The organism is Ruegeria sp. BA12 (assembly GCF_056539625.1).
This window is the reverse complement of the sequence record NZ_JBQFVF010000005.1, coordinates 57672-115342: the sequence shown is the minus strand read 5'-3', so window position 1 is coordinate 115342 and position 57671 is coordinate 57672. Positions and strand designations below refer to the sequence as shown.

Annotated in this window: 53 protein-coding genes and 3 tRNA genes (2 of these 56 cut by a window edge); 20 read left to right on the top strand and 36 right to left on the bottom strand. The window is 56.2% G+C overall.

Translation table 11 applies throughout. The features are described from left to right. The 5 genes from ACR0B0_RS11690 to ACR0B0_RS11670 form a co-directional block, all read right to left on the bottom strand. Positions 1-585: the 5' end (the start) of an MGH1-like glycoside hydrolase domain-containing protein gene (locus tag ACR0B0_RS11690; RefSeq protein ID WP_170350240.1), read on the bottom strand. 693 nt of this gene lie to the left of the window's left edge; the window shows 585 of its 1278 coding nt (coding positions 1-585); the start codon lies at positions 583-585; its stop codon lies beyond the left edge, outside the window. Between the two features lie 12 nt (positions 586-597). Continuing rightward, positions 598-1638 (bottom strand): ABC transporter ATP-binding protein, encoded by a 1041-nt coding sequence (locus ACR0B0_RS11685; protein ID WP_170350239.1) that lies wholly within the window; start codon positions 1636-1638, stop codon positions 598-600. Between the two features lie 23 nt (positions 1639-1661). After that, on the bottom strand, positions 1662-2498 hold the full coding sequence (locus ACR0B0_RS11680; RefSeq protein WP_480647891.1) for a carbohydrate ABC transporter permease: 837 nt from the start codon (positions 2496-2498) through the stop codon (positions 1662-1664). Beyond that, positions 2495-3340, bottom strand: coding sequence for a carbohydrate ABC transporter permease (locus tag ACR0B0_RS11675; protein ID WP_170350238.1), 846 nt, complete (start codon positions 3338-3340; stop codon positions 2495-2497). The genes ACR0B0_RS11680 and ACR0B0_RS11675 overlap by 4 nt, the downstream gene beginning before the upstream one ends. Before the next feature lie 76 nt (positions 3341-3416). After that, positions 3417-4685: an ABC transporter substrate-binding protein gene (locus ACR0B0_RS11670; RefSeq protein ID WP_480647889.1), complete on the bottom strand. Its 1269-nt coding sequence runs from the start codon at positions 4683-4685 to the stop codon at positions 3417-3419. Between the two features lie 211 nt (positions 4686-4896). On the opposite strand from ACR0B0_RS11670, the gene ACR0B0_RS11665 reads away from it, so the two are divergent. Continuing rightward, positions 4897-5907: a LacI family DNA-binding transcriptional regulator gene (locus tag ACR0B0_RS11665; RefSeq protein ID WP_480647887.1), complete on the top strand. Its 1011-nt coding sequence runs from the start codon at positions 4897-4899 to the stop codon at positions 5905-5907. A gap of 659 nt (positions 5908-6566) precedes the next feature. Here the strand turns inward: ACR0B0_RS11665 and ACR0B0_RS11660 are convergent. After that, complete coding sequence (locus ACR0B0_RS11660) at positions 6567-7739, bottom strand: SGNH/GDSL hydrolase family protein (protein WP_170350235.1); 1173 nt, start codon at positions 7737-7739, stop codon at positions 6567-6569. A gap of 472 nt (positions 7740-8211) precedes the next feature. On the opposite strand from ACR0B0_RS11660, the gene aspT reads away from it, so the two are divergent. Next, positions 8212-9912 (top strand): aspartate-alanine antiporter, encoded by a 1701-nt coding sequence (aspT, locus tag ACR0B0_RS11655; protein WP_170350234.1) that lies wholly within the window; start codon positions 8212-8214, stop codon positions 9910-9912. Position 9913: 1 nt separating this feature from the next. Here the strand turns inward: aspT and ACR0B0_RS11650 are convergent, their stop codons facing one another. From ACR0B0_RS11650 to ACR0B0_RS11640, 3 genes are all read right to left on the bottom strand, one after another. Then, positions 9914-11587 (bottom strand): aspartate:alanine exchanger family transporter, encoded by a 1674-nt coding sequence (locus tag ACR0B0_RS11650; protein WP_170350233.1) that lies wholly within the window; start codon positions 11585-11587, stop codon positions 9914-9916. Between the two features lie 29 nt (positions 11588-11616). Beyond that, positions 11617-13248, bottom strand: coding sequence for a bifunctional aspartate transaminase/aspartate 4-decarboxylase (locus ACR0B0_RS11645; protein ID WP_480647885.1), 1632 nt, complete (start codon positions 13246-13248; stop codon positions 11617-11619). Between the two features lie 115 nt (positions 13249-13363). After that, entirely contained in the window at positions 13364-13870 is a 507-nt protein-coding gene (locus ACR0B0_RS11640) for a hypothetical protein (RefSeq protein ID WP_170377314.1), read from the bottom strand. 548 nt (positions 13871-14418) lie between these two features. Between ACR0B0_RS11640 and ACR0B0_RS11635 the strand changes: the two genes are divergently transcribed. The 6 genes from ACR0B0_RS11635 (at position 14419) to ACR0B0_RS11610 (ending at position 19594) form a co-directional block, all read left to right on the top strand. After that, positions 14419-15324 carry a LysR substrate-binding domain-containing protein gene (locus ACR0B0_RS11635; protein ID WP_170350230.1) on the top strand — a complete coding sequence of 302 codons (906 nt, stop codon included), beginning with the start codon at positions 14419-14421 and terminating at the stop codon, positions 15322-15324. A gap of 99 nt (positions 15325-15423) precedes the next feature. Continuing rightward, entirely contained in the window at positions 15424-16578 is a 1155-nt protein-coding gene (locus ACR0B0_RS11630) for an aromatic ring-hydroxylating oxygenase subunit alpha (protein WP_170350229.1), read from the top strand. 33 nt (positions 16579-16611) lie between these two features. Beyond that, positions 16612-16851, top strand: coding sequence for a hypothetical protein (locus ACR0B0_RS11625; protein WP_170359617.1), 240 nt, complete (start codon positions 16612-16614; stop codon positions 16849-16851). A 134-nt stretch (positions 16852-16985) separates the two neighbouring features. Beyond that, on the top strand, positions 16986-18458 hold the full coding sequence (locus ACR0B0_RS11620) for a flavin-containing monooxygenase (RefSeq protein ID WP_480647882.1): 1473 nt from the start codon (positions 16986-16988) through the stop codon (positions 18456-18458). A gap of 1 nt (position 18459) precedes the next feature. Then, a complete protein-coding gene (locus ACR0B0_RS11615) occupies positions 18460-19434 on the top strand; it encodes an alpha/beta fold hydrolase (protein ID WP_170377306.1) in 975 nt (324 codons plus the stop codon). Between the two features lie 83 nt (positions 19435-19517). Then, positions 19518-19594: transfer RNA gene (locus ACR0B0_RS11610), tRNA-Met, on the top strand. Between the two features lie 112 nt (positions 19595-19706). On the opposite strand, the gene ACR0B0_RS11605 is transcribed toward ACR0B0_RS11610, so the two are convergent. The 8 genes from ACR0B0_RS11605 to ACR0B0_RS11570 all read right to left on the bottom strand — a co-directional run bounded on the left by ACR0B0_RS11605 (position 19707) and on the right by ACR0B0_RS11570 (position 24691). Further along, positions 19707-20027 (bottom strand): hypothetical protein, encoded by a 321-nt coding sequence (locus ACR0B0_RS11605; protein ID WP_480647880.1) that lies wholly within the window; start codon positions 20025-20027, stop codon positions 19707-19709. Between the two features lie 296 nt (positions 20028-20323). Beyond that, positions 20324-21502 (bottom strand): DUF6538 domain-containing protein, encoded by a 1179-nt coding sequence (locus ACR0B0_RS11600; protein WP_480647878.1) that lies wholly within the window; start codon positions 21500-21502, stop codon positions 20324-20326. Between the two features lie 61 nt (positions 21503-21563). Further along, positions 21564-21638, bottom strand: a tRNA-Phe gene (locus ACR0B0_RS11595). Between the two features lie 79 nt (positions 21639-21717). After that, positions 21718-21900: a DNA gyrase inhibitor YacG gene (locus ACR0B0_RS11590; protein ID WP_170350225.1), complete on the bottom strand. Its 183-nt coding sequence runs from the start codon at positions 21898-21900 to the stop codon at positions 21718-21720. Continuing rightward, positions 21897-22919: a ribonuclease E/G gene (locus tag ACR0B0_RS11585; RefSeq protein WP_170350224.1), complete on the bottom strand. Its 1023-nt coding sequence runs from the start codon at positions 22917-22919 to the stop codon at positions 21897-21899. Before ACR0B0_RS11585 ends, ACR0B0_RS11590 begins: the two co-directional genes overlap by 4 nt. After that, positions 22916-23494, bottom strand: a complete 579-nt coding sequence (locus ACR0B0_RS11580) for a Maf family protein (RefSeq protein ID WP_170350223.1) — start codon at positions 23492-23494, stop codon at positions 22916-22918. Before ACR0B0_RS11580 ends, ACR0B0_RS11585 begins: the two co-directional genes overlap by 4 nt. Positions 23495-23505: 11 nt before the next feature. Continuing rightward, a complete protein-coding gene (gene infA / locus ACR0B0_RS11575; protein WP_005978431.1) occupies positions 23506-23724 on the bottom strand; it encodes a translation initiation factor IF-1 in 219 nt (72 codons plus the stop codon). Between the two features lie 91 nt (positions 23725-23815). After that, positions 23816-24691: a carbon-nitrogen hydrolase family protein gene (locus tag ACR0B0_RS11570; RefSeq protein ID WP_480647877.1), complete on the bottom strand. Its 876-nt coding sequence runs from the start codon at positions 24689-24691 to the stop codon at positions 23816-23818. A gap of 306 nt (positions 24692-24997) precedes the next feature. Here ACR0B0_RS11570 and ACR0B0_RS11565 point away from each other — a divergent pair, with 306 nt between their 5' ends. Beyond that, on the top strand, positions 24998-25318 hold the full coding sequence (locus ACR0B0_RS11565) for a hypothetical protein (RefSeq protein ID WP_480647875.1): 321 nt from the start codon (positions 24998-25000) through the stop codon (positions 25316-25318). Positions 25319-25411: 93 nt separating this feature from the next. Here ACR0B0_RS11565 and ACR0B0_RS11560 read toward each other — a convergent pair whose 3' ends face one another. The 9 genes from ACR0B0_RS11560 to ACR0B0_RS11520 form a co-directional block, all read right to left on the bottom strand. After that, positions 25412-26005 carry a GNAT family N-acetyltransferase gene (locus ACR0B0_RS11560; protein ID WP_480647873.1) on the bottom strand — a complete coding sequence of 198 codons (594 nt, stop codon included), beginning with the start codon at positions 26003-26005 and terminating at the stop codon, positions 25412-25414. Further along, positions 25998-26396 (bottom strand): ketosteroid isomerase-related protein, encoded by a 399-nt coding sequence (locus tag ACR0B0_RS11555; RefSeq protein WP_170377293.1) that lies wholly within the window; start codon positions 26394-26396, stop codon positions 25998-26000. The genes ACR0B0_RS11560 and ACR0B0_RS11555 overlap by 8 nt, the downstream gene beginning before the upstream one ends. A gap of 2 nt (positions 26397-26398) precedes the next feature. Beyond that, a complete protein-coding gene (locus ACR0B0_RS11550; protein WP_170350218.1) occupies positions 26399-26851 on the bottom strand; it encodes an arsenate-mycothiol transferase ArsC in 453 nt (150 codons plus the stop codon). Positions 26852-26854: 3 nt separating this feature from the next. Further along, positions 26855-27334, bottom strand: a complete 480-nt coding sequence (locus ACR0B0_RS11545) for a UPF0262 family protein (protein ID WP_170350217.1) — start codon at positions 27332-27334, stop codon at positions 26855-26857. 92 nt (positions 27335-27426) lie between these two features. Further along, positions 27427-28725 carry a histidinol dehydrogenase gene (hisD, locus tag ACR0B0_RS11540; RefSeq protein WP_170350216.1) on the bottom strand — a complete coding sequence of 433 codons (1299 nt, stop codon included), beginning with the start codon at positions 28723-28725 and terminating at the stop codon, positions 27427-27429. Positions 28726-28785: 60 nt separating this feature from the next. Next, complete coding sequence (locus ACR0B0_RS11535) at positions 28786-29304, bottom strand: GNAT family N-acetyltransferase (RefSeq protein ID WP_170350215.1); 519 nt, start codon at positions 29302-29304, stop codon at positions 28786-28788. After that, positions 29305-29781, bottom strand: a complete 477-nt coding sequence (locus ACR0B0_RS11530; RefSeq protein ID WP_170350214.1) for a DUF2948 family protein — start codon at positions 29779-29781, stop codon at positions 29305-29307. Next, positions 29778-31046, bottom strand: a complete 1269-nt coding sequence (gene murA, locus ACR0B0_RS11525; protein WP_170350213.1) for a UDP-N-acetylglucosamine 1-carboxyvinyltransferase — start codon at positions 31044-31046, stop codon at positions 29778-29780. The genes ACR0B0_RS11530 and murA overlap by 4 nt, the downstream gene beginning before the upstream one ends. A 6-nt stretch (positions 31047-31052) precedes the next feature. Continuing rightward, complete coding sequence (locus ACR0B0_RS11520; RefSeq protein WP_170350212.1) at positions 31053-31208, bottom strand: hypothetical protein; 156 nt, start codon at positions 31206-31208, stop codon at positions 31053-31055. Between the two features lie 83 nt (positions 31209-31291). Between ACR0B0_RS11520 and ACR0B0_RS11515 the strand changes: the two genes are divergently transcribed. Next, a tRNA-Thr gene (locus tag ACR0B0_RS11515) sits at positions 31292-31366 on the top strand. Positions 31367-31920: 554 nt separating this feature from the next. Here ACR0B0_RS11515 and ACR0B0_RS11510 read toward each other — a convergent pair. From ACR0B0_RS11510 to ACR0B0_RS11495, 4 genes are read right to left on the bottom strand one after another with little or no spacing between them, the layout of a single operon-like run. After that, a complete protein-coding gene (locus ACR0B0_RS11510; protein ID WP_480647871.1) occupies positions 31921-32832 on the bottom strand; it encodes a glycosyltransferase family 4 protein in 912 nt (303 codons plus the stop codon). 13 nt (positions 32833-32845) lie between these two features. Next, the gene (locus tag ACR0B0_RS11505) at positions 32846-33832 is read right to left on the bottom strand and encodes a glycosyltransferase family 2 protein (RefSeq protein WP_170350210.1); all 987 of its coding nucleotides are present in this window, start codon (positions 33830-33832) and stop codon (positions 32846-32848) included. Between the two features lie 20 nt (positions 33833-33852). Further along, a complete protein-coding gene (locus tag ACR0B0_RS11500; protein ID WP_170350209.1) occupies positions 33853-34767 on the bottom strand; it encodes a glycosyltransferase family 2 protein in 915 nt (304 codons plus the stop codon). Further along, positions 34764-36002: an oligosaccharide flippase family protein gene (locus ACR0B0_RS11495; RefSeq protein WP_480647869.1), complete on the bottom strand. Its 1239-nt coding sequence runs from the start codon at positions 36000-36002 to the stop codon at positions 34764-34766. Before ACR0B0_RS11495 ends, ACR0B0_RS11500 begins: the two co-directional genes overlap by 4 nt. A gap of 195 nt (positions 36003-36197) precedes the next feature. Here ACR0B0_RS11495 and ACR0B0_RS11490 point away from each other — a divergent pair, with 195 nt between their 5' ends. Further along, positions 36198-37427: a polysaccharide biosynthesis/export family protein gene (locus ACR0B0_RS11490; RefSeq protein ID WP_425081578.1), complete on the top strand. Its 1230-nt coding sequence runs from the start codon at positions 36198-36200 to the stop codon at positions 37425-37427. A 1-nt stretch (position 37428) separates the two neighbouring features. On the opposite strand, the gene ACR0B0_RS11485 is transcribed toward ACR0B0_RS11490, so the two are convergent. The 4 genes from ACR0B0_RS11485 to ACR0B0_RS11470 form a co-directional block, all read right to left on the bottom strand. Then, positions 37429-39879, bottom strand: coding sequence for an ATP-binding protein (locus tag ACR0B0_RS11485; RefSeq protein WP_480648034.1), 2451 nt, complete (start codon positions 39877-39879; stop codon positions 37429-37431). Between the two features lie 132 nt (positions 39880-40011). Further along, a complete protein-coding gene (locus ACR0B0_RS11480) occupies positions 40012-40518 on the bottom strand; it encodes a putative pterin-binding protein (RefSeq protein WP_480647867.1) in 507 nt (168 codons plus the stop codon). 101 nt (positions 40519-40619) lie between these two features. Further along, positions 40620-41501 (bottom strand): UTP--glucose-1-phosphate uridylyltransferase, encoded by an 882-nt coding sequence (locus ACR0B0_RS11475; RefSeq protein WP_170350204.1) that lies wholly within the window; start codon positions 41499-41501, stop codon positions 40620-40622. A 20-nt stretch (positions 41502-41521) separates the two neighbouring features. Beyond that, the gene (locus tag ACR0B0_RS11470; RefSeq protein ID WP_367647927.1) at positions 41522-42895 is read right to left on the bottom strand and encodes a WecB/TagA/CpsF family glycosyltransferase; all 1374 of its coding nucleotides are present in this window, start codon (positions 42893-42895) and stop codon (positions 41522-41524) included. Between the two features lie 252 nt (positions 42896-43147). On the opposite strand from ACR0B0_RS11470, the gene ACR0B0_RS11465 reads away from it, so the two are divergent. The 8 genes from ACR0B0_RS11465 (at position 43148) to ACR0B0_RS11430 (ending at position 53679) form a co-directional block, all read left to right on the top strand. Continuing rightward, on the top strand, positions 43148-43762 hold the full coding sequence (locus ACR0B0_RS11465) for a response regulator transcription factor (protein ID WP_170350203.1): 615 nt from the start codon (positions 43148-43150) through the stop codon (positions 43760-43762). Positions 43763-43876: 114 nt separating this feature from the next. Beyond that, on the top strand, positions 43877-45358 hold the full coding sequence (locus tag ACR0B0_RS11460; protein ID WP_480647864.1) for a GumC domain-containing protein: 1482 nt from the start codon (positions 43877-43879) through the stop codon (positions 45356-45358). Positions 45359-45363: 5 nt separating this feature from the next. Further along, positions 45364-46632 (top strand): O-antigen ligase domain-containing protein, encoded by a 1269-nt coding sequence (locus tag ACR0B0_RS11455; protein WP_368040144.1) that lies wholly within the window; start codon positions 45364-45366, stop codon positions 46630-46632. A gap of 321 nt (positions 46633-46953) precedes the next feature. Then, the gene (locus ACR0B0_RS11450) at positions 46954-47439 is read left to right on the top strand and encodes a GNAT family N-acetyltransferase (RefSeq protein ID WP_480647862.1); all 486 of its coding nucleotides are present in this window, start codon (positions 46954-46956) and stop codon (positions 47437-47439) included. Positions 47440-47458: 19 nt separating this feature from the next. After that, a complete protein-coding gene (locus ACR0B0_RS11445) occupies positions 47459-48040 on the top strand; it encodes a GNAT family N-acetyltransferase (protein ID WP_170350199.1) in 582 nt (193 codons plus the stop codon). 889 nt (positions 48041-48929) lie between these two features. Further along, positions 48930-50864: a PrkA family serine protein kinase gene (locus tag ACR0B0_RS11440; RefSeq protein WP_170350198.1), complete on the top strand. Its 1935-nt coding sequence runs from the start codon at positions 48930-48932 to the stop codon at positions 50862-50864. Positions 50865-50879: 15 nt separating this feature from the next. Next, complete coding sequence (locus tag ACR0B0_RS11435) at positions 50880-52202, top strand: YeaH/YhbH family protein (protein WP_170350197.1); 1323 nt, start codon at positions 50880-50882, stop codon at positions 52200-52202. Next, complete coding sequence (locus ACR0B0_RS11430; protein WP_480647860.1) at positions 52195-53679, top strand: SpoVR family protein; 1485 nt, start codon at positions 52195-52197, stop codon at positions 53677-53679. The genes ACR0B0_RS11435 and ACR0B0_RS11430 overlap by 8 nt, the downstream gene beginning before the upstream one ends. 856 nt (positions 53680-54535) lie before the next feature. Here the strand turns inward: ACR0B0_RS11430 and ACR0B0_RS11425 are convergent. Then, positions 54536-55429, bottom strand: a complete 894-nt coding sequence (locus ACR0B0_RS11425) for a dimethylarginine dimethylaminohydrolase family protein (protein WP_480647858.1) — start codon at positions 55427-55429, stop codon at positions 54536-54538. 116 nt (positions 55430-55545) lie between these two features. Between ACR0B0_RS11425 and ACR0B0_RS11420 the strand changes: the two genes are divergently transcribed. Then, the gene (locus ACR0B0_RS11420) at positions 55546-56508 is read left to right on the top strand and encodes a LysR family transcriptional regulator (protein WP_480647856.1); all 963 of its coding nucleotides are present in this window, start codon (positions 55546-55548) and stop codon (positions 56506-56508) included. 164 nt (positions 56509-56672) lie between these two features. Here ACR0B0_RS11420 and ACR0B0_RS11415 read toward each other — a convergent pair whose 3' ends face one another. Continuing rightward, positions 56673-57671: the 3' portion of a TRAP transporter large permease gene (locus tag ACR0B0_RS11415; RefSeq protein ID WP_170350193.1), read on the bottom strand. 402 nt of this gene lie beyond the right edge of the window; the window shows 999 of its 1401 coding nt (coding positions 403-1401); the start codon falls outside the window, past its right edge; its stop codon occupies positions 56673-56675.

The window sequence follows — 57671 nt, the reverse complement described above, 5'->3', positions numbered from 1 at the left end:
GTGATCAGGATTGGCGTGTGTCGTATCGCGCCGCGTAAATGGCGCGACGCCCTCGATCGGCATGGCTTCCAGCGCTTCATCCCAATCCACCGAGTTGTCTCGGCCAGACTCCCAAGGGTGAATGATTGCGACCAACCCCGTACCGTCGGGATCGCGGTCGCGATAGAACCATTGGTGCCACGCATGAACCTTTGGTAGGAGCTCAGCCAACCGTTCGCGCGCAACAGCCTTGTCGTTGGACCGATCGTAGAGCTTCCGCACAGCAAAGCCCGCGACCGCTGGCTGGGTGATGCCAGTCGTGGGTATAACTTGACCGGTTTTCCAGACTTCAGGGCCTGGGAAATATCCGTCATCGGGTTCATGAAAGATGATATGGGGCACCATACCATCGTCCCATTGATGAGCCATAAGAGTCTCGACCTCGACCCATGCCCGATTCATGTCAAAATGTGAGAAGCCAAGCGCGGACAATGCGCTGTCCCAATTCCACTGAAAGGGATAGAGGCCATGGGTGGGAACTGTATAGCTACCCCGGTCATTTCCTTCCATTACTTCACGAGCCTGATCAATCAGCGCTTGGCTCATATATCTTCTCCTTTACGCGACAGCCAAAGTGGTTTCGGGGTCAAACCAGCGACCCCGGCCTTCTTGCGGCGCCAGCGTAAGTACGTCACCAGGTTTCACGCTGAGCTCACTGTCCAGGACGGCGCGGAACTGGTGTCCGTCCACTTCACAAGTCACGAGCAAATGTGCGCCCAGAGGCTCCACTACTTTGGCTCGCGCTCCAAAACCCTGATCCGCAATGCGCAGATCTTCTGGACGGATGGCCCATTTAAGATCTTTTCCATTTGCCGGCCCGTCAAAGCTCTGTCCCGCCACTGTCCAGCGACCAGAGCCCGCAGCTTCAGCGGGGAGGAAATTCATCGGAGGGTTGCCGATAAAACTGGCCACAAACTCGGCCGCTGGATCCCTGTACACTTCGATGGGTGAGGCTGCCTGAACAATTTTGCCCTGATGCATAACGCTGATCCGGTCAGCCATGGACATAGCTTCGACCTGATCGTGTGTCACATAGATGGCGGTGGTTTTGCTTTCGGCCAGAACGCCTTTCAACTCGGCACGCATCTCCATGCGTAGGAGCGCGTCAAGGTTCGACAGCGGCTCATCCATCAGGATCACGTCCGGCTCCATTGCCAACGCACGGGCAACAGCGACCCGTTGACGTTGGCCGCCGGACAATTCTCCCGAATAGCGCTTTAGAAGCTGTTCGATATGCATCAGCCCAGCAGTTCTCTCGACCCGGCGTTTGACTTCATCATCGGGCAGCTTTTGCATCCGAAGACCAAAGCCAATGTTCTCGAACACAGTCAGGTGTGGGAACACCGCATAGTTCTGGAACACCATCGAGATGCCGCGATCTTTGGGCGACAGGTGATCTACCCGGCGGCCACCGATCCAGATTTCACCGGTCGTAGCCGTTTCCAACCCTGCGATAATGCGTAAAAGCGTAGATTTACCACAGCCCGAGGCGCCCAAAAGGACCATAAATTCCTGGTCTGCGATGGTCAGGTTGATGTCGTGAAGAGCCTGGTAAGATCCAAAGTTCTTGGCGACGTTCTTGATCTGTATTTCAGCCATAACAGTTTCCTTTCAGCCACCGCTCAGCGGTTGGCGATGCCCCACATCGCAAAGAGATATTTGCGCACGGCGAAGATGAAGATCAGCGCAGGCACCACGAGGATAAAGCCGCCTGCAAATTTCAGGTGCAAAGGGGCCTCGCCCAGGGTCTGCAACAGGAACGCGGGAAGCGTCCGGTTCTCGATGGTCAGAACGGCGGCCGCGAACACTTCGTTCCACGAGATCACAAAGGCGAAAATCGCCGAAGCTGTGATCCCTGGTAGCACCAAAGGCAGGATCACCTTGGTGAATGCGGTCAGCCGTGTGCAACCCAATGTCCAGGCTGCTTCTTCGAGCTCCAGCGGGATACCCGAGAAGAGCGAAAAGGTGATGAGCACCGCGAAGGGGATCGCCAACGTTGTATGAACCAGCGCCAGACCAAAAGCCGTATCATCCAAGCCCGTACGGATGAAGAGAACTGCCAAGGGTAGTGCCAAAAGCGGAAGCGGGAAGGCCCGTGTCAGCAGGATCAGCAGTCGGAACAGTTCTTTCCCTCGGAAGTCGAACCGCGATAGCGCGTAGCCCGCGGGGGCGCCTATGGCGATGGACATCACCATCGTCATCAAAGCCACCACAACCGAGTTCCAAAGCGCCCTCAGCATCCCCTGGAACCCCATAAAGAACTCCAAGGATCCCATATTGAACTCCGGAATGAAGCTCTTGGGAAAACTGTTCACCGTATCCGGTGAAGACATCGTGTTCACGAACAGTAGGTAGAGCGGAATAATCACCCAAGCGCACAGCAGGATAACCCCAGCCCGATAGAGCCCCCTTCCCGCTTTGCGGGCGTCAGAGGCCACAACGTCTGCAACTGCCGTCATATCGTGGCTCCTTTCGGGACGCGCAGAGCGCGCATGATGATCAGAGTGAAGACGATCGAGATGATCAGAACGATGATCGCCAGCGCTGCTGCTGCTCCGCCATTCTGCAAGTCAAACTGATAGGCGTAGATTTCGCCCATAAGCACCGGGAATATCGTTCCCCCAAGGGCTGCGACCACAGCGAAGACTTCAAAGGCCAGAATGACACGCAGGACCAGGGCAGTTTGCAGCGATGGGCGCAGAAGCGGCAAAGTGATCCGGGTGAACTGTTTCCAGCGCGAGGCGCCAAACACATCCGCAGCCTCGTAGTATTCCTTGGGGATCAGACCGATGCCCGCCACAAGGATCACAAGCATAATCGCGGTCGCACGCCAAATCTCGGCAAGCATAATCGCCAGGAACACAACCCAGGGTGTTTGATAACTCAGCAAACTTACAGGTTGGTCAGTGACACCAAGCCCTACCATCATCGAGTTCAGAAAGCCCGACTGCTCGAAGATCGCCAACCAGATGATACCTGCAGCAAGGTCAGAAATTCCCAAGGGAATGGTCCAAATATACAGAACCAGATCACGGCCCTTTTGCATCTTCGTGACCATCGTGGCCATTAGAAGTGACAGCGCCAGCTGAATTGGCACCACGGCTGCGGCCAGAAGAAAAGTGTTCTTCATCGAAATCGGGAACTTCCAGTAGCTCACAACCTCGCGAAAGTTATCCAGTGAGAATCCGTTCTCAGTTCCAAACGCCTGCTGCGCCACTAGCGCAAACGGGTATAGGAAAAACAGGCAGAGAAACAGGGTCACCGGGAGGATCAGAAAGTAAGGCAATAGCCGCGCTTCCATCGGACCGCTCCTTTAAGTTGGGGATTTGCTGGGGAGCCGGGCCACAGCTTCCGCGGCCCGGCAGTCATGGAAGGTCTTACTCGACCGGGCAGGCACCTTCCGAAGGCGCATCTGGTGCCCAGCAAGGCGCGCCGGTTTCGGCCATGATCTTTTCCAGCTGTTTCTTTTGATCTTCCAGAACCTGCTCAATGGGTTGACCAGCCAAAACAATGCGTTCGAATGCATCCACGTATACACGGTTGAAGTCGCCGCCCATGCTACCCAGACCAGCGGGTAAAAGGCCGGGATTAGCATCCGCCGAGCTGCTCATCTTAGCAACCGCTTCGCCGGCAGCTTTGACCGAAGGAGGTAGGTCGTCTGGTAGCTCAACATCAACCACAGGGAAGAAGTTAGTGGCTTTAAGGGTTGCGATCTGTGTCTCGGGCTGCATCAGATAAGTCACCAAAGCTTTGGCACCTTCGGCATCCGGCGCGGTGCGTGGGATGGCAACACCTGCCAAAACAGGCATGAAGCCACGACCAGTCGGTCCAGCAGGCGCCGGGAAGGCGACGAAATCGTCGGGACGCTCATTGAAAGCCTGCGCAAGGCGCGAAGTATGATCAAAGACAATCCAGGCATCGCCGTTCAACAGCTGCTCCTGCATGAATGAGAAGTTGGTTGATGCGGGGTTCGTATGGCTCCAAAGTTCTTTGAACTTTTCCCATGCCGTCACAGCCTCGGGCGAAGCAAAGGTCCGCACAACACCGTTGGTGTAGGACGGGTAAAGATAACCTTGGAAAAAGCGGTGTTTCAGACCCTTGGGTCCCGCTGGAAAGCCGAACTTCTTCTGACCCGTCGCTTCTTCAACGTTCGCCGCCCACGCGATCAACTGGTCATAGGTCAGTGCATTGATGTCCGCACCTTCAGGCAGGTATTGCAGCGCTTCCGTATTGGCGGCCATGATATAGCTCGCCTGCATCCACGGCATATATTGCAGACTGTCGGTTCCCAGCTTAGCCAGATCATTGAAAGTGCCCGACGCCGACATGACGCCAAGATCGGAAAGGTCCATCAGGTCATCAGGGTTCATCGCCGAGAAGTTGCCATGCAAGGAACCCAGCAAGTCAATGCTGCCTGAGTCGGCTTGCAGCTCGGCTTGCAAGCGAGTGAGCCAGGGGCCATCTTCGTTCGGTTGGTAGTCCACCCCACCCTCGAAGCCACCAAGAACCTCAGTCCGCATAGCCTGCGCTTCTTCGGCGGGCCGGGCCTGGGTCGACCAGAACAGAGTTTCAGCTTGCACGGCAGCTGCGCCAACAAGCATCGCAACACCGGACACGGCACCCGACAGTTTCAGATGAATCGACATAATTTCCTCCCTATGTCTGAGGCTGACCGAAACCCGACAACCTCTCTCCCTCGCCGACACCTTTGGGTCAGTCTGCGGGCGAATGCAGTTAATATGATATATCGTTGTATCTTGAGTCAAGCCTGTTGCCGCCAAGCTTTCGCCATAATTTGCTTGCCAATTGCATACCCACTTGCGACTTTAGGCAAACGATATATCTAAACTGTGACCCATGAAGAAAAAACCCACCCTATCCAGCGTTGCCAAAGAAGCGGGCGTATCGGTTCCAACCGTTAGCCAAGTTATGCGTGACACCGGCCGAATTTCAGAGAAGACACGTCAGAAAGTCCTGAGCGCAGCCAAGCGTCTGCGCTACGTCCCAAATCAAGCGGCGGCTACAATGAGATCAGGGGACAATCGCGAGATCGGCTTTATCCTAAACAAATTGGCAAACCCGTTTAACGCAGAGGTTGTGAGTGGCGCCGTCGACTTGCTCGAATCCGAAGGGTTCATGGTGTCGATCCTCGATGCGCAAGGCGATCTTCAACGTCAAGACCGCCTTCTGGAAGCCTGCATCAGATTTGGCCGACGTGGTTTGATCTGGGTTCCGGCGCTCGACACAAGCGAAGTATCTATAGAGCTTCTGAATGCTCACGGTGTTCCCGCTGTGACATTCATGCGAAAGGTGTCGCAGTCTTTCGACCATGTCGGCATTCTAAATACCGAAGCCCTCGCACAAGCCACGCAGCACTTGATAGACTTAGGGCACAAGCACATCGCTTATTTTGGCGGCACCGAGCAATCGTCCGTGCGTGAAGAACGCATTGCCGGTTACCTTGGCACTTTAAAGCAGATGGATGACGTGCAGCCAATTGTCTGGCCATGCGATGAGAATAAGAGTGCTGGCGTTGACGCTATTGCCGCACTCCGTCACCAACACCCCGAGGTGACGAGTATTGTTTGCAACGGAGACGTTGTGGCGCTTGGCGCTTGCTTCGGCTTGATCCAGTCCGGATTGAAACCAGGGTATGACTTTTCGGTAGTAGGCTTCGATGACATCGAGGATGCGGCCGTCTCGACGCCCGGCCTCACGACCATGGCGATCGACCCGAAGAAGTTAGGCAAGCGGTTGGCCGAGGTCCTTCTGGACCGAATGCGAACACCCGATCTGCCAGTCCGTCATTTCGAGTATTCTGCGACTCTGACAATTCGAGGAACATCGGGAACAGCCCCTGACCACTAAAGTGTATATCTCAGTTGCTGTCGCAGGCGTTCATTGCAGTACCATGCGATGTTTGACATTTTGGGCTCGCTACGGACCTTCTCTGCACCAAGTCCGAATTGGCAGTGAGAGCCCTTAGCAGAAACTACGGCCGACATTACCGCCTGGCCGGTCTACGACTCCGGCAAATTGCGCGCACACGGCTAGGATGCGCGAACGTCCCAACCGACGGCGAAGCGGAAATCCGGTTCGCCCAAGGCACTCCTGTGGCGGGTCAGTTGGGCAATAAACGGAAGAAACCGCATAGTTTTTCGCCGACGCGATCTACTCTTGGATCATAAATGTTCTTGCAAGCCAGCGTATCGCTGGCTTTTTCTTTGCCATTGGAAGGAAAAACTTTGCTGCAAAAAAGGAATGTTGGGTGCAGCAATCGAGTTACCGCGCATTGATTTCATTGTGCTTTTTCGGGCGAAAAAGGAAAACCTTTGAGGGTCGAGCCAAATAAAACTGTTTGCATTTGAGCGGTGTAAGACAGCTGCTGCATAAAATTACCGTGGAAGCATATCTCTAACAATCGAGATATGGCATGCACGGCTGTTGTTGCCCCATGACAAGTACCTTATGCTACGCCACTAAAGGGAAGTGTCCGGTTTCGTGCTATGAGCGTAGCACGGGGCCCGTTACGGCCACGGACGAACCAAGATATTAGTCATAAAGGCAGCAAAAACGTCAGAGCCGCCCTGCCCCCAGTGACCGTCATGGGGAAGCCAGAGCTGCTTTAGCTGGCTACGAGGAACGCCCGTAAAGGCCGCGCCCCCATCGACGAACTCTGCGCCAATATGTTCGGCAAATGCACGCGCGTTTTCCCTCCGACACAGATCGGCGTTGACGGCGCCATTGATCAACCCCTCACGGCTCCAGATGTAGACAACAAGGATCGGGAGGTCACGGTCCTGTGCATAGCTCTTAATGGAATCGAAAAGTGCAATCCTGTCTGGGTCGCTTTCCCCCACACAAGCTGTCCGTTCCGCCCAGTCCTCGTCATTCCGCCCCCGGCGAAACTGATGGACGACCGGTGTAAGCAACGATTTGACTCGATCGAAAACCACGAAGCGCCAGACTGGGTGAGACATTTGTTTTCCGCGAAGAACTGCATCAAACTCTTCGGAAGAAACGATCCATGAATTCTCAGGACCCGCACCATCCAGTGTTTCCATTGCCTCTGCAAGGTCTTTTGGGTGGTCGTCCCGGCTCCAACCTGACACCTGCATGGCAGCGCGGCGATTCTGATCTCGGTAGTCAGCATATCTGAACCGGCGCCCGAGATCCCATTTCCAGACCGCAAAAATCAACCCATCGAGCTCATATGGATCCTGTTGAAGAATGCCATCAATGATACTGGCCCAGTTTCCAAGCCCCCAACCGTCACCTGAAAGGTTCAATAAGGCGACATCCTCGCCCTTCATTTTCAGCAAATCTTCGGCCCTGTCAGGCCAATTGTGCGAAAGATAATTTCCCGCAGTGAATGAATCGCCTAGAACAGCTAATACGCGCTGATCCGGCGACTTTTTTTCGGTTGGAAAATCGTCCCTGTCAGGAAATCCCTGCGCGTTTCCCTCTATCGTGCCCAAAGAGCTTAGCACACCGTAACTGATCTTAAGGTATCGCGACGGGGTTTCCGTAAGTTTATATCCCATTACAGGATCAAACTGGACAGTTTTGCCTGCCTCTTCCGCAACCCAGATTGATTGCCCGCTTGAGAAGTACACATATGTAGAGACGGTAATTTCACATATGCCATAGAGCCCCACCGCAACCAGAAAATTGATCAATAAAATTCTCAACACTGACATTATCAAAACGCCCCTAAATCTCCAGTGATCGCTGACACTAGTCTGAAAATTATAGCCAATGTACCGCCTAGGAATGCTGTTTTCCGACCACATCACATTAGCTCATGTGCGATTTCTTACAATTTAATTTCTGCACATGGGACGTGGGACCAAAACTTGGCGATAAATTTCAAGTTCCATTCAAACTGAGCCTTTCTTGGGCGGAGCATTCAGGGAGGTTATCCCCTCAAGCATTGCGACCTAAAGTCTTAGCTGTTGTCGTAGGCAAATATTTCTGTGAACCATGTTCCCGCGCGTCACGTTCGACCCAATTACAGAAACTAATTTCGCCAGGCAATTTGACAGATCACAAAACCGATGCTTACCTGAGCGCGACGCAAAACAGATAATCTAAATTTCCAAGCATTATCAGCGTTCTGAAGCACCATTCGTGGCGCCGTTAAAGCCAGACTTGAACCCTGGAGAATTTAAGATGGAATTGATCACTGAACAGCTCCGAGCCTTTCCGATCATGGCGCTTTTTCTCTGTCTTGGCCTGGGATACGGCGTCGGCAAGTTCCGGGTCGGCAAGTTCGAACTGGGTGGCATCGCCGGAACCTTGCTGGTGGCCGTTTTCGTGGGTCAGATCGGCGGTATCAACCTGAGTACGGATGTTCAGAACGTCTTTTTCTCGCTGTTCATTTTCATGGTCGGCTACAATGGCGGCCCGCAGTTTTTTGCGGCTCTGAACCGAACCGCCCTGACCAAGCTGCTGGCCGCGTTCATGATGACGCTATGGGGGCTGTTCTTCGTCATCGTCGTGGCTCGATTGGCGGGGTTGGACAAAGGGCTGGCCGCCGGGTTGGCCGCCGGAGGGTTGACGCAGTCAGCGATCATCGGCACCGCCGGCAATGCCATCGACTTGCTGGGGCTGGCAGCGGATGAGGCAGAAAAGCTGAAAACCAATATCGCGGTGGGGTATTCGGTCACTTATATCTTTGGCTCAATCGGTCCGATCCTAGCGGTCAGCGTTATCCCGATCATCATGCGTGTCGACCTGCGCCAAGAGGCAATCAAGCTGGCTCAGAAGCTCAGCGGTGGCGGTCGCAAGCTGGAGGAAGGTGAGTTCCTTCCGATGAACCGTTTTGATGCCCGCGCCTATCAGGTGAATGCAGACGCCGCGATTGCAGGCCAATCGGTCAAATCCATCGAGGGCAGCTATGACGGTGATCTGGTCGTCGAAAAGCTGCTGCAGGACGGCGTCCCGGTGGATCCGACGCCGGGTACTTTGATCAGCGCAGGGGACGTGATCGTGGTTTCTGGCCTGGTCGGAACGCTGACACAATTCGAAGGTACAGCTAGCGGTGAAATCGGAGAATACCCGCCCGAACTGACCGTTGTGGAAGAGCGCCGCAATGTCGTGGTCACCAACCGCAAACTGACCGGCAAGACGCTAGTGGAATTGCGCGAGGCGTTGACGGCGGATCAGCGGCGGGGCGTCCACATCTCAAAAATCATCCGCATGGGCCATGAAGTGCCAGTGCTGCACAACACCGAAATCCACGCGGGTGACGAAGTCAGCATTGTCGGTCACAAGGATGATCTGAACCGGGTTGCTAAAATGGCGGGCTATGTGCCGCCCGCAGCCTCGGTCACCAACTTCATTGCACTGGGGATCGGCGTGGCTGTTGGTTATCTGATCGGTGAGATCAGTTTTGTCATTGCCGGTACGAAAGTGGCGCTTGGGTCCGGTCTTGGTTGCTTGGTAACCGGGCTAATCATCGGATACCTGCGCATCCGGCGGCCCAAGATCGGTGGGATCAATCGTGGGGCTGCGAATTTCCTACAAAGCTTTGGCCTGGCCGTGTTCGTTGGGGTTGTTGGCCTGAACGCGGGTAAGCCTGCGCTTGAAGCCATTCAGCAATACGGGATCACCTTGCTGTTGTTGGGCGTCGTGGTCACACTGATGCCGATGATCGTGCAGTTCCCGATCAATTATTTCGTCTTGCGTATCAAAAACCCGGTCGAGGCTTGTGCAGTGGTGACAGGGTCGCGGTCGGGTAATCCCGGTTTTGCAACGCTTTTGGAAAAAGCCGGGAATGCAACCCCGACGCCCGCGTTTACGATGACTTATGCGGTGGCGAACATATTCCTGACACTCTGGGGTCCGTTGGTTGTGGCATTCGTGCCGTAAGCTACATCAAAACGATCACGATGACCGAGCCCCACAGGGCCAGCAAGACGTTGCCCACGGCATAGCCAAGACCATAGCCCAGGGTTGGAACCTGGCTCTGCGCCGCTTCCTGCACGGCAGCCAGACCGGGGGCCGAGGTCCCTGCCCCGCAGCAGGTGCCCGCCAGAACGCCCTCGTTTATGCCAAAGACCTTGCACCCAACAATGACCGCCGACCCATGGGCCAACAACACGATGGCCACCGACCCGAAGATCAAAGATGGCCCGCTTTCGATCACCCCGGTCACAAAGCTCGGCCCCGAGGTGATGCCCACGCAGGCCACAAACACGCACAAACCAAGCGAGTCGAAAATCCACAGCGTTGCCTCAGGCACAAAGCCGAATGTGCGGTGGACCGAGCGCAACCACCCCGCCACCAGACCGCCAAGCAGCACGCCGACCGACGTCCCAAGCCCCAGTTCTATCGCGCCGTACTTCAACGCGGGGATACCGATCAACCCGCCCATCAGGATGAAAAAGGCCACAAAAACCATATCGGTCTTGCTGGTTTCACGGTCCAGATAACCAAGGCGTGCAGCGGCATCCTCGATATGACTGCGAGTGCCCGAAACGGTCAGCACGTCACCCTTGTGCAGGGTCACGCCGCGAAAGATTGGCAAACGCTCGCCGCTGCGCATGATGCCGCGCAGGTAGATGGTGCGCGCTTCGGGACGGGCGGACAGTTCAGCCAGGGTCTTGTTGACCACCTCGTTGTTGGTCACAACGATGTCGTTGGTTTGAACCGGCAAGTCCAGAAGTTCAGGATCTTCAACCTCTTCCCCCAATAAGGCGGTGTGTTCGATCAGATAGGATCGCACGCCGGCGATGGCGGCTATGTCACCCTCTTGCAGCACCATATCGCGTGTGGTGGGCAGGATCTTATTCCCCCGGCGGATACGATCGAAAAACGCGCGGACATGTTCGGGCACGCGGGCCTCAAGCTCGGAAATCCTGTGGCCGACGAATTCGGGATTGATACGATAAGCGCGGGCTTCGAAATCGCGGTGTTCGGACACCATCGGGGCGTCGTTGCTGTTCAACCCGGCCTCGTATTCTGCGCAGGCCTCTTTCAGCGACCTGCCATAGAGCCTGGGCGCCAGCTGCGTGTGGAAAATGATGGTCGCAATGACCCCGACGAAGTAAGCCACAGCAAAACCGGTGGCAATCTCACCGTCGAAAATGGCTTGCGCGGTCTCGTCGGCGCCAGCTTTGGCAAAGGCGTCAATGGCAACACCCAAGGTCGCGCTTTCCGTGACACCGCCCGCTAAAAGCCCCGCAGCAATTCCAACGGACAGCCCCATAAGCGGAGCTAACAGCACCGCGACCAACAGCGCCACAACACAAAGCAACACTGTGATGGCAATCTGCGGCAACGCACTAAAGTTCAAAGACCGAAAAAATTGTGGCCCGGTTCGGTACCCAATGGAGAACAGAAACAGTAAAAAGAACGCCTGTTTCAGGTCATCTGAAACGACCACACCGGTCTGGCCGACCAGAACACCGGCCAGAAGACAGCCCGCCACCGATCCAACGGTAAACGAGCCGATGGTGATCTTGCCTAGCGCATAGCCAAGGGCAAGGCTGCAGAACAAGGCCAGCGCAGGATGAGGGCCCAGGATCGACCCGATCAACTCCATGATAAGCTCCCCTTCCCTGCGGCTCTGCCTCAGCCGTGTAGCGGCAATCCTTTCGAGGCCCGATAGGCCTGTACATAGCCCACAGCCACCGCCCGCACGGCACGCCCAATTTGGCGATAGGCGCTATCGTCCAGATTGGCGAAAGAAACACGTGCCGACCAGTTCGGTGCATCAAAGCCCGATCCGTTCAACAGCACGATCCCATGGTCCTGCGCCAGCTTGAACGAGATATCCAGCGGGTGGACGTTTTCCTTGATCCACACCACCACCTCTTCGCCAACATATTTTCGCAGCCAGAATTCGAAATCAATGATGCCGTAATATTTGTCGAACAATGGGTTGTCGGGCACGTCGATACCCATCCCCTCGACCAGTTCATCGAAACGGTGTTTCAGGATACCCCAGCAGAACTTCTGATATCCCTTATCTTCGTCCATCAACTCGACCAGCGAAAACAGCGTCATCATCACCTGCTGCGGCAGGGACAGGCCTGCCGTGTGGTTCAGTGCAACATCGCGGCTGTCGGCGACGATCCGGTCGATGAACTTGAACGACGACGGATCGGGGGTCAGCGTCTCGTATCGCGCATTGACGACGGTCTTGGTTTCCTCCGGAGCCTCGGCAATCATCTTGTCGAAGATGTTGTTTTCGGCCACCAGAATGGCCCCCAGACGCCACCCCGTGCAGCCAAAATATTTAGAGTAAGAATAAACCCCGATGGTGTTCTCGGGCAGATGACCCATAACGGACTGAAAGTTTGGAACGAAGGTGCCATAGACGTCATCAGTCAGGATGATCAGGTCAGGCCGCCGGGTTTTGACGAATTCGACCAGTCGAGCCATGACCTCGGGGCTGATGGCGACCGAGGACGGGTTGCCCGGGTTGACCAGGAACAACGCTTTTACTTTTGGGTCGGACAATTGCTCAAGATCGTCATCGGTCAGCTGGAAATGGTCCTCTTCTTCCGAGGACACGTCCACCACATTCAGCCCGTAATCTTCAAGCACCGGCATTTCCAGGTAGGGCGTGAAAATCGGCGTGCCCAGCGCAATGGTATCGCCCGCACTCAGCAACCGTTGGTTTTTGAGCGCCTTGAAAATATAACACATCGCGGCAGTGCCGCCTTCGACCGCGTAAATGTCAAACTTGGCATCGGGCCGGTGCCCCGCGCACATCGCCCACATCACGTATTCATGGACGATGGCTTCGTTATGCGCCATGCACCGGTCCGGCATTGGATAATGATCACCGACGATGCCATCGGTGAGTTCCAGCACGAAATCGTCTGGGGTAAAACCGAATTTCTCAATCGCGAAATCCACCACAGCGGCCAGAGTATCTGCGCCCGGAGGGCCGTTCTTCGCGATCGAGTCCGCGCAATAGGCGTTGAGCCGATCATAGCAGCCCGGCCCCTGCGGCATCCCTGCCAGACCGACCAGCGCTTCGTTGCGATGGCGCTGTGCTTCGGTCATGGCGAACTGACCCAGCAGGAAAAACGCCTCGCGCGCTTTGGAGGCGATCCAGTTTGGATTGCCACGCCCTGCGTTCAGATAAGGCAGCGCCATCTGGCGTGACTCTTTCTGCGCCAGCTTGATCAGTTCATCTTTGATTTGAAAAGGACTTAGGTTTTCGAACTTATGCAGGTCCAGTGTTTCTGACATGGCATCAAACCCTTGCGTTAAAACAATCGGAAAAATTCTATCGGATCGTACGCAAGGATTCGCATGTGTGTAAACTGTGTAGTCAGTCGCTGACGTTGGGATAACTGCGCAGCGGTCAGTTGATCCGGGCCGACGCTGCCAGCGCACCGGCCAGCGCATTTTGAATCTCGCCAGGGAATTCCCGCCCCTTTTCATGCAGCCCTGCGGCAACCCATCCGACAGTATGCCCCCGACTGCCAATGTCATTCGCCCGAACTATCGTCGGCGACGTGTGCTCGACGCTGACCAAAGCCATCGACCGTTCAATCTCACTATCGGTCAGCACCATTTTGACGGCACTGAAAATATCCATCGAAACCTGCAAGGTCTGATGCTCAAGCCGATGCGCGGCGCCCGTCAACATACGGGTGCAAAAGGCTGACAGGAAATACCAGCGAAAAATGGAAAAGACACGGTCCTGCAACTCACCATGTACTGCGGCGCCATCTTTGGCTGCGCAGGCGACCTGTTCAAACGCGGCCTCGGCAGCTTTGGATGCCCGGAATATCTCGCGCTCGCGCTTTGCGATCGAGATAACACGCGGCGCAATCTCAGTTGCGGCTTCGTGGGATTCCAAATTCATAGATGTCCTCCAGCATTAAAGTCTAATGAGGACATGGAAATTCTAAAGGAAATCCGAATGCGATTTAACGCCATTTTTTGCAGAAAACATCCCTTTGTTGGCGAATTAAAAATGTCACGACCAGCTATTTAACACAAACATAACTGGCGGAAAGGATGTAATTTCCTGCAGGTATGTTGAAAACATGCACATTAAGATTGGGGCAAATTGCTCGGTTTCGACCGAAAGATACATAGAACTGACACGATCTTGTAATAGTTATGCCCATTTCCGCATCTATGAATACCTAATCCTGCTGATCAGTTTACGAGTTTGAATTTAACGAGGGGGTACGAGCGGGACCAGGGGGTGAGCGCCTGACCAACCGGACTCGCCTATAGGCAGAGCAGCTCCCCCCGCCGCTTACGGCCACATTTCACCGCGCCTATCCAGCAAATTGACCGGCACACAATACTGCTACGCACGTGGTTCTGGCCTTCATCGACAAAAAGCCCAATACTCGGATGAAGAGAGCTCATCTGAAATCAGGCAATACTTCCCAAATCGTTATGTCCAGACGCCACTATAACCTACCGCCCCTGACCACCTTGTCCGCCTTCGAGGCCGCCGCGCGGCATCTGAGCTTTAAGAATGCAGCCGAGGAACTGTCGGTCACGCCGGGCGCGGTCAGCCACCAGATCAAAGCGTTGGAGGGCGATCTGGAAACCACGCTGTTCCAGCGCAAGCATCGCGGCGTCGATCTGACCGAAGACGGCAACGCGCTTTACGAGGCGCTGTCGTCGTCATTCGGGCGTATCTCGAAAGTTCTGGCAACGATCCGTGACCGCAAATCTGGCGGCAAAGTCACGGTCGGATCGACCACGGCAGTGGCGGCGTTGTGGTTGTCACCCGCCGTGATCCGATTTTGGCGCGAAATGCCGGACGTCAACGTGGACCAGCTGTCGCAGGATCGCCCTTTTCGGGACCGACCGGATGTGGACTTCTTTATTCGCTACGGGCGCGACCCCGACCCGAACTTGACGCATACCCCCCTGTTCCGCGATCACCTGATCCCCGTCGCCAGCCCCGAGGTCGCGGACCGATTGGCTGGTGCTGACCTCGACGCGCTGGCAGCCGAACGCTTGATCCACATGGCCTCGGAAGACCGCACTTGGACCACCTGGCCGGAATGGTTCAAACAACTGGGATATGTGGGCACGATCCAGATTGACTCCAGGGTGAACAGCTATTCGGTTGCCCTGCAACTGGCGCGCAAGGGGGCTGGGCTGACGCTGGGTTGGCAACGGCTGATCCAGCCGATGCTGCAATCGGGAAAGCTGGTCGCCATTGGCCCGCACTATCTGACTGCGCCCAACCAATTCTACATTGTTGGCCGCCCGGACGAAGACCTCTCGGACAGCGCCCGCGCCTTAAAATCATGGATCATTCAAGAGGTTCAGGACGGTTCAGTTTAGATCAGATCACCCAGTGGTGAGGTTTTCTGATATTGAGAAAGGGTCACACCATCCGCCAATACGGAAAAGAACGCATCTAGCAACCCACAGGAGAGCCCGATGAACAAGCACAGCGCGCTGTCATCCGTTCTGAACGATGTGACCATCGCAAATGGCCTGCCGAATGAACACTATATCGACCCGGTTGTTTTTGCCGAAGAAAAGCGTTCGGTCCTCTTTGCCAATTGGTCCGGGATCGGGTTTGGTCTGGATGTCCCCGAGGTAGGCGATGCAAAACCCGTCGACTTTCTGGGTATGCCACTACTGATCGTCCGTGATCGCGACGGAGAGATCGGGGTTTTCCAGAACACCTGCCGCCACCGCGGCATGATCCTTGTGGATACGCCCCGCAAGATCGAAGGCGCGATCCGCTGCCCCTATCACAGCTGGTGCTACAGCCTGAAAGGTGAGCTGCGCGCTACCCCGCATGTGGGCGGCCCCGGTCAGAACAAGCACGAAAACGTCGATCACAAGGATCTGGGGCTGGTGCGTGTCCGGTCGTATGTCTGGCGCGATGTGATCTTTGTGAACGTAGACGGCAACGCACCCGAGTTTCAGGATGCCCATGGTGCCCTGCTGGATCGGTGGAAGGAATTCGAACAACCCCTGCATGACGGCGGCGAGATGGCCTCGTTCAAGCTGGAGGTCAAAACCAATTGGAAACTGGCGGTCGAGAACTATTGCGAAAGCTATCACCTGCCTTGGGTGCATCCCGGCCTGAACAGCTATTCCCGGTTGGAAGATCACTATAACATCGAAGTCCGCGGGCATTACTCCGGTCAGGGCACGCTGGTCTACCGGCAGCTAAAGGATCAGGACGGCACCACCTTTCCCGATTTTGAAGACCTGAGTGACAAGTGGGATGAAGGCGCGGAATATGTAGCCTTATACCCGAACGTCCTGTTGGGGGTGCAGCGCGACCATGCCTTTGCAATCTTGCTTGAGCCGGTCGACCACGAAAACACCGTCGAACATATCCGGCTGTACTATGCCAAAAGCGTTGAGGACACGCCGCATCTGGACGGGCTTCGCACCACAAACGCACAACAGTGGCGGGCCATTTTCGAAGAAGATGTCTTTGTTGTCGAAGGTATGCAAAAGGGTCGCCATGGGGTGCTGTTCGATGGCGGACGGTTTTCACCCGCAATGGACGGGCCGACCCATAACTTCCATCACTGGGTCGCAACGCAGATCGAAAACGGACGGGCGGAGTAACCTCTCGGCCGGCCCCTTTTGGCAGGAGGTCCAATGGAAAAAGACGAATTGGATCGCCTGCTGTTAAAGGCCCATGAGCAGGACGATCATGCTGCCCTGATCCACTATTACACAATGGCTGCGGATGAGCGCGAGGCGGCACAGGACATTGATGCCGCGTGTTTTTACCTAACCCACGCCTTTGTCTTCGCGCTAGAATCCGGTGCGCCCGAGGCCGAGACACTTAATGCACGCCTTGTCGCGCATGGTCGGGCACATCGTCTCGAATTTTAAGATTGGTGTCACGTCAGGGCGAATGCGCACCAGGCTATCCAAACTCCATGTGACCCCACGGGAAGCTGTTCAGACGTCTTAGGTCCCCTATAGTCAAATGAAACCGTCACGGTTGCTTTGGGAGGGGCAGGTGCATGGCGCACAGTGCGGAAATGCTGATCATTGGTGCCGGGTTCTCGGGGCTGACCATGGCAATCGAGGCACGCAAACGTGGAATCAGCGATATCGCCATCCTTGAAAAAGCGGGCGATATCGGCGGTACATGGCGCGAAAACACCTATCCCGGCGTGGCATGCGATATTCCCTCGCATCTGTATTCGATGGCCACGCACCTGAACCCGGACTGGAGCCGCGCCTATGCCGGTGGGGCCGAGATTCAGGCGTATCTGCAAAAGATCTGCTGGGATGAGGGCCTGTACGATCTGTGCCATTTCCACCAGCAACTGAAATCCGCGCGCTGGGACGGCGACCAATGGCAGGTGGAAACCGAGGGCGGGCAGCACTGGACGGCGCGCTTTTTGGTCTCGGCCATAGGAGCACTGCATCTACCGGATGTGCCCGACATACCCGGTGCTGACAGCTTTCCCGGGCCTAAGTTCCATTCTGCCGAATGGGATCACGACGTGGAACTTGTGGGTAAACGCATCGCGGTGGTCGGCACCGGTGCCTCAGCCGTTCAGTTTGTGCCTGAAATTGCGAAAACGGCAGCCCAAATCACCATCTTCCAACGGACCGCGCCCTACGTCCTGCCCCGCCCCGACGGGCCAATTGCACCGTGGGTTCGCAGCCTCTATAGGCGCATCCCCATCCTGCCCCGGATACGCCGCAAACTGATCTACTGGATTTTTGAGTATCGCCACCGTGTGTTTCGGGGTGAAGAGCGGATGGTCAACTTTGCCATGAAGATGTGGCGAAACGGGCTGGAGAAAGCGATAACTGACCCCGAACAACGCGAACGCCTGACCCCTGGCTACAGGATTGGATGCAAACGTATCCTCAGTTCGAATGACTGGTACACGGCCCTTGCGCGGGACAACGTGACAGTAATCCCGCACGGGGTGGCGACAATCGAGGGAGATCAGATCATCGCCGCAGATGGCAGCCGGACCCAGGCCGATGTATTGATCTGGGGCACAGGCTTTCATGTGACGGACGTGGTCGAGCGTCTGGACATCACCGGAACCGATGGCCTGACCCTGCGCCAAGCGTGGACCGATGGGATGCAGGCCAATCTGGGCACTGCCATCGCAGGTTTTCCGAACTTCTTTATTCTGTTGGGGCCACATACCGGATTGGGCCATAACTCGGTCGTGCTGATGATCGAAGCACAGGTCCGCCATATAGGCCGGGTGCTGGATCAGATGCAGCGCAACGGCTTACAGGCCATCACACCTGACGCCGCGAAACAAGAAGCCTTTACGCAGGAAATGCAGGACCGCCACTCAGACAGCGTCTGGCAAGCGGGCGGCTGCACCTCGTGGTATCAGGATGCCCAAGGCCGCAACACGACGCTTTGGCCCGGCACCGTATCCGAGTATGAAAAGCGCATGGCCCGATCCGGGCTGGAACAATATCACCCTGCCCCTCCCCCAGCCGGAGATCGTTGACATGACCACTCTTCTAACCATCGCCCTGCTGATCGTCGCATTTTTTGTCGGCATGAAACTGTGGACCCGCAAACTGACTCGCCAAGGCCAAATCCGAGTTCCGCAGCTTGGGGTCATCGCGCCCGTGAACGGCGGCAGCATCCATTATGTGGAAAAGGGCGATCCGTCGAAGCAGACCCTTGTCATGATCCACGGGCTGGCTGGGCAGTTGCAGCATTTCACCTATGCCTTAGTCGACATGCTGGCCGATGACTATCACGTCATCGCAGTGGACCGGCCCGGCTGTGGCTATTCGACCCGCGACAGTGCCGATCTGGGCCGTCTGCCCGAACAGGCGCGCATGATACAAGAGTTTCTGGACAGCAAGGACGTCACCGACGCTGTCCTTGTAGGCCATTCCTTGGGCGGCGCGGTGTCGTTGGCGATGGCGCTGGACCACCCAGAAAAGATCAAGGCCCTGGCTCTGCTAGCCCCTCTGACGCAAGTTTTGCCGTCGACACCCCAGGTTTTCAAACCACTGGAAATCCGCACGGAATGGCTACGCAGCCTGATCGGCAACACAATCGCTGTACCCGTGGCCGCCAAAACTGCACCACACACTCTGGACGTCGTTTTCGCCCCCGACCCTGCGCCTGCGGACTTTCTGGATCGTGCTGGCGGTGCGCTTGGACTGCGCCCGTCGGCCTTCATCACCGGATCGCAGGACGTCGTGGGGATTGATGACAGCATGGCGGCGCAGGTCGCCCGCTATGAGGAGTTAGCCGTACCCGGCGGCATTCTATACGGCACACAGGACGCTATACTTGCAGCCCACGCGCACGGCGATCCAATGATCCAGTTCGGCCTGTCAAACGAGTGGATCGACGGGGCAGGTCATATGATCCTGATCACGGCACCGGACACATGCGCCGCATTCATCCGCCAGATCGCAGAAACCAAGTATTTCGAAACCAAGGCGGCGCCCGAGACGGTTTGAACGGCGTAGAAAAGAATCCGGCTTTGACCGTGTTTTCCCTCTTGACCCGCCACAGCCCCTCGCTTAAATCGCCACTCACTCATGGCGGAGTAGCTCAGTTGGTTAGAGCAGCGGAATCATAATCCGCGTGTCGGGGGTTCAAGTCCCTCCTCCGCTACCAAAATCCCCTTGAAGATAAAGACATTACGTCCTGTGGCCAAAATCCTCCCTGCAGGTTATCCACCGGGACTGCAATGGGACAGCAACCCGGCGGAAGGGATTCTAACGCGGACCTAACTGATTGTCCTATCTATAAGATCGAATCCTCGGTCAGTCAGCATGCAGAACAAGCATTGGCCACCGCTGGCGTCAGCCCATGCGTCGCCAATCTGGCGCTTGGCTTCTTCCGAGTCGAAAAGATGCGCGCCCTTGTATTCGACAACCAAGATTCGCCCATCGTCGAGCATCGCTACAAAATCCGGATAGAACTTTCCGTGTGGTAGCTGGAGCCAGAAAGAGGTTTTCTTGTTCTCGATATTCCGAATCCAGTATTTCACCGTATCCAACCGGTCCAGATAGACGGCGCACTCGAACTCCTCGCCTTCGGCTTTCAAGTCGCCAATCAACGGGGTGTACCGGCAGTCGATGTGGGTACGCCCCCGGGAACCGCATTGATCCTCAGGGAGTCGCTGAGAGACTCTCACAGCAGCCGTAGACCATTCCGTAGACCATATGGTGCCTGTTGACAGCGACACAGCCCGTCGCATACCCCTTGTTTTGCTGGAGAGACCGGCTGAAGAAGTGCCTGTAACGGGAGCAGAACTTCCGCCCCCGGGCACCACTTTCTCAGGTAAACCCTTGGTTTCACTCCAGCTTTTAACAGCAGGTTGGAGCCGTAGACCATGTCGGCTCAGGTTACCTGTTTCATCCACTTTCTGAGAACCTCAAGCGGGTAACCTGTCCCGTAGGAATGGCCTACACCATCTGTGCGCCAGCCTCCGATCTGATCGACCACGTCTGCCGGACACTCTACGGCTCTTAGACGATCCCGCATTGAGTGCCTGAAACCGTGCATGGTGTATCCCGCTGGGACAAGTTCCCTCATCCACTTGTTCAAGGCGGCACTAGCCGCATTGGCATTTGTAGTATCGGACCTGTTGTATCTTGGGAATGCGAACTGAGACGAGCCAGCTTCTTTGAGTATGCGCTGCGCTGCCCATCTAGCGTGTCCTTCAAGTGGTACATCACGCTCACTGTCCTGCGTCTTCAAACGACGCCAAGGATGATAGCGAACGCGGACTGAGAGAGAACCATCGTCCGCACACATGAAGTCCTCTTTCACCAGCCCAGCAGCCTCAGCAAGCCGCATGCCTGTGTCTGAAACCAAGGCCACCAACCAACGCAAGTCATCATCAAGTTCCCTGCATTTCGCCTGAACGGTCACTATCGCTTCTCTAGGCAATGGGTTGCGGCCAGAGACCCCAGCGGAGCGGTCGTAGTAAACTCCAGAGAAAGGGTTGTGCAGCGAAAGCCCCTGCTCACTCGCTGCGAAGTTGGTAACGGCTCTGACTGTACCGAAAATCCTTGTGAGGCTGCTACCGGCGAGACCACGCGCGATGAGTGCGTCGCGGAACTTGTTCGCGTCCGCCTTGGAATAAACTTCGAGGTGTTTGTCGCCACAGGCATCAATCACGTAGCCACACGCTCTCTGAGCGCCCCGGTGAAACGTCAAGGGGCGTCCTTGGCCCTTCTGTGTACGATAAATCTCGACTGCCTCAGACAACAGTACAGAGGCAGCAGAAGTTTCGTTCAGAACAACTGGTGTTACGGCGGAGTTGTCTGCGCCAAGACGCAACATGTGCTTTCCAGGCAGTTCTGTATCCTGCGACCTCAGATGAAACCAATACTCATCCAGTTGATCAGCCGCTCTTCTTGCTCTCGCCGCCGCTACGTTTGCCGAGTGAGTACGCAAAGAAAATGCGATCCGAGAAGACGAGTAGTAGCGGCAAAGCTCCTTGGGGATGCGGCGACTGAAGTAAAAAACACCCTCCTTCACGAAGGTGTACTTGGGTGAAATGGTCTCTGACATGGTCTACGGCTCCAACCTGCTGTTAAAAGCTGGAGTGAAACCAAGGGTTTACCTGAGAAAGTGGTGCCCGGGGGCGGAATCGAACCACCGACACGAGGATTTTCAATCCACTGCTCTACCCCTGAGCTACCCGGGCACGGGAACGATGTTCATCGTTGGGTGGAGGCCTTCTATGACTTGCCACAGGCAGTGTCCAGAGGCTTTTTCAGATTTTTTCAGTGTGGACGCGATTGCTCGGTTTGACCTTCGGATCCATCCGTGTCCAAGTCCTCTTCCCGCTGCGACGGAACCGCATATGAGCCGTTCAACCACTTGGCCAGATCGAGGTCGGCACAGCGTTTTGAACAGAAGGGGCGGAACTTGGTTACCGTGTCTTCACCACAGATCGGGCAACTCATTTCAACACCTCCGTCAGTGGAATACGGCCGCGTTTGCGTTGCAGTTCGTAATGGCCCAATGGTGTCCAACCCGCCAGGGTGGTTTCAATTCCATCTGCCTTGAACGCGGCGCGTAGGGCTGATTCAAAACCGCGCCGATCTTTCTTGGGCATTGGGGCAAGGTCCAAGGTGATTTGCCCGCCCAGACCCCGCACGCGCAACGCACGTGCCAACACCTTGGCGCAGGCGAAGTTTGCCTTGGTTCCGGCGGCCATTGAGGTGTCGGATCCGGTGTTTACATCCACTGCGACCAGGGCGCGTGTGGGCTGAATATACAAGTGCCCGCCGCCGGGAAGCGGCTCGGAAATACCGCGCACCTCGTCCAACGCATCTAACACGCCCTGTGTTTCAAAGCTTCCGTCCTGCGTCACCACTTCGGCCGGGTCGGTCCAGTCGCGCCAGGCCAGAACGTGAGGGCCATCGCCCTCCAACAACAGCTCGGGTTCGGTTCCCGGATCATTCAAAACCTGATCGGCATGGGCCAGCATGGCGTTGATGTCCTCGGCGATCTCGCCCGCATCTTCACCCAGACAACAAGAGCGCAGAATCAGGCCATAAGTGCTGCCGTCCATGCAGTCATGCGCAATCTCAAGCAGACGGTCGCGCTCGTCCTCGTCACGGATTGAGCGTGAAATATTCAGACCTGGCGCTTCGGGTGTGACAATCGCATAGCGGCTTTTGAACAGGATGCGATCTGTGACCGGCAGCGCCTTGCCCGGCTCTGCATAGCCAGTGATCTGCACCAGCATCAGGGTGCTCGGGGCCAATCCCTTCACCTGCCGCAAGAAGGCCGGACCGTCGGGAGTTGTCAGGAACATGCCACCCTGCCCTTTGACGGGGCGGTCGGCACGGGCGCGATAGATCGTGCCCGGTGCGGGGGCACCCCCTGCGATCAGGAAATCATCCAGCTTGCCATCCACCATTAAGGCGGCAGCTTCGCGGTTGTCGATATGATCCAAAACGATGGTGCGGCCCTTCATGACACCTCACGATACAAGGGATAGCCGATACCCTGCAAAAGGGCGGCAGTTTCAGACAGGGGTAGCCCTACGATGCCGGTGAACGAACCTGAAATCCAGGGAATGAACGCCCCGGCCGGACCTTGAATGGCGTAAGCACCTGCTTTGCCCTGCCAATCTCCGGTGGCCAGATATGCGTTGATCTCAACGTCCGACAGGCGCTTGACCTTGACCTGCGAGACCACATCACGTTGCAACACCCGATCCCCACGCCGCACAGCGACCGAAGTGATCACGCGATGCCGCCGACCGGACAGCGCATGTAGGAATTCGGCCGCCTGCCCCGCATCTTCGGGCTTGCCCAGAATGCGACGGCCAAGCGCGACGGTCGTATCCGCACACAGGGTGACATCATCGCTATCCGCCTGAATAGCCTGCACTTTTGCCCGTGTAATACGATTACAGTAAGGCACTGGCAATTCGCCTTTCAAAGGCGTTTCGTCAATGTCGGGGGCGCGAATTGCATCGGGCTGCACGCCAAGCTGGGCCAGCAGGTCCAGCCGCCGTGGGCTGCCCGATCCTAAGATAAACGCCATTGCGGCAGGCGTTACTTGAAGCGGTAGTTGATCCGACCCTTGGTCAGATCATAGGGGGTCATCTCGACCTGAACCTTGTCGCCGGCCAGAACACGGATGCGGTTCTTACGCATCTTGCCTGCCGTATGTGCGATGATCTCATGGCCGTTTTCCAGCTCGACCCGAAACGTCGCATTAGGCAGGAGTTCCTTCACGACACCGGGAAATTCGAGCGTATCTTCCTTGGCCATGTTGTCTCCATCATTACGTTGCACCCGCAGAATCTACGGGGATGTGCGCTTAAATGAGCCCATTTTGGGCTTATTTCAAGGCCAGAATCACCTAAAGGCGCGATAATGTGACGGAATCGACTCGCGGCGACTGCTCCTCCCAATGAGTGCGGTTCAGAACATGCCCATCGGTGCGAACTTCGGCAATTGCTGAAAGGTCGATATCCGAATAGGTCCAACCCGGCTGGTTCAAAGCGCCTTCGGCCAACACACCAGTCGCAGGAAACCCCTTGTCGGGTGGGCCGAAAATGCCGCCGGTGCCGGTATTCTTGTCCACCGCCTCGGACCAGTCATTGTCCCCGACCAGAGACGACATCACCGTAACGCATTGATTTTCCAGCGCCCGTGACATCGCGCCGATCCGAACCCGCCAATAGCCTGCCAAAGCCTCGGTACATGAGGGGACCAGGATCAGATCGGCCTCGCTCAGCGCATGGCCCAACAGGGGAAATTCGCTGTCATAGCAGATCAACACGCCGATCTTGCCCAACGCGGTATCGAATAGTTTCAGCGGTCCGCCCGGCGCGATATCCCAGTCTTCGCGCTCAAAGCGGGTCATGATCTGTTTGTCTTGATGATCCTGCCCACCATCGGGCGCATAGAGTGCTGCACGGTTTACCGGTCGGCCCGGCCCATCCACAATCGGGGCCGACGCGCCCAGAATGTAGGTCTTGTATTCCTGCGCAAGACGCTGATGCAGGACCTGCGCCGCCTCCATCCGATCAGACACTGCCCGGATCGAACGCTCGAGATCGCCCGCGACGTCGACCCCATCCAATGTCGACAACTCCATCGCACCGTATTCAGGAAAGACCAGCAACTCAGCCCCCTGTCCGGCGGCGTCTGAGACCCAGCGGCCTAGCTTGTCCTCATACTGCGCCCAACTGTCGAGCCAATCGAGGTTATAGGCAGCGGTTGCGACTTTCATTTTTTGAAACCCAGTTCTTTTGGTCACGCGACAGTAGATTGCAAATGGATAGCCTGTACAGCTCAATTGAACCAAAAGTAAGCGCGCCAGCCCGCAAATTACCCAGTACAGAGTTGGTTTGGACGACCCAATAAACCTGCATTACTGTCCAGATTTGCATTAACCAATTTCGGCAACGTTACCAAGCTGTCAAATCGGACGCTGTCGGCAAAATTATAAAGCACCTTACCGGCGCGTAATCTGGCGGTGTTAGACTGTGTAACACTCAACCGATGCTTAGGGTTTTTCACAACGGGAGAAATTGACATGCCTCATTACATTAATCACTTCACTTGCTCGGCGGCGGCATGGCCAAAAGACCGCGAGGGGGAGATCGCTGCGTGGACCGATATGGTCGGCGATGCCAGCGAACTTGTGGAAGGGGAAGGCCCAGTCAAATTCACAGGTTGGATAAGCAATACTGAGGGCTATGTTCTCCTTGAGGCGGACTCCAAAGCCGAAGTAATTGGGATCTGTGCGCAATTCTGGCCGCTTTTTCACAATGACATCATGGAAATTGTGCCAACTGCAGAAGCAGGACCAGCAATTTTGGCTGGCGTAAAGCGAGGGTGGGAAAAGAAGACATAGCACTTCGTTCTGGCGACCATCAGTTTCCCCTGAAGATCGGAAAGGCCGGCCAATTTGCGGGATTGCTACATGCTAACGGGTCAGCACCGTCTGTTAGATATTCCGTATCCAGAACTGCAGCGGCTTCAGCGTCTCGCCTTTTTCCCCGATATCCTTCCACGAAAACTGCGCGATTGCTCCGGGCAGCGGCTCATATCCCCGCGCCAGCCAGAAGGCGTCCAGCGGCCGGTAGTTTTCGGGCCGCATCGGGTGATCCGCCGGGCGCTGTACGCCGCAAAAGGCGCATTTGCTGAAACCTAGTGCGCGGGCATGCTCCTCACGCAGATCGAAAAACTTATGGCCAACGCCCTGACCGCGATAGTCGGACAGCAATACAGATTCCGCGCAGTAGAAGATCTGCGACAGATCCAGCCCGGTGCCCTCAAACGCCGCCGCGAAATCGTCGGCGTGGTCAGTCAGCGGTGCCCCCGTTGACGCGCCAATCAGGCGATCGCTGTCAAAGGCGCCGACGACAATTGCTTTGTCGCTGTCACGATAGGATTGCAGATATTTCCGCTCATATGCCAGATCACCATCATAAAGGTAGGGCCACGCCCGAAACACTTCGATCCGCAAGCGCGCCACATCGTCCAGAGCGGCCTCTAGCGCCGCACCGGTCAGGGGGCGGACGGCGGTGACCTCAGCCACCGGACACCTGCTTGGTCCAGTCTGCAAGATTGTAGAAGGTGGTGACGCGGGTGATCTTGCCATCCCTAAGGTCAAAGAACGACCCCGCTGGCAGGCGGTAGGTCTGACCGTGGGCCTCGGGCAGGCCCTCGTCAGTTTCCAGATAGGTGCCGTTCACGATGAATTCGGCCGCTGCACGTGTGCCGCCCTTGGCCTCGAAAACAACGATATCAGTCAGGTTCTCGCGATAGCAGCGGTTCATGTGATCGCAAAAGGCCGTGAATTTCTCTTTCCCGACACGAATTTGACCTTCGTTCACGTGATGGGCCACATCCTCGGACAGGCAGGCCAACATGCCCTCTACATCGCCGGCGTTGAAGGCATCGAAATAGGTTTGGACGGTCTGGTTCATGGTCACTCCGTAGGTTCGCCCCAGCGATCTTTCAGATGCTTGATGATCTGATCGCGGGTCTGTCGGTAGTGATGTAGCTTTTGTTCGCGATTCTCGCCCAGTCCAGTAGGGTCCATTATTGGCCAATAATCGACATCCAGATGAAAAACCCGCGTCAATTCCAGCGCCTGACGCTGACTGGCGGGCGACAGAGCCACGACCAGGTCGAAGGAACTAAGATCGTCGCCCCATTCCTGCATCTCATCAAAGGACCGCGAGCGATGCCGGGACAGCTCGACGCCGATCTCGTGACAAACGGAAATGCAAAACCCGTCAATCTCAAGGTCGTTATGGACGCCAGCAGACTGTACATAGGTGCCGGTACCATAGAATTTCTTCATGATACCTTCGGCCATCGGAGACCGGACCGAGTTGTGGTCGCAACAAAATAGGACCGACTGCGGCAGAGGCTTCACGCGTCAGCCCCCAAAATGCAACACGCAAATCAGCGTGAACAGACGGCGGGCGGTGTCTGTGTCAATATCCGCCTTTCCTTCCAGCCGCTCCTGCAACACGCGGCTGCCTTCGTTGTGAATTCCGCGCCGGGCCATATCGATGGTTTCGATCTGGCTGGGTGGCAGGTTCTTGACCGCATTGAAATAGCTTTCGCAGATCTGAAAATAGTCTTTGACCACCTGCTTGAACGGGCCAAGCGAAAGGTGGAACTCGGCGGCTTTTTCCTCGGCCTCGGTGGCGATGTCAAAGACCAGACGTTTTTCACGGATCGACAGTTGCACGTGATACGGCCCGTCCGGCGCCGTGCGCCCATCCCGTTGAGGAAGGGTAAAACTGTTGTCTTCCAGCAGATCATAGATGGCGACCTTGCGCTCTTGCTCGATCTCGGGGGTCGGCGGCGGCAGGTTTCGATCATCCAGTTCGATATGTGAAATGCGGGTCATGTCGCGTGTGGTCCGTTCAGTTCAGCACAGACCTATAGCAATGGTTTTCATTGAGCAACGCACAGAAACGCCACGTGCCATAGGTCTTTGCATCAATTCAGCCCGTTGAGGCGGGCCGTCACCGACAGACCGTGCGCCTCAAGGCTTTCGGATTGCGCCAGTTGTTCCGCCGCAGGGCCAATAGCGCGCAGCGCGTCGGGCGTCATCTGGCTGAGCGTGGTACGTTTTAGAAAATCCATCACGCTGAGACCGGATGAGAACCTGGCCGAGCGCGCGGTGGGCAGCACGTGATTTGGGCCACCAACATAATCACCGATGGCCTCGGGCGTGTACTGGCCCAGGAAAATCGCACCCGCATGGATGGTTTTTTCACTCAGCCCGACCGGATCGGCGACGCACAGCTCCAGATGCTCGGGCGCAATGCGATTGGACAGGGCGGCGGCCTCATCCAAATCGCGCACGGTGATTATTGCCCCAAAGTCGCGCCAGCTGGCCCCTGCGATGGCGCGGCGTTGCAAGGTTTCAAGTCGCTTCTCAACCGCTTGCGCCACTGCCTGCCCAAAGTCGGCATCATCGGTGATCAGGATCGACTGGGCGCTTTCGTCATGTTCGGCCTGGCTAAGCAGATCCAACGCGATCCAATCGGGGTCATTGTCCTTGTCCGCGATCACGAGGATTTCAGATGGACCGGCAATCATGTCGATCCCGACCTTGCCGAACACTCGGCGCTTGGCCGCCGCGACAAAGGCATTGCCCGGGCCAGTGATCTTGTCCACTGGCGCGATGGATGCGGTGCCATAGGCCAGCGCTGCAATCGCCTGCGCGCCACCGATGCGATAGATTTCGTCGACTCCGGAAAGCCGCGCGGCCAACAGGACCAGTGGATTCACCTGCCCGTCTGGCGTTGGCACCGTAATAGCCAACCGCTGAACCCCCGCCACCTTGGCCGGAATTGCATTCATCAGAACTGACGAGGGGTACGAGGCCAACCCGCCCGGCACATAAAGCCCGGCTGCCGACACCGCCGACCAGCGCCAACCCAGTGTCGCCCCGGCTTCGTCGGTCCATTGATGATCCTCAGGCATCTGTTTTTCGTGATAGGCGCGGATGCGCTCGGCGGCCAGTTCCAGCGCAGCGCGGTCCGTATCCGAAACCTGCGCAACCGCAGTGTCGATTTCTTCTGCGGAAAAGGTCAAAGTAACGGGCGTCAGGTCAAGCCGATCAAACTTGGCGGTCAACTCTATCACAGCCGCGTCGCCCCGGCTGCGCACATCATCGATGATTTGCGCTACGGTGGCGTCTACGTCCGGGCTGTCCTCGCGCTTGGCCGACAACAGCGCTTGAAAGGCGGATTCGAACTCGGACGACGTGGTATCAAGGAAAACGGGCATGATCAGGCACTCCGGGGCGTTTGATGGGGACATATCGCCGGGATGAGTTGGCCTCAACCCTTAGTCCTTTGAGTGCAGCGATTTGCGCATCGCGAAACAGGACACGTCGCCACGCGCGCCACATTGCCCGGTGGCCTGCCAGCCGTGCCGCCGGTAAAAGTCCTGCGCGGTTTTTGTCGCCTCTAGTCTGGCATCGAATTGACCTGAGGCAATCAGGTCTTTCTCAAGCCGGTGCAGCAGGACGGTCCCGATGCCATGACCAGTGTGATCCGGGTCAATGTACAGCAGCGTGATTTCGTCGTCGCGCAAACCGCCCACGGCGGCAACCTGCCCTGCATGTTCGGCCAGCCATATGTGCGCACCCGCCACGATCCAACCCCGGATGGATGCAGGGTCCTTGTTTGCGGTCCAATGCGCGATGGCCTGTGGGTCGCCCCGATGATCCGCGACACAAAGCTGGGTGATCGATCGGATCAACACCCGACTCAGATCGAACACATCAAAAACGGTTGCGCGGCGCAGGGATACTCCAGCCGGAAATTGCGAGAATGCCTGTGAAATGCCGCGCTTGTTCTGCATCTATTCGGGGTGATGCGGCGCCTGACCCGAAGGGGCCTTGTACGGCCGCGTCACATCCTTGAGCGTGGCGTCCAGTGCTTCGACCTTCAGTCGGATGGCACCATCCCCTGCCAGCGTCAGCAAAACCTGACCCGCTCCGTCCTCGCCTGCCTCAAAATCAATCGACAGCAGGGACATCACCATCTCCTTATCCCTGCGGTCGATGCCCTGACTGGCCACCGACAGCACCGAATCGAACACCAGAACCGCCTGAACCCGCTCAAACGGACGATCACGGCGTGTCGCGGCATCCTTATCTTCCCACCGAAAACGGTTCAGCAGCAGGCCGAACCGGCGCTGCGAGGGCTGCCATGTTATCTCGGTTACAGGAAATACCGCATCCTGCGCCAGGGTCGAGATCACCTGCAGATCCTCTGCATCCTCGGCACCCAGATTCAGAGGGGCCTCGCGCCCGTCGTGGAAACTTGCGTCTGTCATTGGCCCTTGATCCGTTCTATTTTTGCACCCACGCCTTCCAGCTTGCGCACCACATGCTCATATCCGCGGTCCAGATGATAGACCCGGCTGACCGTGGTTTCGCCCTCAGCTGCCAGACCCGCCAGAATCAACGAGACTGAGGCCCGCAGATCCGTTGCCATCACCGGCGCACCTTTCAGCTGATCCACACCTGTAACAGTGGCCGTGCCGCCATGCACTTCGATATTCGCGCCCATGCGCACCAGTTCAGGGGCGTGCATAAAGCGATTCTCGAAGATGCGTTCTTCCAATACCGCGGTGCCTTCGGCCGTACACATCAACGCCATCATCTGCGCCTGCAGGTCGGTCGGAAACCCCGGAAAAGGCTCGGTCACCACATCCACCGAGGTCACGCGCCCGTTCTTGCGCGCCACTTTCAGACCCTTTTCGGTTTGCGTGACGCTGACACCCGCCGCGTCGAGCTTGGCAGCAAAGGAGTTAACCAGCGACATGCGACCGCCCAGCAACTCTACCTCACCACCGCAAATGGCCGGGGCCAGCATATAGGTGCCCAGCTCAATCCGATCGGTCACAACCTGGTGGGTTGCACCGTGCAAGCGATCAACGCCCTGAATCTCGATGGTCGAGGTCCCCTCGCCCGAGATTTGTGCGCCCATCTTGCGCAGGCACTCGACTAGATCGACGATCTCAGGCTCGCGCGCGGCGTTCTTCAGAACCGTGGTGCCTTTGGCCAATGTGGCCGCCATGACGATGTTTTCGGTCGCACCCACCGATGCAAAACGCATCTCGTGGACTGCGCCTTTCAACCCGCCGGATGCCTTGGCGTGCAGATAGCCGTCCTTCAGCTCGATCTCAGCGCCCAGCGCCTCAAGCCCCTCAACGTGCAGGTCCATGGGTCGCGCGCCAATCGCACAACCGCCAGGCAGCGAAACCACCGCCTGCCCCAACCGCGCCAGCATCGGACCCAACACCAAATTGGACGCACGCATCTTGCGCACGATTTCATAATCCGCAGTGTGGCTGGTCAGATCATGACTCGACATCGCGATCACCTGCCCGTCCTGCAGCGACGACACCTCAGCCCCCAAAGACTGCAGCAATTGTGTCATGGTCTTGATGTCGCTCAGCCGCGGCGCATTGGTCAGCGTCAGCGGTTCTTCGCTCAGCAAGGTTGCGGGCATCAGCGTCAAACACGCATTCTTGGCCCCCGCAATCGGTATCTGACCGTTCAGCGGCCCATTGCCCGTCACCAGAATCGAATCCATCTGCTCTTATCCCTCGTCCTTTTCGGCATCGTTATCCGAGCTTGCGCGCGCCTTGGCCTGCGCCTTGCGCCGCGCCATATTCGCCTTCAGCGCCGCCTTCAGCCGCTCTTCCCGAGCGTCCGCGGATTTGCCATGTTTTTTGGGTGTATTTCTATCTGCCATAATCTTTCTCTACAGGAGGTGAAAAAAACCGTCCAGAGACCCTTGCGCCCTGTTTCGTTTGCGTCTAATCACCCGCCCACAGCGCTGCTGTAGCTCAGAGGTAGAGCACTCCCTTGGTAAGGGAGAGGTCGAGAGTTCAATTCTCTCCAGCAGCACCATAAAATCAAAGACTTATAGAATTGTCGGCGTGCCCCCATAGGGGACAGGCGACCACATGGCGACCACATGGGGGCCATCGAACAGGATTCCTCATCCGATGGCTACGTTGCGCCGATTGGCTTGAGCATTCGATGATAGGCTGCACCTAACTGACGAACCCGCCCCCCGACCTACCCCCTCAGTCAGCCCTGCGTGTGCCATTGAGGCTCGCCGACTTTGCGGGGCATGATTTTCAAAGGACCGTCCTCTGTTAAGTAAAGCTCTTGGTGTTCTTTGAAGGCTGTCGAATTGGGGGCTCGGGACGAATGCCCGCTTCAGCCCGACAGGGGACGTTCACACAAGACGGAGCTACGTCCGAGGTGCGGACAGAGCCGCCATCCACTTAGCACAAGGCAATGACCGCTCTTAGTCCAAAGCGGACACCAAGATGTATTGCGCTAAGTACGCGCGTACAAAACGCAAAGCTGACCTTAGGCAATTTCTTTGAAATCACAATTGATTTTGCTGCGAATGACTCGGTAAAAAGGCAAAAGATCTAGTGTCAGATTTTAATTCAGCTGCTTTTCTCAATAGTGTCGGAAAGCAGAAAATTATTGATCGCAAGTCGCCAATCATAAGGGTCAAGGTTGCAGAATGAAACTCTTGTATCTCCTTCACGGTCACGTAACCCATCAACTTTACTGGCGATCACATTGCGCTTCGCGGCAAGCGCTTCGTCCAGCACAAGTCCATAAGCCTCCCAACGCGAGGGAATCGCAATGATATCGACGGCTTGATACGCTTCTGCCGGATCTTTGGCGTGACCCCGAAATTCGATGCGCGGGTCACCCTCTGCCAACGCCTCAAGGTATGACCGTTGACTGCCTTCGCCAAAGATCAACAAGCGCGCGCCCGGCGTTCGGGTTGACCGAAAGCCTTGGATCAGGATGTCGAAGCCTTTCTGCTGCTCGAGCCGCCCGATGGCGCCAATTGTGGTCTTTGATTTGGGAGGCATCGTCTTTCGTGACAACTGCTCAAGATCAACGGTCGGAGGAATGACGGCCAGTTTTTCTGAAACCGCTAGGCGTCGTTCTTGCATCCAGTCCGCCTGCGCATGGCTGACCGCCACCAACTGATCGAAGAAGGAATAGATCACCCGTAGCATCGCAAAAAACCGACGTTTGTGAGGGACATTCAGGGTGGTGAATGCCCGGGTGTAACTGTGTTCGACATGGACAAGTCGAGTATTAATATGCATTGCGCGAAGGGCCGAGAACGCGGGCAGGCTTCTCCAACTTGGTACGACGTGGGACACGATGACATCCGCATCCAGTTTGCCCCAAGAAAACGCGGTCCTTTTGACCTTCAACACCTTTTGCTCGATCGCGCCGGAAAGATCTGACTGCGCCAAAAGATGGTCGAGCATTCGCATCACGCCGCCCGCTGTCGTGTCGTCTACCAGGTGGAGGACCTTTTTCTGTTCCATGATGATGCCTCTCTCAAATCGATTGCAGTTTGGATTTCATTTGCCTCAGCCGGGTGATCGGGCCGGGTCCAAACGTTTTCAACACAAGTGCCGCGGCGAAGGTGCTGAACGACTTCACAGGTTCCTCAAGCACCGGGCGGAGGCTTTCCTGGACGCTTCGCGCAAACAACTCCCAAGCTGTGTCCCGGTCGAGGTTGGTGATGGCCCGCCGTGCCAGATAGCGTAGCTGATAGGCCCGCGCTGAGTGTTCGTGCTGGGCAAAGAACTCAGGGTTAATCGGGCGCAACTTCGCGACCAACCGCTCCCACGCCTCCAACTGCCGGTCCAAAGCCGCTGACAGCCCGCCTGCATTGATCCGGTAATAGGTTAATAGCCCCGGAACGCCTTCGATCTGCCAATCGGTCGTCAACATCAGCCGCATCCAGCATTCTATATCTTCGGACTGCCTGAACGTCTCATCGAAGACCCAATCCCGCTCGATCTCAAAACTCGGGCGGTAGGCCAGAGCCTCCAGTACCGACTTTCGAACAACGGCCGCCGATCCATTGCCGATTGGATTGCGGTTCAGAACATGGGCTGAGGTCACATCCTTCAGGCGGGGTGCTTGTTTGATCCCCATCATGAACCCCGCCTCGTCGATCAAGGCACTGCCGGAGAAACTAACTCCCACATCCGGTTCGGCCTTGAGATGGTGAATATGAGCCGCCAGCTTCTCGGGCATCCACAGATCGTCGGCGTCGCAAAAGCCGATGAACGTACCCCGCGCGGCAGCGATGCCAGTATTTCTGGCTCCCGCCAGCCCACGATTGGCCTGCCCGACAAGTCGTACGCGCGGGTCGCCTTGGTGCGCGCGGGCAATCTCAGAGGTCGCGTCCTGCGATCCATCGTCGACGATGATGATTTCGAAATCGTCATAGGTTTGCGCCTGCAGTGAGGCGAGCGTTTCGACCAAGGTTGCTTCGGCATTGTAGGCGGGTACGACGATGGATGCTGTGGGCATGGTGATCTCCTTCAGAACTCTTAAGAAAACAACGCGCGTTTGATCGCTTGCGGGAGGATCGGGGCCAGCGCGGCCCCTGCGGCGGTAGGCAGTCCTCGGCGCAGGGGCAGCAGGAAACTGCGCGCATGCAGGCTCAAGCCTTTGCGTGTGTAAGACAGGGCCTGACCCTGATGCCCCAACCGCAGCGCCCGGCGGGCAAGATAGCGCAAATAGACGGCCTCGGACGACCGCAACGGGAACACGCCAAAAGACGCAGCCGTTTTCACCGCATAAGCCCGCCCAGCGCGCATTGCGTTCAGGTCCGAGGACAAGCTCCCGGCTCTGGTGCGATACCAGACCTGGAACTGATTGACCCCTTTGACGGTAAACCCCTTGCCTACGAGGCGGATTAACAGCTCCAAATCTTCGTTATGCACCGTTCTCGTGTCCAACCCGCCAATGGCGTTGAAGACCTCGCGACGGATCGAAAGATTCGACATGGTGCAGACGGGATTCTCAGCCAACAGGTCCTGAATGTTCAGTGGTGCGCTAGGAACGGTCGAGCATGTCTGAGAATCTCCGAGCTGATCGGCGAAGAACCCGATCTGCCCAAAAACAGCATCCGTCGAAGAGGATTGAAAGGCTTCGTTAAGCTGCGCCAGCTTGTCCTTGTGCCACAGATCGTCTGCATCACAGAACGCCAGCATGTCTCCCTTGGCCAGTTCGGCCCCATAGTTGCGGGCGGCACTTGGGCCATCGAAGGGGCTGCTTGCGACCCGGATACGGGGGTCTTGGGCGATGTGATCTAGCACGATGGACAGGCACGCCTTCGAGGGACGGTCGCCGACGCAGATCGCCTCCCATTCCGTGAAGCTTTGCGCGCGAATGCTGGTCAGCGTTTCAGCAATTGTGTCCGCATCGGTGTGAAACGGCACGATGATGGTAAAGCGGGTCATTGGAAGCCGAACCTCTCTGTTGTCTTTTGATCCCGAGGCAGCAGCACCCAAGAGGCGATCAACATGAAGGCAGCACTGGTCATCAGGTATCCCATCGCCACTGGCATCAGCCCGAACGGGGCCATGATCGCGGTGTTGAGGATCAATGCGAATGCAAGGGCCGTGCTGACTCGTAGCTCGATGATCGCGCGGTTCTCGGACCGCAGCCAGCCGGCCACGGCGGACCAGATGACGCTGGGCAATGCGGCAAGGCACAAGACCGAGACCACCGGTGAAATCTGCTGCCACTCAGCACCCAGCAGCAGCGGCACGTAGACCGGCGCAAGGGCGGCTTGCAGCAAAACCAGCGGGGACAGCACCAGGAGGGACGTACCGAGCCCATGACGCAGCGCCTTGGTCTTGTCCGGGGCTGCGCAAAGATGTGGGAAAAGAACGACTGAAAAGGCCTGCGTGAACGATGTCGCCAAGCCGAGTCCAGCGTTGAAAGCCATGAAGTAGATGCCAAGGCTCTCGGCCCCCAGCATCGCGCCGACGACAAGCTTGTCGGCCTGCAAACGCAGAACTTTGACAACCTCAACCCCCAGAACGGCCCAGCCGAAGCCAACAAACGGGCGAAGGGCGGCAAACCCGCGCTTCGCGTTTGATGCCCAGGGACGTAGACGGCGCATCAGGACCAGCCAAATCGGGGCGGCCAGCAATCGGGGCAGAACCAAAGCCAGCGGCGAGGCCCAGAGCAGCGCCAGTAGCACGGCCATAACATTTGCGCCAACCACCTGCCCTCCGGCAACAGCGGCTGTCTTTTGTAGCTTGCCCTCACGCATCGCAAGCGCGGCCTGCACCAGGCCGGCGGGCATGAACAGATACTCTCCGGCCAGAATAGCGAGCAGCAGCGCCAGGGTCTGGTGCCCTATCGCATAGAGGGCAATGGCGATGGTCACCTGCAGCAAAAACAGCGCCCCGCACCAGACCCAGTAGATACGATGCGCGGTGTTGCAGCGCTGTTCCAGCTCGGACTGCGGGGCTTGGATGATCCTCTGCCCCACGCCGTTCTCGGTTAGCGCCTTTAGGATATCCCCTGCCGCGAGGGCAGCGGCAGCCAGTCCTATTGCCTCGGGGTTGAGGGTGCGGGCCACAACCACGACCACCGCAAGACGTGAGGCTTTTGCCGCCACTTCGGACGCCGCATAGGCTAGCAGGTGCCGCAGGAAACTGGAATGTGCCAATCGCTGAGTCATGTCGCCAAGTGTCCAAAAACAGTATTGAGATCAGTTCTAATTGGCAGCGACATCCCTGTCCCAGACGCGGGCGGACAGCCAGACGAACCATCGGGCGAGCGACCTATCCGATTGGGATAAACGGCAATCCCGATGCCGGTCTGACGCACATCAAGACACTGCTGTAGCTGTGGATGCAGTTCAGGAGAGTTCAAAATGAAACGACATTTTAAAGTTTTGGTTTTAGGGGCCGTCAGCGCAATTGCTCTGTCGGGTTGCAGCAGCATGAAGACCCCGCGCAACATCGAACCCGTCGCAAAAGGCGAAAGCTATCAGGCGCAGTACCGTGCCCCATCACGTCGCCGAGCAAATGCGCCCTTGCTGCAAGCGGAACATTTGAACGGGCGCGCCTGTATGCCTCCGACCGGGGATCAGGGCACAAACGCCTTTGCCAAATGGTCTAAACCCGCGCTTAGCCCTCTGCTGGGCGAGAAACTTTCGCGCAATGATATGGTGCAGATCACCATCGACGGGGATGAGCTTCTCAGCGACACCTATGTTGTGTCCCGCGATGGCGACCTGAAGCTGCCGTACCTGCCGCCGGTGCGCGCGCAGGGCAGAACGACCGAGCAGGTCGAGCGAGACGTGGCCCGGGTTCTGGTAGCCGCACAGTTCTACGACAGTACCCCGCGCGTCACGGCGCGCATCAGCGATTTCGCCTCGGTCACTGTCGGCGTGAAAGGCGCGGTGTTTGAACCCCATTCGGTCGAGATCGGAGGCATCCCCGGCGACGCGCTGGATCGAGGGCGTCAGGGCGTACTGGGTGCCTCGACCGAGGCGCGCAACCTCTCGGTCGCCATTCGTGCGTCCGGAGGTGTGCGCCCGGATGCGGATCTGTCAGCGGTTGAGCTGCACCGGCAGGGCACGATCTACCGGATGGACCTGCGCGGGGTGTTCGAAGGCTCGGATCCGACCGACATCATGCTGCTGACCGGGGATCAGATCGTGGTCAACAGCCGAGGGTGTTTCCAGGATGATTTGATGCGTCCCAGCCCGATCAGCCCGCCCGGCGTAACGCTTTATATGTCCAACCTCACGCAACCTGCCACCGGCAACGCAGAGTCGGCCATTGGACGAGACGTGCGTGAGGTACCCTATGGGACGCGCTACCTGCAGGCCGTAGTCGATACCAATTGCGTCGGTGGGGCCAAAACCACCAATGCCAATCGCAGCGCGGTCCTGTTCACCCGCAACCCGATGACCGGGAACTCGATCGTCATTGAACGCAATATCGAAAAGCTGCTGCGACGTGGGGATCGCGATGACTATGACCCCTATGTTCTGCCAGGAGATGCGATTGCATGCTACGACAGTAAGGTGACCGGCCTGACCGAAGTCGCCCGCGCGGTTGGCATCGTCGGCGCAGCAGCGCTGCTGGCGCCCTAAGTCAATCCCTAGCGGGCGATGATTTCGCCCGCTCCCAAGCAGTGGAGACTGCAGCGAGTTTGTTAGTGATGTCTTTGTGTTCTTTGGCTGCAGTCTCTACCGCAACTAACGCCTCTCGAAACTCTTCCACGCCGAAGGTTGCTGCACTCCCAGCCAGTTTGTGACAGGCCTGAGCGATTTGATTTAAATCTGTCTGGTCAAATGCCCCGGTTTCTAGCTGTTCAACCAATTCATCCCCTTCGGCAATGAACTTGGCATGCAGGCGGTCAAAGACTTCAGGGCCGAGGCTGCCTTTCAACTCCGCTAACGGATCTGGCTGCGCATGTTCCGAAATCTGCCCGTCGGTGCGCATGACCACCGAAAGCGCCCTGCGCAGTGCATTCAGCGAGATCGGTTTGCCAATGAAAGCCGTCATACCGGCGGCGCGAAAGGTCTCAACCGCATCTGGCAGGACATTGGCCGACACAGCGATAATCGGCACATCGGTCGACTGCCCCCGACCGCCACGAATATGGCGCGCAGCGGTTGGCCCATCCATCACTGGCATGCTGATATCCATCAGGATCGCGTCGAACCTCTGACTGCTGGCCTTGTCGACGCCAACCTGCCCGTTCTCCGCCGTAGTTACACGGTGACCGTCCAGCGCCAACATGTTGCAGATGACCTCGAGGTTGATCTCGTTGTCTTCGACCACCAACAAGTTCAGCGGGAGAGCGGTCTCGGTATTGATCTGAGCAGCTTCTAGCAGTTGGTCGCGCGCTGACGGCTGTAACGGTATCCGCAGCCAAAAAACGCTTCCTTCGCCCAATGTGCTTTCCGCCCCCACCTCACCACCCATGGCCTGCGCGAACCTGCGGGCAATTCCCAGGCCAAGCCCGGTCCCTCCGACCGTGCGACCGATAGAGGGATCGCTGGTGTAGAAATCATCAAAAATGGCGTCGATCTCATCCTCAGCGATGCCAGCCCCGCTGTCGATCACACGCACTTCGTAGACATGTGCCTTACCCTGACCGGAAGGTTCACATCTTTCGACCTCGATCGACACACGGCCATTTTCGGTAAACTTGATCGCATTACCCACAAGGTTCAGCAGAATTTGCCGCAACCTTTGCGCGTCAGTCGCGACATGCGGATAGGCTCCGCCCACCCATTGCCACGAGATTGAATTGCCGCGCGAGGCCGCATTGCCGCTTTGACCATCCACAAGGTCCTGCAGCATCGCGTTCAGGTCGGTTGGCTCGTGCGCGACAGACAGCTTGCCGGCCTCGAACCGAGCAATATCCAGCACCGCATCCACATGATTTTGCAGAACCTGGCCCGAGATCTCCATGTTGCGGACAAACTGAGACTGCTGTTTGGTCGTGCGTGTATTCTTGAGAAGGGTGAGGTTGCCCAGCAACCCGTTCAACGGGGTTCTGATCTCATGACTCATAACAGTCAGAAAATCCGACTTGGCCTTTTCCCCGGCAAGGGCACGGTCGCGGGCCGAGACAAGCTCTTTCTGATCCGCAACGCTTTGTGAGATATCGCGGACGAAACCGATAACAATTTCCTCGTCCCCGGCCTGAGCGGATTGCAATGCGAGTTCGACGGGAAAAACATCGCCATTCCTACGCAACGCCTCAAGCTGAACGCGACCCTTGCCAACCACGTGGCGGTCGCCCCCGCTCTGCATCCGCTCCATCCCTTCATCATGCGCCGCGCGTAGATGCGCAGGCACAATCAAGTCGCCGATCGAATGCCCTTTGGCCTCATCTTCGGAATACCCGAAAATCGCCTGTGCAGCTGGGTTGAACTCCAGCACTTCACCGGCGGCGTTCACCACGATCACGGCATCCAATGAGGTAGAAAGGATCGTATTCATGCGCTGGTTGGCCTGCTGGATTGCCCCACCGCGTCGATCTGCCTTGCGATTGACCACCAGGAGATAGGCGCTGACCGCGGTCAGCGTCAGAAACAATCCCCCGGACAAAACGGCCAGTTGAAACAGGCTGAGCGCGGTTTCTTCACGGCGCTGATCCGACTGGCTTGCAAAGTACGAGATCGCCGAGACCGAAAGCTCTCGCACTTTTTGAGCGATCCCCTGCGCGCCGTCATAGAGAACCGGCAGCTCCGCCTTCAACCCAGGATCCTCAGCATCGATTGTAGGCACCGAGACCTCCAGATATGCGGAGACGTCGTTCAGAGGTTCAGCGAATTTCGGGTCGCTTCGCAGCGTTTCAAACAGACGCGAGGTGTCTAGAATATCGATTCGGCTGTAAAAAAGATCGAAACGGCGCCGGACAAGGTCCAGGTTTTCTGTGCTTGGCTCTGCGTCCGATACACCCGCCTCAAGCGCGTTGAGGTAGAACAGGAACTCGACCTCGACCTGCGTCAGCGTCCATTGCACGTTATCTGTTCGGGCTGACTGCCGGTCGCGCAGGTCGGATATCACCTTGACGGAAAGCAACACGACCAAAGCAAGGGCACCCAAAACGGCGATACCGAGGAGCCCGAAAGCCCACCGGCGCCGCGAGTGGTATTGGAAATTTCTTGTCAAAGTCTAGCCCGTATCACCCACTTCATACTGTGTTGTAACCCCACGCTATTTAACGATTTCCAACCTGTCGAGTTGCCAAATGCTGCGAGAGTAAATCACCTCGGTCTGGTACTTGGTATCACTGTCATAGGGATATACGATCCATAGCGGACCTTTCTGCCGCCGGGACATCGCCGCGCCATCCATCTCATAGGCGACAATCGGGTCCTGCGCCGATATTGAGCCCACAGGTATCTCAACCGCGTAGTCGTTGATCGCCGTTGCCCGGATCGTAGCACCCTCTGCTCCGATCTGTTCCAGCAACACAGAGAGGGGAACGCCGACAAAGCTGGTCTCGCCTTCAGTCCAGATCGTCGAGGTTTCAAAGCTGCGCTGCGGTAGCGCCTGCAACATGTCCATATCGAACTGCGCCGTCCCGTCGGGGCCGGTCTGTGCGATGTTGCCCGAAACGGTCAGGACGACTTCTCCTTTCGGAGTTCCCAAGTCTTCGGCTTGCGCAGGCGTCAGGCAAATGGTGAACGCCGCTGTGAGAATCGCATAAAACAGGCGCATCTCGGTCTCCATTTTTGTGACCTTAAGAAACCAGAAAGAGGTCCGTAGCGACAGATGGGCATGAGGATATGCACCTATCCGAACGGATAGGTGCCTCGGTCTCATGCGGCGGTAGACAGCAGATTCATGCGCTGTCGCAACATGGTTTTGAACCCGTCACGCAGCTCGGCACGTTCCAATGCAAAGACGGTGGTTGCCTCAAGAAACCCGGCGACCGACCCACAATCGAAGCGCTCTCCTTGAAAAGCGAAACCGCGGCATCCGGTCGCTTCGATATCGGCCGCGATCGCATCGGTCAGTTGGATTTCATTGCCCGCACCGGGCGCCAATCCGTCCAACTGATCGAAAATCGAAGGGTGCATCAGATAACGCCCGACAATGCCAAATTCTGACGGAGCTTGATCGGCAGAGGGCTTTTCGACCAACCCTTTCAGATGTTGCACCTGCCCTGTCCTATGCTCGATATCGACCACGCCATAGGCGCTGATCCGGTCGGATGGGACGGCTTCGGTTGCGATCATATGGCTGCCTTCAAAGTTCTGGACCATTTGCGCCAGAACCGGGCGCTGCGCGTAGATCACATCATCAGGCAGGATCACGGCAAAGGGTTCATCACCGACAATGTCACGTGCCAGAGAGATTGCATGGCCCAGACCGCGCGGGCTGTCTTGTTGGATAAAGCTATATGTCTCATCCTCAAGGTTCGTGCAGCGCAAACGGTTCAGCAGGCTGGTTTTGCCGCCATCCTTCAGTTTACGCTCCAGTCCCGAGTTGCGACCAAAATACGCCTCCAGCGCGGATTGGCCGGTTGAGGTGATGAAGATGAACTCATCAATCCCGGCCGCGCGGGCCTCGTCCACCGCATATTGAATCAAGGGGCGGTCAATCAGCGGCAACATCTCCTTAGTCACCGATTTGGTAGCGGGCAGAAACCTTGTGCCGAGACCCGCGACCGGAAAAACAGCTTTGCGAATACGTGTCATTTCAATGCTCCTAGGTTTGATCAGTAAGCGCCGCGACCTGACACGACGGCACGTGCGGTCATTGCGATGAGGATGAGGTTTAGAAGGGGCGAACGGGAGCGGACATAGGCTGTATCCAGCTCGATCATGTGGTCAAAGCCGATGCCGGCGCGGCCCGAAACCTGCCAGAGGCCGGTGATGCCGGGACGCACCTGCAGGCGCTCCAGCGCTTGTTCGGGATAGGCGGCAACCTCTTCGGGCAAAGCCGGGCGCGGACCAACCAGCGACATATCCCCTTTCAGCACATTGAAGATTTGCGGCAATTCATCCAGCGAGAACCGGCGCAGAACCTTCCCAACGCGAGTGATGCGTGGGTCATTTTTGGCTTTGAAGCACACGCCCTCACGATCCGAATGGGTGAGCAAATCCGCACGTCGTGCTTCGGCGTCCTGGGTCATTGAGCGAAACTTGTACATCTTGAATGGCACCCCGTTTCGACCGATACGTGTCTGCCGAAAAAAGGCGGAGCCGCGACTGTCCAATCGCACTAATGCGGCGATTGCGGCCATGGGCAGGGCCAGAAGAGACAGCGCGACCACCGCCAAAGTGAGGTCCAGCAGGCGACATGCTGAGACCTTGGGAACAGAATTGTGCGCGGCACGCCCGAGGAATTCGAAATTGCCCAATAGATATCTGCGGGCCATACGGCGGGGCTCCATCGCCAACCGCCATGCCCACTCCATCCGGACGCGCCGAACAAGGCGCGGCGCCCGGCGCACGTTGCCAGCCAGGAAATCAAACAAAGCACCCACGCCCAGCGCGACGCAAGGGGCAAGCCGGTGGCGGTTCTGCATAATCCACAGCTCCTGCAGCGGGACGCCCATCGCGACCAACAGGATGTCTGCGCCAGACTGGTTGATATCGTCAATCGCCTCATCAACCCGCGCGGCCCCCGCGTAGCCATCACGCGTACCAGCCACGGCCAAATCGGGGATCATGTGCTGCAACCGCGCCGCCGCCGCCTGAGCTGTTCCGGGACTTCCCCCCAAAAGGTAGACCGACTGCCCAAAACGCGCAGCGCGTTTCAGCAGTTTGGGCACAAAATCCGTGCCGTTTAGGTTCTCGGTCAACTGGACGCCTTGCAACTTTGCCGCGACGTCTACACCAATTCCATCAGGTAGGATCATATCTGCCCGGGCCAATGCTGCTCGATAGGTATGGTTGCGGGCCCGTATGTTTGCGCAATGTGCATTCAGGAAAAACACAGTCCGGCGTGTCCCATCCAGCAGTTTGGAGATCACCTGTCCGGATCGAGCGTTCACAACTGGCAGACCCATTATCTCAGTCTTTTCCAGAGTTGGTATGGGTGTCGGCTGCGCGCCTTTATACATATCTTGGACTGACAGGAACTGCATAGAACTCTCCGATCAACAATGACAATCTGTGGCTTTAGACTGCCAATGAGACCCTGCAACCGATAGGCGAGCATCCGGAGAGGGATCGGAGAATAGGTCTATTCAAACGACCCCGCAGCACATAGCGTGGTGAAAACGGCCCGCTGACCTATCCGATTGGATATTCATCTGTCCGTCAGGAAGGCTTCATGCCATGGGTTCAATGACTTATTAACGCATTTGGGTGTGGTTGGGGGCAGACGGAGGTTTGAAATGAAAGTTCTTATTGCTGACGACCACGAGCTTATTTTGGACACGCTCGTTGCCTTCATAGATGCAGCAGGCGGGATCGAGGTGGAGACCGCGCCGGATTTCCCAGCCGCGAAAACTTTGATTGAGAACGACGGAGCCTTTGATCTGGTTCTTCTGGACCTGAACATGCCCGGCATGAACGGGTTGGCCGGACTTGAAACCTGCATCGCTTTGGACGGTGCCCAGCATGTGGCCCTGTTTACCGGCGACACCTCGCGTGATCTGGCGCAACGCGCGCTAGAGCTTGGTGCAGCCGGTTTCGTCCCAAAAACTTTACCGGCTAAATCACTGGTCAACGCGATCCGCTTTATGGCGATGGGGGAACAATACCTTCCTGCGGGTTTCATGAACGCAGAGCAGCCGGAAGACTCCCACCCCATGGCTCAAAAACTGACAGAGCGTGAGCGGCAAGTTCTGAAAGGGCTGACTGAGGGCAAATCCAACAAGGAAATCGCTCGTGATCTGGATCTGTCAGAGCCGACGATCAAACTGCATATGAAGACTTTGTACCGTAAAGTTGGTGTCAGCAATCGAACGCAGGCCGCCCTGGCTGCGCGCGAGGCTGGGTTGTTCTAGGCTTCTCTATCCGAAGGGATAGGGGACGCTCCCAATCCCCTCGGCCCCTAGCCTGCTGAGCGAATGATCAGCAATCAGATGCGGTGTATCACCCTTGTAAGAAAGGGTTTTTCCATGCCGCAACAGATTTCGAACTCCTCTGAGTCCACGCGCGACATGCAATTTCTGCATTGGGTGCGCATTTCCCGATCCAATTTCAGAACGCTCGGGTGGCGTCGCTTCGTAAAGGGCGGGCGCCTTAGCGATGTAGGCCGCCTGCCCCGTTACGTGGCATTATACCTTCTTGGGGCGAGTTGCATCTGGGCCCCGATCAGCGGTTATTTGGCGACCGCGCCTGTCAAATACACCTCTCACGCATCATTAATCCTGCCAGGATCTGGCGCTTCGGCATCGGTCAATCTGGCCAATATCGGTCAGGCATCCTCATACGCGAATTCCGCCTTTGCCAACGGGTCAATCAGCCCGACCGAGACGTATAAACGTTTGTTGTCGGCCGACCGTATACTCGACGCGGCAGCCAAGGCGGTAGAGGCTGACCGGGACGCGTTTGGAAAGCCGCGGGTGCAACTGGTCGATCAAACCAGCCTGATCCATATCGAGCTTCAGGCGGCCTCTTCGGCAGACGCTCAGCAATATGGTGACGCCTTGGTGGCCGCCTTTTTCGCTGAGATTGACGCCCTGCGCGCCGATGAAATTGCCACTCGCGAGGCCAGCAATACCGGCGCGATCAAAGACTACACGCGCGCAATTCAGGCCACGCGGGCCGAGATCAAACAGCTGCAGTCGCAAAGCGGTCTGATATCGGTCGCGCAATACCAAGAGCAGGTCGCCGCTAATGACCGTGCAAAGCAGGAACTGCGAAAGCAGGAGAGCGAGCTGGCACGCCAATCGGAACGTGTCGCCGCGCTTCAAGTCGCGTTGAATCTGCCCTCTGACGCAGCGGCGGCAACGCTGAAACTCTATGCAGATGCGCAGTACCTATCGTTGCTTGAGGATGTGTCGGTGGGGGCTGCAAAGCTGGCGCAAGCCGACGCGACCTACGGATCGCGCCACCCAATCTATGTGAATGCCCAAAACGACTATGAAGGGGCGCGTTCGGTTGCTTTAAAACGCGCGGCGCAGGTGACTGGTCTTGAGGTCGAGCAGCTCGGTGGACTGGATCGCGCGCCGGAAGGACAACGGGCGCAGTTGCTCAGCGAGTTGGTGCGCGAAGATGCCTTGCGCGCCGGATTGGAAGAGCATGTCGCGACACAGCGCACACAAGTTCGTCTGGAAACCCTGCGCCTGTCAAACCTCGCCCCCATCGCCGCTGAATTGGAGGACCGGCAGAGAGATTTCGCCGTGGCAGAAGCCGTGTTCGCCTCTGCCATCGCTCGGTCCGAGTCGAAAAAGACCAATGTCTATGCCTCCTATCCCTTGATCCAAGTGCTGGAGAACCCGTCTCTGCCGACTCGCCCGTCTTCGCCGAACAAGAAGATCTCGATTGCCGCCGGGATCGTTGCAAGCCTTATGCTGCTGATGGGTTTGGTTCTGGCATGGATCCGAAACCCGCTGATCTCAAAGCTGCTGAAAGACCAGAAAGAGCCCGCAGCTTGACGCGTGTGGCCCCTCAAACGCCAGCCGAAAAGATCGTCTGGTGTACGCTGATCTGGACATGGCCGTTCTACGGGCTTGGCGCGCTGTATGTTGTCGGTCCGGTGCTAGGTTGGATGTTGGCTGCGATAGCCGGGGTGTCACTTTATCTCGGTCCGGCGATCCGCTTGGATATGCGTGCAACGGGCCCTGTACCTGCTCTGGTCTGGATCTGGAGCGTTGGCATGCTGGTGATGCTGGTCTCACTATGGGCAGGCCACGCGGATTGGAACCTCGGCATCACCAACACGATCAAATCGAGTATCGGATGGGCAAAGGGTTGGGCGCTGATCCCGTTGTTTATCCTAGCAGGGGCGGTTTTGCCAATACGGCGCGAGGTTTTGGTCAGAGGGCAATGCGTGGTGGGCCTTTGGACCTTGTGCCTTCTGCCGCTGCTCATTGCCGCCCCCTATGCCGGTCTGCCGCATCTGCTGTTTACATCTCCCATTAAAGCAGTGGGCGGCCCGGGACCTGAATATTTCTCGGTCTACCTGTATACAATCGACCCCGCCAGCGGCACACCACGGTGGCAGTTCTTTGCGCCCTGGTCGCCATTCGCGGCCTTGTTGGGCGTTTGCATGGTCCTATTTGCCCTGGAAGAAAAGCACCGCAGCTGGAAGGTCATCGGCTTGGCTGCCGGAGTTCTGATGATCCTTATGTCCAAGTCCCGAATGGGCATGGTTGGATTGGTGATCTGCTCGCTGTCACCCAGCCTCTTGCCACTTGTCGCCCGCAGCTCGGGGTGGATTCTTTTGTCTGCAGTCACCACCGCCGTAGCCGTTTGGGGCGCAGTCTTTGTTGAGTTCGGCAACCGAGCCCTTTACAGCTTCAAATCCGCTCGCGCCGACAGTACCCGCGTACGCGAAACTCTGCAGCGTATTGCGTATGAGCGCTGGCAATCGGATGCGGTGGTTTTCGGGCACGGCACAGTCAGACCCGGAGCGCATCTTGTTGAGTACATGCCGATAGGCAGCCATCACACCTGGTACGGGTTGCTATTCGTGAAAGGGCTGACCGGATTTACAGCGTTTCTCGTTCCTTTCCTCGTTCATTTAGCAATCGTCACCCTGGACGCCATAAAGTCGGAACGCGGGAGGCTGCCGCTCGGACTGTTGCTCACAGTTCTCCTGCTGACCTTTGGAGAGAACGTTGAAATCCAAACCTATCTCCTCTGGCCGACTCTACTGATGCTCGGATTGCATTTGCGAGAGGTCAAATCAGTGCGTCTGGGAAGCTGATGTGCCGCTAGGATTGTTGCGACGCCAGCGTAGTGTCAGCGGTCACTCTTTTGGGTCGGGTCCTTCACTGCTTCTAGGGACATATTGACCATGTAAAGTGAGTACTTTCAAATCGGGTATCCGCCCTGTTGGTTTTTTAACGGCTGCCGCAAAGCGCGGAAAGCGGACGTTCGACTAATACACTGGAAGGCAGGTTTGTCCGCAAAGCAGACACCCATTTAAGTTGCAGCGAAGGTCCGCTTCGAGCCCAAAGTACCGAATGCTGCGGGCCCAACCAATGGCGGCTATGCAACTTGCCCCGACGCGCTTAGTGTCACGTGCATGAGCACGTTCAGAAACGCCAAACCTTCCGACGCAACTCGATGCTTTGAGATCGAAACTGCTGCCTATGAAGGCGACGACGCAGCAACCCTCAAAAAGATATCCAAGAGGATTGAGGAATATCCCGATGGTTTCCTCATTCTTGAAGTACAAGGCGAGATCGTTGGCTTTATCAATTGCGGATGTGCCCATGACGTCGAAATGTCTGATGAGGAATTTAAGGAGCTTGTGGGGCATGATCCCGACGCTCCGAATGCCGTCATTATGTCTGTCGTCGTTGATCCTGCCCATCAGGGAAGGGGCCTATCGCGGGCATTGATGACTGAATTCGTCGACCGCATGAGAAAAGTGGGTAAATTGGCGATCTTCCTTATGTGCAAAGAGCATCACGTCCCACTGTATGAGCGATTTGGATACAGCTATTTGCAGCCATCGACTTCCGACCATGGAGGAATGACTTGGCATGAGATGTCTATGATGCTTTGAATTCTTTGGAGTACGAGACGTGATACCACTTGAAAAGCCTTTGAGATTGGCCGTTGAAACCGATGCCCATGCACTTGCGGACTTAGTGAATTTTGCAGGTGAAGGCCTGCCGCTCCATATCTGGACCGGGCTGTCACAAGATGGCGAGGATCCTTGGGCCGTCGGTCGCGCGCGACAGGCCGAAAAGGCACGAGAGAGGCAAGTAGTTGTAATTGACTATGGAAACGGGGCAGTTGCTGGGCTCACGGGCTATGGGATCGGATCAGAACCAGAAGAAATTGGAGATGACTTCCCAGCGTTGTTCCGCCCCTTGCAGGAGCTGGAAAACAAAGCGTTAGACAGCTGGTATGTGAATGTTCTGGCTTGTTACCCAGAGAACCGGGGGCAAGGACTTGGTTCAAGACTACTCGATGTCGCCGACGAGATAGCCCGAGACGCGGGATACAACAAAATGAGCGTTATTGTCGCCGATGAAAACGTGGGAGCGAGACGTCTATACGAGCGAAAGGGATACTCTGAGCTGGATAAAGCCCCATGCGCCAAAGATGGGTGGGAGACTGAGACCGAAAACTGGGTTCTCCTCATCAAGTCGCTGTCGTGACGCCGCGCGAAATCGGTCTTTCCTTGTGTAGGCTACTCTCGCTTTTGGGCTAACGTTGCGCAAGGGCGCCACACTCATTTTTGCTGTACCGCCCGAGAACCGTCGTTGGTCTGAGAGCTACGTAGGTCGGGATTGTCCGCATAGCGGTCGTTTGCTGCAACTTGCTTGAATGTCTACTTTGCGAACAAAGCTGCCATTGATTGTCCAACGCAATCGGCACTCGAATTACCTCGGTCGGTGAGTAATCCGCATTAAACTTGTTCACTTTCCAACCGGCGTCAGTTCTATTGACACCATACTTATTGGTCACCCAGCGATATGGTAGTGTTCTTGCGCAGACAACACGTTGGATCGCGAATTGACCGTGTTTAGGTTTTCCCCTTCGAAGTATCCCCACCTACAATGCACTGCCACCAGCAAACGTAGTGGCAAGCGCTGTCAACGATGTCGTCGCCCTGGGTGGGCCGTATACCGGATGCATGGGGCTGGAGGCCGATGCACAGAGGCACGTCAAAAACCAGAACCTAGTGTCAGATCGAATAACCTGAGAAATCGGATGGTGAAGATGGGACGCCGCCTCGCGCGCACCGCCGTTAGGGACGTCCCGCGAGAGGTCGAACTTGAGTTCGCTCGAAACTAAGCCGCAAATGTTCCGCAGCCCGATCACGAGAGGTTTCTACTCGCACTAACGTCGGCGCGACCAAGCCGGCAAAAAGGGTCGCGTAGTGGCAGATATTGCAGGCGTCAAACAATACTAATTTCAACGGGGCAACGAACGGGAAACAAATTGTGATTAGAAATTAGATAATTACGGACCAGTTTTGTGGTAGACTAGGATGAACTTAGCGCGCTGGGACGAAGGAGTACGAAACCTAGAGGAACTTTTAAAATGGAGATTTTCGAGCAGTTTGCAGAAGAGTATGGGCGGACAAAGCTCATCGAAATGACATTGCAGGACTATTTGCTGGAATGTCGTGAAGACCCAACTATGCGGGCTACCGCAGCCGAGCGGATGATCGCCGCAATAGGCGAGCCCGAGCTTATTGATACCAGTCAGGATGCTCGGCTCAGTCGCATATTTCTTAATCGAACAATCAAGCGATACAAGCCCTTCCAGGACATATATGGCGTCGAAGAAACCATCGAGCGCATCGTTGGCTTTTTTCGCCATGCCAGCCAGGGTCTCGAGGAACGCAAGCAAATCCTCTATCTGTTGGGCCCAGTCGGTGGGGGCAAGTCAACGCTTGCTGAGATTCTTAAGAACCTGATGGAGCGGCAGCCGATTTATGTACTGAAGGCGGATGACCAGATCAGCCCAATCTTTGAGTCGCCGCTTGGCCTTTTCGACCGTGCGCGGATGGGGGATATGCTAGAGAACAAATACAATATCCCCAAACGGTTGTTGAACGGATTGATTTCGCCCTGGGCTGTCAAACGCCTGCAGGAATATGACGGCGATATTTCCAGATTTTCGGTTGTCAAACTCCACCCGTCGAAACTGCGCCAGATTTGCGTTGCGAAGACTGAACCGGGCGATGAAAACAACCAGGACATCTCTTCGCTTGTCGGGAAACTCGATATTCGCAAGCTGGAGGAATTCAGCCAGAACGACCCGGACGCCTATTCCTATTCTGGTGCTCTGAACCGCACCACGCAGGGGTTGATGGAATTCGTTGAGATGTTCAAGGCGCCGATCAAGGTCTTGCATCCGTTGCTGACCGCCACGCAAGAGGGGTCTTATGCTGGTACGGAGAATATCGGTGCTTTCCCTTTCCAGGGTGTGATAGTTGCGCATTCGAATGAAGCGGAATGGCAGCAGTTCAAAAACAACAAGAACAACGAGGCCTTTCTGGATAGGATCAGTCTGGTCAAGGTTCCCTATTGCCTACGTGCCTCGGATGAATCCCAGATTTACGAGAAGTTGCTTGAGGAAAGCAGCCTAGGTGAATCTCCCTGCGCACCCGAGACGCTGTCTATCCTGAGCCAGTTCAGTGTTTTGACTCGGCTAAAAGAGCATGAAAATTCGCCAACATTTTCTAAGCTCCGCGTCTATGATGGTGAAACACTTAAGGATACCGATCCCAAAGCGCGGTCAGTGCAGGAATATCGGGATGCGGCCGGGGTGGACGAGGGGATGACGGGCACATCGACCCGCTTTGCCTTCAAAGTGCTGTCCGAGACCTTCAACCACGACACCGAGGAAGTGGGCGCCGACCCGGTTCATCTGCTTTATGTTCTTGAACAGGCGGTAAAACGCGAGCAATTCCCCGACGAGATTGAAAGCCGGTATCTATCTTTCATGAAAGACGATCTGTCGCCCCGATACGCGGAATTTATCGGCAACGAGATCCAAAAAGCCTATCTGGAATCCTATTCTGACTTTGGTCAGAACCTCTTTGACAGATACATCTCTTTTGCAGATGCATGGATCGAAGATCAGGACTTCAAGGATCCGGATACCGGCCAGATTCTCAATCGCGGCGTTCTGGAACAGGAGCTTGAAAAGATCGAAAAACCGGCCGGAATTTCCAACCCCAAGGACTTCCGGAACGAAGTGGTCAAATTCGTGCTGCGCGCGCGGGCCAACAATCGCGGTCGTAACCCCGACTGGCGCAAATATGAGAAGCTGAGACGCGTTATCGAAAAGCGCATGTTCGGTCAGATTCAGGATCTGCTGCCGGTTATCAGTTTTGGGGCCAAGAGGGATAAGGAAACTGAAGCCAAGCATAACGAGTTCATCGATCGCATGATCGGTCGCGGGTACACGCGCCGACAGGTCAGGCGCTTGGTTGAATGGTACATGCGGGTCAACAAGGCAGGATGAGGAGTCTATGCTCAAATGGCCCATTTCATCGATCGAAGGCTAAACCCCAAGGATAAGAACCTTGGGAACCGCAGGCGGTTTCTGCGTCGGGTTCGATCTGCCGTCAAAGAGGCGGTTGACGAAAGTGTCCGGCGTCGGAAAATCGCTGATGTCGACCAGCAGGAAAATATCTCGGTATCGTCAGAAGGGATCGGGGAGCCGCATTTTCAACATGACAGCAAAGGTGGTTCCAGACACCGGGTTCTAACCGGAAACAAGACGTTCAAAGCAGGTGACCGGCTTAAGAAACCCCCGTCGGGTCAGGATGGGCAAGGTGGACGTGAGGGGGCACCCGATGGAGAGGGCGAAGACGAGTTCATGTTCGTCCTGTCGCGGGACGAGTTTCTTTCCATGTTCTTTGAGGATCTCGAACTGCCCGACATGGTAAAACGCAGTCTGAAAGAGGTTGCCGTCTCCAAACCGCACCGCATGGGATATACTGCCGCTGGGACGCCCGCCAACCTCAGTGTTTCGCGAACAATGCGCAATGCGTTCGGGCGACGTCTCGCAATGCGGCGCCCGACAAACACCGAGATACAGGCTCTTACGCAACAGGTTGAAGAACTGGAGGCGTTGGAAAAACCAGATGCGGCACGAAAGGCGGAAAGGCAGTTGTTGCGCGAGCAGCTCGACAAGATGCTACGGCGACGCAAGATCATTCCCTACATTGATCCGCTGGACGTACGTTACAAGTATTTCGAGATGCGCCCCGAACCGGCAGCTAATGCGGTGATGTTCTGCCTGATGGACGTTTCGGCCTCGATGGGAGAGCGGGAGAAGAGCCTTGCTAAGCAGTTCTTCGTCCTCCTGCATCTTTTTCTCAAGCAACGCTACGACAAGATCGAACTAGTATTTATCCGCCACACGCAGATTGCCGCGGAAGTCGATGAAGATACCTTCTTTCACTCCCGCCAAACCGGTGGGACGGTCGTGAGCAGCGCGCTTAACGAGATGAAAAAGATTATCGAAGCCCGCTATCCGTCCGCACTGTGGAATATCTATGCCGCGCAGGCATCGGATGGTGAAAATTTCAGCGGAGATTCGCAACTGTGCGCCGACCTGCTGAACAGTGAACTGATGAAGTGGTGCCAATATTTCGCCTATACGGAGATCGTCGACGAGACCGAAGCCAATCTGATGAACAGCGAAGACAATGGTATGGAGCTGTGGCGCTCGTACCGACAGGTCGCAGAGGCTTGGCCAAATTTCGCCATGAAACGGATCGCGCGCGCCAGTGACATCTACCCGGTTCTGCACGAGCTGTTTGCACGCAAGACGAACGGAGTTTCCAATGGCTGATCCTGCCGAAGCTAAGGCGCCGCTGTTTGACGGAGCGGAATGGGATTTCGAGACCATCCAGCGCAGCTTTGACGCGATCGAATCTGTGGCGATTGATGATCTCGAACTTGACGTCTATCCCAACCAGATAGAAATCATCTCGTATCAGCAAATGCTGGACGCCTACTCGTCGACCGGGATGCCGCTCATGTATCGGCACTGGTCCTTCGGGAAGCGTTTCGTTCACGAAGAAAAAGCCTACAGCAAGGGCGCAAACGGTCTTGCCTATGAGATCGTCATAAATTCCGATCCCTGTATTTCGTACTGCCTCGAAGACAACACTATGGCGCTTCAGGTCCTTGTGATTGCCCACGCGGCCTTTGGACACAATCATTTCTTCAAGAACAATCACCTGTTTCGTCAGTGGAGTGATGCACAGGGTATTCTCGACTACCTCGACTACGCGCGCGGCTTTATTGCCCAATGCGAAGAACAGCACGGGGAACGCGAGGTTGAGCAATTGCTGGACGCCGCCCACGCGCTCATGCCGTCCAGCGTTTTCCGGCATAGGCGCCCGCCCCACTCATCGCTCGCGGATGAGAGAACCAGACAGCGTGAGCGGCGTATCGAGGAGGAACGTGCGGTACACTATTTGTGGGACGCCTTCGATCATCCCACACAGTCATCGAAAACCGATGAAGAGGCGCGGAAACGCAAGCGTGAAATGGGGTTGCCAGAAGAAAATCTGCTTTATTTCGTTGAACGCCACAGCCCAATTCTGGAGTCTTGGCAACGTGAAGTTTTGCGTATCGTTCGCAACATAGCACAGTATTTCTATCCGCAGCGCCAAACCAAAGTGATGAATGAAGGGTGCGCCTGCTTCGTTCACTATTACATCACCAACGAGCTGCACCGCGCCGGTCTGCTGACGGATGGCGCTATGCTGGAAATATTGCACAGTCATACCAATGTGCTGACGCAGCCCGGCTTTGACGCTCCGAACGCGATGGGGATCAACCCTTATGCGCTGGGTTTCGCGATGATGCAGGATATCCAGCGCATCTGCACCGACCCGACCGAGGAGGATCGGGAATGGTTTCCGGACATAGCGGGAAGCGGCGCGTGGCGCGATATATTAAAGGATGCCTGGGCCAACTATCGGGACGAGAGCTTCGTGCAACAGTTCCTCAGCCCCAATGTCATGCGCCGATTCCGCATGTTTTCACTGACCGATGACGAAGGGAAACCTTTCTACACAGTCGACGCAATTCATGACGAGCGCGGTTATCACCAAGTGCGCGACACCTTGGCGCACGGTTTCGACGTTTCGGAACACGATCCCGATATTCAGATCGTTGACGTAGACTTGATGGGCGATCGTCACCTCAGGTTAAATCACTCCATGCGCAATGGTGTGCCGTTGAACAAAAAGGCGTCCGAAGCGACTTTAGGCTATCTGCAGCGAATCTGGGGTTTTGATGTGGCGTTTGAAAACTAGGTTCGGGACCCATTGATATCCGCTTTGCGGCGTGATTCATCGTTCGAAGAATGAGCGGTGACATATCTGATCTTCTCTGGCTGAGCCATGCGCAGATGGTGCGTCTGCAGTCCTGTTTCCCAAAGCCCCACGGCAATCTTAGGACGACAGCGGACAGCGACAGTACCAGAGCATTTTGATCAAGATAATGTCGCGCGGATATCGACGCCCTATGGAAAGATTGCGCCGAGTTATTGTTATCTTCACGTTTGGGACAGCGATGCTTCTGTTGTACCGAAGGTTAATGCAACAAAACCGCATCAAGAAACCCACCGATCTGGGGCGATCCACAGGTCACTTCAACCTAATAACTGAACGGGGCCAGTTCTTTAGCAACCCGAAGCCCATCCACTTCCGAACGGCTTAGCGCCAATTCCAGATCAAAGCTCGCTGCGCAAACGTCTGAACTCAGCATGACAGGCGCAAACAGTGATCCATCTTCCTTACCCCAGTTGGCAACATCTATCAGAGCGTCCGTTTAGGTATGGTGATCTTAAATAAGTGCACAATCTCTAAGCCTGTAAAAACACCATAGTTGCTCATTAGAATGCCTCCATGCTGTTGCGTGTCTAGATGCCCGCCAAGGGCAATGGGCGACAGATCTAGATTTAGGCCTAGCCCGCGGGCAAGTACATTGGCCGACCGGTCATACTGACATTGCACCCACCCTCATCACATATGACGGAATGTCTTGCGCGCCAGTCGGTTTTCGTCGGTTTGGGCCACACGTATGCAATCTCCAACAGGCTGTGCCCCGATTTATGTCATGCCCATCGGACATTGCCGCGGACGATCATTTTTTATGCCCAGATATTGGTCATGCGGCCTCGCGATGCAGGGCCTGACACAGGCAGTGAACGCCACCGCCGCCCAAGGTGAACATCGACATATCAGGATCATAGACCTGGAACCCAAGGGCCCGCATTTTTGCGTTTAGGTCGGTAGCACCAGCCATAGACAGTACCTTGCTATCCCCTAGCGCCACCAGATTAACCCCGAGGTTTTTGGCTTCGCGGAACTCGACATCAACTATTTCAATGCCCCATCCTTTGATAACATCCACCAACCAAGGCTCCATCGCGTCAATGCAGGCCACGGCAAGTTTCTCGGCCAACGGAACGATTAACCCGTCCATGTGGACAAACTCGCGACTGATCGGGGCAACGACTGCCTCCCAACCCTCGGCGCGTACAAATTCGGCTACTTGTTCCGATCCCTCTTGCTCAGACCGCTCACCACAATAGCCAATTAGAACACGGCCAGGTTCGATGATGTTGAAATCACCGCCTTCAAAGTGTCCTGCGGTCGCAAATTTCCAAATCGGGATATTGTTGTCCTGATAAAATTTTACCGCGGTGGCATAATCCGCACGCCGACACTTCAACTGCATATGGCAAATCAAAGCGCCCCAGGGGGTCATCGCCGAGCTGTCACGGGCGAAGAAATTGCGGTGAAGGACCGGATCACTGTCCAGATAGTGACAGTTCACGCCGTTTTCTTCGTAAATCGACACCATTTCAGCATGTTGTGACATCGCCTGTTGTAGATCAAAGATCGCGCCGGTTTTGTGCGCATTGGCCAACGTCCGACCGATCAATGGGCCTGCTTCAACCCATTTGAAGTATTCAGGACGACCAAGCAGAACATCCGTGAGTTTTGCGTAATCGTTGTTGATTCCCCAATTGGGCGCATTTTCCGCGTTCAACGCCATGGTGCCATTTCCTCTGGTCTCATTCCTTGTATTGCAAAGCTTGGCACGGCAATTACAATTATAAAATTACAAAATAAGTGATACTATTTGCATAAACATACAAGTAAAGGTCATGTATGCTGCCTCCTTCCTTATCGAAAGCCGACATTCATCTGCTGCACGTGTTTTCTGTCGTCGTTGAAGCACGCGGTTTCTCGGCAGCACAAGTTGTTTTGAACGTGTCCGCTTCGACGATTTCGCGCCAGATATCCGATCTCGAAACGCGTTTGGGTCTGAGACTGTGCCAGCGAGGACGCAAGGGGTTCCGCCTAACCGACAAAGGAGAAATCGTCTATACAGCCTCTCGCAAGCTTTTTGCAGCATTGGATTTGTTTAATGAAACCGTAGACGGGACGCGCGGGAAACTGGTCGGTCGGTTGACTATCGGAGCAATCGACAATTGGGTTTTCAATGACAACGCGCCTATCGTACCAGCTTTGTCAGAGTTTGCTCGTATTGCGCCAGATGTGGCCATCGAATTGCATTCAGTTGCGCCTGGCGATATCGAGATAGGGGTTCAGGACGGACATATCGCTTTAGGCATCGGAGTGTTCCACAATAAAAAACCGGGGTTGATATATGAGCCGCTGAAAACGGAACGAATTGGCCTGTATTGTGGACAAACCCATCCTTTGTTCAAAGCAGAAACGAAGGCCGCCGTTGATGAATTTCTTTCTCAGGCAAACTTTTGCAATCGTGCCTATTTGAACGAACAAAAAGTTGCGCCGGTTTCACGCGGCTTACGCTCTACAGCCAAAGCGCATCAGATCGAAGGCGTTGCCATGTTGGTGCTGACTGGTCGTTTCATCGGCTATCTTCCCGAAGGCTTGGCTGATATCTGGGTACGTCAGGGACGAATGCGCTCAGTCGGAAATGGTCGGTTCGATCAGAAGTCGCATATCACGCTCGTCCGCAAACGTGGTGACGAACCAAATCTGGTGGTTAAGACCTTCACAGAGCTACTTGTACGCGCATGTAAATCTGATCTGTCTTCAGATTCCTCTCTGTGGGCAAGGTCTGCTACTCTCCCTAATGGCTGATTGTCTTGCGCTCGCAGCGAATGACCGCTTTCCGCACGAACTCTCACGTGTACCGAACGGCCCGAACCGGCCATTGAACAAGTCTCATGTATTCTGCAGTGCAGCTGATCGATGCAGACCTTAGCTGCACCGGCATACCGCACTCCAAAATCATTCCATGTCATTCAAACCTGACCAGGAAGCCATAGGACGATAGCAGGGAAGGCAACGAGCATCGCGATGGTTGCAGCATCCGCCAGAAAGAAAGGCGTTACACCTTTAAAAACATCCTGAACGCTTAGGTCATCACGAACGCCGGCCACGACAAAGCAATTCAGCCCAATAGGTGGGGTGATCAGGCAAAACTCAGCCATTTTGACAACCAGAATGCCAAACCAGATGGCGCACATAGGCCCAGACATACCGAAGGTACTTTCGACTGCGCTTACGGTTTCGCCACCGTTCAACGCCATGACGGCGGGGTAAACTACCGGCAACGTCAGCAGCAGCATACCTATCGCGTCCATGAACATACCCAGTACAGCGTAAGCCAGAAGAATACAGATCAGGATCAGCATCGGAGACATCTCAAGCGAGGTAATCCAGTCGGAGAACGCACTTGGCAGTTCGGCGAACCCAAGAAAACGAACGTAGACCAAAACGCCCCAGATGATCGTGAAAATCATGACGCTCAGCTTGGCAGTTTCCAAAAGCGCGTCTTTGAGCTCGGACCAGCGCATGCCTTGATACAGCGCCATCAGGAACACCACAAATGCTCCAATTGCGCCGCCTTCGGTTGGCGTACCCCAAGCATCGCCGCCGAACGGGTTGTAGACAAAGAAGATGATGGTGACGACGACAATCACGATGGGCAATGCGGGCGGCAACGAGAGGAAACGTTCTTTCCATGTAAATCCGGTGACTGCGGGACCAAATCCTTTGATAACGACGGCCATGCCAATGATCAGCAAGCCATAAATTACCGCCGAGAACATGCCCGGGATGAACCCGGCCAACAGCAGTTTACCCACGTCCTGCTCGACAATAATCGCGTAGATGACCAGAATGGCCGAAGGCGGGATGAGCGAAGCGAGTGTACCGCCTGCAGCGACGACACCTGCAGCAAAACGCTTGTCGTATCCGATCTTCAGCATCTCGGGGATGGCGATACGGGCGAACACAGC

Bases quoted from the DNA above. Each gene is read 5' to 3' on its own strand.
- ACR0B0_RS11420 (WP_480647856.1), top strand. From the start codon at position 55,546: ATGCTGCCTCCTTCCTTATCGAAAGCCGACATTCATCTGCTGCACGTG.
- ACR0B0_RS11645 (WP_480647885.1), bottom strand. From the start codon at position 13,248: ATGTCAGAAACACTGGACCTGCATAAGTTCGAAAACCTAAGTCCTTTT.
- aspT (WP_170350234.1), top strand. From the start codon at position 8,212: ATGGAATTGATCACTGAACAGCTCCGAGCCTTTCCGATCATGGCGCTT.
- ACR0B0_RS11585 (WP_170350224.1), bottom strand. From the start codon at position 22,919: ATGAAGGGCCGCACCATCGTTTTGGATCATATCGACAACCGCGAAGCT.
- ACR0B0_RS11430 (WP_480647860.1), top strand. From the start codon at position 52,195: ATGGCTGATCCTGCCGAAGCTAAGGCGCCGCTGTTTGACGGAGCGGAA.
- ACR0B0_RS11440 (WP_170350198.1), top strand. From the start codon at position 48,930: ATGGAGATTTTCGAGCAGTTTGCAGAAGAGTATGGGCGGACAAAGCTC.
- ACR0B0_RS11640 (WP_170377314.1), bottom strand. From the start codon at position 13,870: ATGAATTTGGAATCCCACGAAGCCGCAACTGAGATTGCGCCGCGTGTT.
- ACR0B0_RS11630 (WP_170350229.1), top strand. From the start codon at position 15,424: ATGAACAAGCACAGCGCGCTGTCATCCGTTCTGAACGATGTGACCATC.
- ACR0B0_RS11590 (WP_170350225.1), bottom strand. From the start codon at position 21,900: ATGAGTTGCCCGATCTGTGGTGAAGACACGGTAACCAAGTTCCGCCCC.
- ACR0B0_RS11505 (WP_170350210.1), bottom strand. From the start codon at position 33,832: ATGCCCACAGCATCCATCGTCGTACCCGCCTACAATGCCGAAGCAACC.
- ACR0B0_RS11470 (WP_367647927.1), bottom strand. From the start codon at position 42,895: ATGCAGTTCCTGTCAGTCCAAGATATGTATAAAGGCGCGCAGCCGACA.
- ACR0B0_RS11465 (WP_170350203.1), top strand. From the start codon at position 43,148: ATGAAAGTTCTTATTGCTGACGACCACGAGCTTATTTTGGACACGCTC.
- ACR0B0_RS11670 (WP_480647889.1), bottom strand. From the start codon at position 4,685: ATGTCGATTCATCTGAAACTGTCGGGTGCCGTGTCCGGTGTTGCGATG.
- ACR0B0_RS11510 (WP_480647871.1), bottom strand. From the start codon at position 32,832: ATGGAACAGAAAAAGGTCCTCCACCTGGTAGACGACACGACAGCGGGC.
- ACR0B0_RS11685 (WP_170350239.1), bottom strand. From the start codon at position 1,638: ATGGCTGAAATACAGATCAAGAACGTCGCCAAGAACTTTGGATCTTAC.
- ACR0B0_RS11545 (WP_170350217.1), bottom strand. From the start codon at position 27,334: ATGACCCGCATTTCACATATCGAACTGGATGATCGAAACCTGCCGCCG.
- ACR0B0_RS11490 (WP_425081578.1), top strand. From the start codon at position 36,198: ATGAAACGACATTTTAAAGTTTTGGTTTTAGGGGCCGTCAGCGCAATT.
- ACR0B0_RS11555 (WP_170377293.1), bottom strand. From the start codon at position 26,396: ATGAACCAGACCGTCCAAACCTATTTCGATGCCTTCAACGCCGGCGAT.
- hisD (WP_170350216.1), bottom strand. From the start codon at position 28,725: ATGCCCGTTTTCCTTGATACCACGTCGTCCGAGTTCGAATCCGCCTTT.
- ACR0B0_RS11460 (WP_480647864.1), top strand. From the start codon at position 43,877: ATGCCGCAACAGATTTCGAACTCCTCTGAGTCCACGCGCGACATGCAA.
- ACR0B0_RS11580 (WP_170350223.1), bottom strand. From the start codon at position 23,494: ATGGCGTTTATCTTAGGATCGGGCAGCCCACGGCGGCTGGACCTGCTG.
- ACR0B0_RS11625 (WP_170359617.1), top strand. From the start codon at position 16,612: ATGGAAAAAGACGAATTGGATCGCCTGCTGTTAAAGGCCCATGAGCAG.
- ACR0B0_RS11480 (WP_480647867.1), bottom strand. From the start codon at position 40,518: ATGCGCCTGTTTTATGCGATTCTCACAGCGGCGTTCACCATTTGCCTG.
- ACR0B0_RS11425 (WP_480647858.1), bottom strand. From the start codon at position 55,429: ATGGCGTTGAACGCGGAAAATGCGCCCAATTGGGGAATCAACAACGAT.
- ACR0B0_RS11660 (WP_170350235.1), bottom strand. From the start codon at position 7,739: ATGTCAGTGTTGAGAATTTTATTGATCAATTTTCTGGTTGCGGTGGGG.
- ACR0B0_RS11565 (WP_480647875.1), top strand. From the start codon at position 24,998: ATGCCTCATTACATTAATCACTTCACTTGCTCGGCGGCGGCATGGCCA.
- ACR0B0_RS11500 (WP_170350209.1), bottom strand. From the start codon at position 34,767: ATGACCCGCTTTACCATCATCGTGCCGTTTCACACCGATGCGGACACA.
- ACR0B0_RS11530 (WP_170350214.1), bottom strand. From the start codon at position 29,781: ATGACAGACGCAAGTTTCCACGACGGGCGCGAGGCCCCTCTGAATCTG.
- ACR0B0_RS11665 (WP_480647887.1), top strand. From the start codon at position 4,897: ATGAAGAAAAAACCCACCCTATCCAGCGTTGCCAAAGAAGCGGGCGTA.
- ACR0B0_RS11450 (WP_480647862.1), top strand. From the start codon at position 46,954: ATGAGCACGTTCAGAAACGCCAAACCTTCCGACGCAACTCGATGCTTT.
- ACR0B0_RS11495 (WP_480647869.1), bottom strand. From the start codon at position 36,002: ATGACTCAGCGATTGGCACATTCCAGTTTCCTGCGGCACCTGCTAGCC.
- ACR0B0_RS11635 (WP_170350230.1), top strand. From the start codon at position 14,419: ATGTCCAGACGCCACTATAACCTACCGCCCCTGACCACCTTGTCCGCC.
- murA (WP_170350213.1), bottom strand. From the start codon at position 31,046: ATGGATTCGATTCTGGTGACGGGCAATGGGCCGCTGAACGGTCAGATA.
- ACR0B0_RS11675 (WP_170350238.1), bottom strand. From the start codon at position 3,340: ATGGAAGCGCGGCTATTGCCTTACTTTCTGATCCTCCCGGTGACCCTG.
- ACR0B0_RS11680 (WP_480647891.1), bottom strand. From the start codon at position 2,498: ATGACGGCAGTTGCAGACGTTGTGGCCTCTGACGCCCGCAAAGCGGGA.
- ACR0B0_RS11535 (WP_170350215.1), bottom strand. From the start codon at position 29,304: ATGCAGAACAAGCGCGGCATTTCACAGGCATTCTCGCAATTTCCGGCT.
- ACR0B0_RS11570 (WP_480647877.1), bottom strand. From the start codon at position 24,691: ATGAAAGTCGCAACCGCTGCCTATAACCTCGATTGGCTCGACAGTTGG.
- ACR0B0_RS11620 (WP_480647882.1), top strand. From the start codon at position 16,986: ATGGCGCACAGTGCGGAAATGCTGATCATTGGTGCCGGGTTCTCGGGG.
- ACR0B0_RS11600 (WP_480647878.1), bottom strand. From the start codon at position 21,502: ATGTCAGAGACCATTTCACCCAAGTACACCTTCGTGAAGGAGGGTGTT.
- ACR0B0_RS11475 (WP_170350204.1), bottom strand. From the start codon at position 41,501: ATGACACGTATTCGCAAAGCTGTTTTTCCGGTCGCGGGTCTCGGCACA.
- infA (WP_005978431.1), bottom strand. From the start codon at position 23,724: ATGGCCAAGGAAGATACGCTCGAATTTCCCGGTGTCGTGAAGGAACTC.
- ACR0B0_RS11520 (WP_170350212.1), bottom strand. From the start codon at position 31,208: ATGGCAGATAGAAATACACCCAAAAAACATGGCAAATCCGCGGACGCT.
- ACR0B0_RS11615 (WP_170377306.1), top strand. From the start codon at position 18,460: ATGACCACTCTTCTAACCATCGCCCTGCTGATCGTCGCATTTTTTGTC.
- ACR0B0_RS11435 (WP_170350197.1), top strand. From the start codon at position 50,880: ATGGCCCATTTCATCGATCGAAGGCTAAACCCCAAGGATAAGAACCTT.
- ACR0B0_RS11650 (WP_170350233.1), bottom strand. From the start codon at position 11,587: ATGGAGTTGATCGGGTCGATCCTGGGCCCTCATCCTGCGCTGGCCTTG.